Below are 54475 nucleotides of genomic sequence, written 5' to 3'. Positions count from 1 at the left end.
CACCATCGATCGCCGCGATCGTTGGCTTGCCCATGCGGTACTGCGTATCATTCAGCGCGAAATACAGCCGCTCGAGGAATGTCTTGGTCTCGATCGCGGGCTTGCCCCTGACGATGTCGAGGTCGAGGCCGGCGCAGAATACCTTGTGGGCGCTGCTGATGACGACGGCGCGCACCGCGTCATCATCGCGCGCTTTCGCCAGCGCCGCCAGCAGCGCGTCGATCAAGGGGATGCTGAGCGCGTTGACCGGCGCGCGATCCAGCACGATCTCCGCAATCTGATCGCGAACCGAGTAGCGAACGAGGTCTGTGCTCATGATGTCTTGCCTCCTGTCATCGCCTTGGCCTGCCGCACCGCGCCCGACAGCAGCAAGCCATCGATCTCGGCGGTACCGAAACCAGCCTCTGCCAGCACAGCGCGGCTATCTTGCCCGACATCAGGCGCGGGACAAAGATGATCCTCGGACAGGCTCGCGATCCCCGGTGTGCGCGGCGTGTAGACCGGGCCGATCCCCGGCGTATCCTGGCACACCGACGCCCTGGTCGCCTCGACATGGGCGTTGCGCAGCCATTCGCCGGGATCGAGGATCCGCTCCGCTATGATATCGGCGGCGTGCAACCGCGCCAGCCAGGCATCGGTCTGCTGGGTCAAGAACACCTCGCGCAGCTGCGGGATCAGCGTGTCGGCCGCATCCGCACGCCGGGCGAAGTCGGCGAAGCGCGGATCGGCGGCGAGATCCTCGCGGCCGATCGCACCACACAGCCGCCTGTATTGCGGCTCGTTCACCAGCGTCACCATCATCCAGCCGTCCTGCGTCTGGTAGGTGCCGGCCGGCACGTTGAGCGCACGCGGCGCGCCACCCTCGAGGATGAACTCCGCGACCTTGTGGCCGAGCAGCGCCGACGTCGACTGGCAGAGATTGACGTCGATCCAGCGTCCGGTGCCGACCGTCGCACGCGCGAACAGGGTCGTGGCAATGGCCTGGAATGCGTAGACGCCGGTGACGACGTCGGAGATCGTGGTGCCGACCCGATGCGGCACGCCATTGGTGCCGATATTGACCGAGACCAGCCCGGAGAACGCCTGCGCGACCGAGTCCGAGCCGGGCCGCTTGGCATAGGGCCCGCTCTGCCCGAATCCGCTGACCGACAGATAGACCAAGCCCGGATTGTCGCGCGACAGGCTCTCATAGCCGAGCCCGAGCCGCTCCGCGACACCGGGACGAAACCCTTCGATGAGCACGTCGGCCTCGCGCGCGAGACGCTGCGCGATCGCGATCCCGTCCTTGTGCTTCATGTCGAGGCACAGGCTGCGCTTGCCGCGGTTATAGACGGCCGACAGCGTCGTGTGATTGCCATAGGTCGTGCCCAGATAGCGCGACCAGTCGCCTTCGGGCGGCTCGACCTTGATGACTTCGGCGCCATAGACCCCGAGCAGCATCGCGCAATAGGGCGAGGCGATCCCTTGCCCGAAATCCAGTACTTTCAGCCCGCGATACGGCGCCTCGTGCGTCGGCGTCAGCTTGCGTTCGCCCGCCATTTGTCCTCCCACAGCTGTCGAAGAGCCTTATTCTCTTGGGCACGATCTTCTCGGAAAACCGCTGCGCACTTTTCCGGATCATGCCCTACAGCGCCAGATAGCGCTGCCGGATGTTGTCGTTGGCCTTCAGCTCTTCGATGGAGGATGTGTAGACGATCTGTCCCTTGTCGATAACCGTCGCGTGGCTCGCAAGGCCAAGGCAAAAATGCATGTTCTGCTCGGCGATCAATACTGTGGCACCGGTGCCGCGGAGCTGCCGCAGCAGCTCGCCGATGCGCTGCACGATGATCGGCGCCAGCCCCTCGCTCGGCTCGTCCAGCAGCAGCAGCACCGGGTTGCCCATCAGCGTGCGGGCAATCGCCAGCATCTGCTGCTCGCCACCAGAGAGCCTACCCGCGATCCGGTGCCGCAGCGGCTCCAGCAGCGGGAATACGTCGTAGACGCGGCGGATCGACCACTCGTCCTCACCGTCCGGTCCCTTCTTCTGGCCGATGACGAGGTTGTCCTCGACGCTATGCTCGGGAAAGATCTGCCGGTCCTCCGGCACGAAGCCGAGCCCTGCCCGCGCAATGTGATGCGGCCTCATCCCGGACACCAACTGGCCGCGCAAGGTCACCTTGCCGCGGCGTGCGGGCGCCAAACCCATGATCGCCTTCATAGTGGTCGATTTGCCGGCTCCGTTGCGGCCCAGCAGCGCCATGGTCTCGCCCTGCCGCACCGAGAGGCCGACGCCGAACAGGATCTGGCTGGTGCCATAATAGACGTCGAGATCCTCGACCTGCACCACCGGCTGGGCGCTCATGCCACCGCTCCCGCATGGTCGTCGCTGCCGAGATAGGCCTCGATGACGGCTTCATTCCTTCGGATCGCATCAGGCGTCCCGGTCGCCAGGATCCGGCCGTAACACAGCACGACGATCTCAGGTGCGATCTTGAACACGATGTCCATGTCGTGCTCGATGAACACGACGGTGATCTTCTGCTTCTCCCAGAGCTCGCGCACCTTGTCGATCATGCGCCACCGCTCCTCGGTGCCCATGCCCGCGGTCGGCTCATCGAGCAGCAGCACCTTGGGTTCAAGCACCAGTGCGAGCGCGATATCGAGCAGCTTCTGGTCGCCATGTGACAGCGTCGCCGCGGTCCTGTTGCGCTTGCCGGCAAGGCCGAGCAGCTCCATCGCGTGCTCGGCGCGGTCGCGCGTCTCGGCCAATGGAAAGCGGCGATGCATCACGCCGGCACGGCGCTGATCGGCACAGACCGCTGCCAGCATCGTCTCCTCGACCGTCAGCGAGGGGAAGATGCTCGCGACCTGAAAGGCACGACCGATGCCATGGCGCACGATCTCGGGCGGCGTCTTGCCCGCCATGTCGACGCCATTGAGCAGGATCTGCCCGGCGTCCGGCCGCAGCGCGCCCGTGATCAGATTGAAGAAGGTGCTCTTACCGGCACCATTGGGGCCGATCACGGCGGTGAGCGAACCGTCGGCGAAGTCCAACGAGACGTTGTCGGTCGCCTTGACGCCGCCAAAGGATTTCGAGAGGGCGCGAATCTCCAGCATGGCTAACCGCGCTCCTGGCCGCGACGTTGCGCGAACCATTCGACGACAAAGTCCATCAGCCCTTTCCGCAGGCCGATGGCAAAGAACAGGATCACGACGCCGAGCACGATGCCATGATACTCGGTCAGGCGGGTGACGGTGTCGTTGAGGATCAACAGCAGCACTGTCCCGACCATCGGCCCGAGGAAGGTCGTCACGCCGCCCAGCATGTTGATGAAGATGCCCTCGCCGGAGATCGTCCAGTAGGCGAATTCGGGATAAGCGCCGGAGACGAACAACGCCATGATGATGCCGCCGGTCGCAGCGAACAGCGCCGCCAGTACGAAGATTGTCAGCTTCGCGCGCCAGACGTCGATCCCAATGAAGCTTGCACGCGTGGCGTTGTCGCGGATCATGCGCAGCGTGTAGCCGAACGGCGACTGCGCGATCTGGCGCATCAGGAACAGCCCGATCACCAGCAGCGCGCAGCTCGTGATGTAGAGATGCAGATGGTTCGAAAGGTCGATGCCGAGGAACGGCGGCCGCGGAATGCCGCCGCGCAGGCCCTGGTCGCCGCCGGTTAGCGATTGCCACGACAGGATCGTCGAGTGGATCAGCATCTGGAATGCCAGCGTCACGAAGGCAAAATAGATCTCCTTCAATCGCACGCAGATCGCGCCGATGACGACAGCGACGACGAAGGTCATCGCCAGCGTGGCGACGAAGGCCACCGGGATCGACACGCCGGTCTTCTGCATCATGAGGCCGAAGCCATATGCCCCGAGGCCGAAGAACATGCCGTGCCCGAACGAGATCAGGCCGGTGTAACCGACCAAGAGGTTGAGCGACGTCGCGAATAGACCGTACGCTGCGCGCACAGCGGATCACGAAGTCGAGCAGCTGCTTGCTGCCGAAAAGCACCGGCAGCAGCGCGAGCAGGACAAAAGCTGCAAGCGCAACCAGCATATCGCGATAGCGTTGCGGTCTGGCGTCGACCCGTGGCACCTCGAGCGGCTGTGCGCCCTGCCCGGCCTGCAACTCGGTCATGCCACCTCCTTGCCGAACAGGCCGGTCGGACGCGACACCAGTACAATCACCATGAAGAGGTACATCAGCCCCTCGGTGAACAGCGGGAAACCGAGCGATCCGAAGGAACGGATCAGGCCGATCAGGAGCGCGCCGATCAGCGCACCCAGGATCGAACCCATGCCACCGATCACGGTGACGATGAAGGACTCGATCAGCACCGAGAAACCCATGCCCGGCGTCAGCGAGCGCACCGGCGCGGCAAGCGCTCCGGCCAGCCCCGCCAGCATGCCGCCGAGCGCGAACACGCCGCCATAGATCAGCCCCGTGTTGATACCGAGCGCCGACACCATCCCGGGATTGTGCGCGGCTGCCCGGATCACCTTGCCGACCCTGGAGCGCGCCAGTCCTAACCCGAGAACCACCGCGGCGACGAGCGCCACCCCGATCAGCAGCAGATAATATGGCGGCACCACGCCGCCGGCGATGAACAATGGCGGCACCTGGAACGCTGCCGGCATACCCATCGACCTGAACTCAGGCCCCCAGATCATGCGAACGACATCGTCGAAGATCAGCACGAAGGCATAGCAGACCAAAAGCTGCATCAGCACGTCGCGGCCGTAGACCCGGCTCATGAAAGCGCGTTCGAAGATCAGACCGAGGAGCGCGGTGCCGACGGCGCCGCTTAGGATCGCCAGCGCGAAGCTGCCGGTGAGCTGGTAGGCCGTCATCGCGAAATAGGCGCCGAACATATAGAAGGCGCCGTGGCTGAAATTGACCACCTTGAGCACGCCGAAGATCAGGGTCAGCCCGACGGCGACGAGGAACAGCAGCATGCCGATGATCAGGCCGCTGGTGGTCTGCGTCACCAGACAGGCAGGACTGGTGAGGCAACTGGCGAGCGCGTCGAGGTCCACGAGAATCATCCATTACGGCGGGCCGCAACGCCGGCGCGCGACAAACATCAGATGCAAGGCGGAGACAGCACGCGGCCTCCGCCCCCGCATGCGGATCAGGTGTAGCCCTTGCTCTTCTTCCACTCGGCTTCGAGCTCGAAGATGGTCTTCCAGTCACCGGCCTTCATATCGAGCACATAAGGCTCCTGAGGGATCGTTGTGCCCCAACCGATCGCGTAGCCGACCAGCGTGTGGTCGTCGGCGCGCATGGTCACGGTGCCGTCGGCACCGAACGGGCATTTGATGGTGAGCCCGGTGAGCGCCTCCGCGACCTTCTTGCCGTCGGTCGAGTTCGCCTTCTTGACGGCCTCGTTGAGGAACATGAGCGCCGTCGCGTTCTGCCAGGACCAGTTGGTCGGGTACTCGTTGTACTTCGCCTTGTAGGCATCGGCCCCAGGCTGCATTCTCCGGCGTCGGCGGGAATGTCTTGATGTAACGGTCGCCGGAGTGGATACCCTTGGGCAGGTTCTTCACCACCGTAAGCGCGGTGTAGTCGGCCATGTTGACTGCAAACACCTCCATCTGCGTGAACATCGCGTAGATGTTGGCCTGGTCGATGTACGAGGTGAGATCGCCGCCCCAGAGACAGGAGTAGAGCGCCTGTGGTTTGGCCTGCAGGATCTTGGTCACCACCTCGGTGTAATCGGGCTGGAACAGTTTTGGCCAGGACTCGCTGATGATCTCGACATCGGGCGCGAACTTCTTCAGGTACAGCACGAATTCGCCGGTGGTGTCGCGGCCATAGGCGTAGTCGGGCGAACAGGTCGCCCATTTCTTCAGGCCCTTGGCCTTGGCGATCCCGGCCGCGTAGCCGGCGCCGACGATCGAGTCATGAATGCCCTGCCGGACGCAGCGGAAGGCGTTCGGGATGTGCTGCTTGGGATCGGCGGTCAGCGACGACGCTTCCGAGCAGGTGTGGATGCAAAGCACGCCGAGATCGCGCGCCACCTCGTGAACCGCGAACGATCCCGATGATGCCTCGCCATCGAGCAGCATCTCGCAGCCATCGGTGTTGACGAGCTCGCGCGCGATACGCGCGGCTTCCTGCGGCTGTCCCTTGGAGTCGCGGATCACCATCTCGATCTGCCGCCCGGCGAGGCCGCCGGCGGCATTGACCTTCTCGACTTCCAACATCACCGCGTTGCGCGAGGACGTGCCGAGTTGCGCGACGCGGCCTGACAGAATGGTCGGCATGCCGATCTTGATGGTCTTGGCCTGTGCGCGCGCCACCCATGGCGCAGCAAAGCTCACCGCACCGGCGCCCATCAGCGCAAGCGTCGAGCGGCGACTGACGCCCGGTTTCCGGGTCCTCGTCATATTCCCCTCCCTGTCGGGTTCGCGTTCCCAAATCCCTGTCGGAGATCGTTTCGTCTCCATGGCCACGATGTTTTCAGAGCAAGGGGGGTGACGTCAAGCCAAAGATGAATTACGACTCATAATTCATCTAGGGAGAAAACGGCGCCGGAATCGGCCCGACGGACGGCAAATGATCAATCTTTCCAGCTTCATCGCATTTCATGCCAGGCGGACTCCGGACCGCTGTGCGCTGAAATATCGCGGCGAGGACGTCTCCTACGCAGATTTTGATCTGCGGATTCGGCAGGTCGGCAGCTGGCTCGCGACCCGCGGGATCGCGCCCGGCGACGTCGTTGCCGTCCTGATGAAGAACAGCACGGCCTTTCTCGAACTGGTGTTCGCGACCAGCCATATCGGCGCGGTGTTCCTGCCGATCAATTATCGCCTGTCGGCCGCTGAGGTCGGCTATATCGTCGGCAATTCCGCCGCGCGCCTGCTCGTCGCCGACGAGGAATTTGCTGCGATAGCAACCGGTGGCGCGCCGGTCGTGCTGCTGGGTGAAGTCGCGCAGTCCAGCGTCACCAATCTTGCGCCGGACATTGCGCCGTCGCCGATCCATGTGCGCCAGCCACGCGACCTGATGCGGTTGATGTACACCTCGGGCACGACGGATCGCCCCAAGGGGGTGATGCTCACTTACGAGAACATCTATTGGAAATCCGCCGACCAGGCCGTGGTGCTCGGGCTGAACGCCGACACGCGGCTGCTCGTCGTTGGCCCGCTCTATCATGTCGGCGCGCTCGACCTGCCCGGCATCGCGGTGCTTTGGCACGGCGGCATGCTGTGCATTCACCGCACCTTCGAGCCTGAACCGGCGCTGGCCGCCATCGAGCGCGAGAAGCTCAACGCGGCGTGGTTTGCACCGGTCATGACCACGGCGCTCCTCACCTGCCCAAACCGCGAGCGCTACGACGTCTCCAGCCTGCAATGGGCGATCGGCGGCGGCGAGAAGACGCCGGAGGTCCGCATCCGCGCCTTCTCTGACTATTTCAAGAACGCGCGCTACATCGATGCCTACGGCCTCACCGAAAGCTGCGGCGGCGATACCTTCATGGACGCCGGCCGCGAGATCGAGAAGATCGGCTCGACCGGCCGCGCCATCGCCCATGTCGAGATCGAGATCCGCGACGATGCCGGCAAGCGCCTGCCCGCCGGCCAGAACGGCGAGATCTGCCTGCGCGGCCCGAAGGTCACGCAGGGCTACTGGAAGGATCCTGAGAAGACCGCATCCGCCTTCTTCGGCGACTGGTTCCGCACCGGCGACGTCGGCTATCTCGACGACGACGGCTTCCTCTATCTGACCGATCGCAAGAAGGACATGATCATCTCCGGCGGCGAGAACATCGCTTCCTCCGAGGTCGAGCGCGTCATCTACGAAATCCCCGGGGTACGCGAGGTCGCCGTGATCGGCCTGCCCGACGACCGCTGGGGCGAGAAGCCGGTCGCCATCGTGGTGCTGGCCGACGACGCTAGGCTCGACCTGGCTGATCTCACTGACTACTGCCGTGCGCGGCTCGCTGGCTTCAAGGTGCCGCGGCAGTTGATCATCCGCGACAGCCTGCCGCGCAATCCATCCGGCAAGGTGCTCAAACGCGTGCTCCGCGCTGAACTCGAGGCGACCGCATGACGCAAGCCACATCCGCCAAAGTGACAAAACTCAACCGGGTCGAGCGCAACGCCTGGACCAAGCAGAAGATATTCGACGCTGCGACCAAGGTCGTCGGCAAATACGGCTATGCCGAAGCCTCCGTTGCGCGGATCACGGAAGCTGCCGGCGTCGCGCAGGGCACCTTCTATAATCATTTCGAGAACCGCCAGGAACTGCTCGACCAGCTGCTGCCGAAGATCGGCCTCGACATGGTCCGCTTCATCCATGCGCGCACCGGCACAGCCAACGAAGCACGGCAGGAAGTCGAGCGCTTCAGCGCCTTTTTCGATTTCATCCGCGAGGTGCCCGAGTTTCTCCGCATCCTCAACGAGGCCGAGTTCTTCGCGCCGATCGGCTACCAAAAGCATTTCGACAATATTTCGAGCGCCTACGTCCGGATCCTCCAGCGCGCGCGGGCCGCGGGCGCGACCAACACCTTCAGCGACGAGGAATTCGAGGCCATTGTCCAGGTCTTGATGGGCGCACGCGGCTATCTCAGCCGGCGCTATTCGTATTCCGAGCAAGGCGTTACCGCCGTGCCTGACTATGTGATCACGGCTTACCAGAAGCTGGTCACGCATGGCCTGTTCAACAGCGAAGGGAAGAAACGATGAGCGCTGACGGCACCATCCTCGTCACCGGAGGCAGCCGCGGCATTGGCGCGGCGACCGCGACGCTTCTTGCCGATCAGGGGCATCGCGTCGTCATCGTCGACATCGCACCTGAGCCGCTGGTCGGAACAGCCGCCATCCTCTGGCCGGCGCCATTCGACGTCGCGAGCGAAAGCGCCGTCGTCACCGGCGTCGCCGATATCGAGAAAGCGCACGGCCCGATCACCGGCCTCGTCAACGCGGCCGGCGTGTTCGGCAAGATGCACACGATCGAGGCGGGTGCGAATGGAGCAATGGGACCGCGAGGTCAATATCGACCTGCGCGGCACCTTCCTGGTCGCGCGCAGCGTCGGCGTCGGCATGGCGAAGCGGCGGCACGGCGTGATCGTCAACGTCGCCTCGGTGGCCGGCATGACGTCGGGTCCGATCCACGCCTATACCGCGGCGAAGGCCGGCGTCATCCAGATCACGCAGACGCTCGCCGCCGAATGGGGCCGTTCCGGCGTGCGCGTCAACGCGGTGTCGCCCGGCTTCACCCGCACGGTGGCGCTCGAGGCCGGCATCGCGTCGGGCGCCCTGAACAAGGAGCTGCTGGCCCGCCCGACCGCGATGAACCGGCTGGTCGAGCCGATCGAAGTGGCGCAGGCGATCGCCTGGCTGCTGTCGCCGCAGAGCAGCGGCGTGACCGGCATCAACCTGCCGGTCGACGCCGGCTACATCGTGGGCACCACCTGGGCCGCCTATGGTGGTCTGCCCGACACACCGGCGAGCTGAGGACAACGCATGAATATCGAGCTTCCGCGCCATCACCTCGATCTGTCCTCCGCCATCGCCGAGGGCGACATCCGCGTGCTGCTGATGGTGCTGGTGCACATGACCGGCGACGAGAAGTGGCTGGAGCCGCCGTACAAGCCAAAGCGCGACGTCCGCCTGATCCCTGATCCGGACGCCGGCGTGCCGAAGGAGATCCAGGACGAGATCCGTGCCGCGGTTCTGAATCTGTTTGCGAACGGCACGCCGAGACCCGTCATCACCGATCCCGGCGACGAGCTGATGCTGCGGATGATGCGCACGACGCTGGGCGAGAACGTCGCGCCGGAATACGCGCCTCTGATGCGCGAGGAGATGGGATTCGTTCCCCGCGAGGCCCGTTGGCGCGATCGCCCTTCCGACGAACGACTGGCGCAGCAGCATGTGCTGATCGTCGGCGCCGGTGTCTGCGCGATCGCGCTTGGCGTTGCGCTCGGGCGGCTCGACATTCCCTATACCATCGTCGAGAAGCAGGACGAGATCGGCGGCACCTGGTACGTCAACCGCTACCCCGGCTGCGGCGTCGATACGCCGAACCACTCCTATTCCTTCTCGTTCGGCGCCCGCAATCCGTGGACCCGCTATTTCGCGCAGCGCCAGGAACTGCTCGACTACCTGCTCAAGGTCGTGCGCGAATACGGCATCCGCCAGCACGTCCGCCTCTCGACCGAGCTCGTCGCTTCGCGCTGGGACGAAGGCAAGTGCCGCTGGATCTCGACGTTGAAGACGGCGAGCGGTGAAGAGACGTTCGAATCCACTGCGCTGGTCAGCGCGATCGGCCAGCTCAATGATCCCTCGCCTGCCTCTTTCAAGGGAGACGAGAAATTCACTGGCCTCAAAATTCATTCGGCGCTGTGGTCCGACGATATCAAACTCGACGGCAAGCATGTCGCCGTCATCGGTACCGGCGCGACCGCGATGCAACTGGTGCCGTCGATCGCTGACCGCGTCGCCTCGGTCACCGTCTACCAGCGCACCGCGCAGTGGGCACGGCCGGTGAAGGGCTATTCCGACCCGATCACCGAAGGTGCGCAGTGGCTGCTCGCCCATCTGCCGTTTTATGTGCAGTGGTACCGCTTCAACATGTTCTGGCGTTACGGCGACGGATTGTTGCCGTTCCTCCGCAAGGATCCGGCGTGGCCGCATCCGGACCGCGCCGTCAACAAGGGCAACGACCGGCATCGCCAGGAGCTGGCCGACTTCATCCTCTCCGAGCTGAAGGACCGGCCTGATTTGATCGAGAAGTGCATGCCGACCTATCCGCCTTACGGCAAGCGCATCCTGCTCGACAACAACTGGTTCAAGACGCTCACCAGGCCGAATGTCGAGCTGGTCACCGACACGATCGACCATTTCGCTGCAGACGGAATCGTCACAGCCGACGGCAAATCCCGGCGGCACGACGTCATCGTGATCTCGACCGGCTTCAAGGTCTCCGAGATGGCGGCGCGTCTCAACATCACCGGCCGCGACGGCAAGAACCTCAAGCAGGCGTGGCGCGACGACAATCCGACCGCGTATCTCGGTCTCACCGTACCTGACTTCCCCAATTTGTTTCTGATGCTCGGCCCCAACTCGGGTCCCGCGCATGGCGGCAGCGTGATCTTCCAGTCGGAATGCCAGAGCCGCTACATCTCCGCCTGCCTCGTCGAGATGATCGAGAACGATATCGCCGCGATCGACGTGCATCCCGACGCGCATGACGAATACATCCGCAATGTCGATGCCGAGCATGAGCAGCTGATCTGGACGCATCCGGGCATGACGACCTACTACCGCAACAGAAGCGGCCGGGTATTCTCGGCAATGCCGTGGCGGTTCGTCGACTATTGGAAAATGACGCACGATCCGGACTTCACCCGGTATCGAACGACCATGTCGCGACAGGAAACCTGACCTGAAATACCGCACTCGTTAACTTGACAGCAGGCCATATCTGCCGCAGCATTTCGTTAACTGCACCTGTTGGGGTGTGGGAGCGCCTGCTCCCCGCGTCGCAGGAATTGACGGACGATTTTGGAATCGGCCGCCAGGCAGAGAAGCGGACAGAGGTCCGTCGGCCCACCCTTGGAGAGGAGCATGACGCCACCGGCGAAAGCCAGCGACCTTGCTCAGCGGCAAGGTCTCGGTGCACGTTGAGGCGAACAGCAGCTGCTAGCCGCGTGCGCCGCCGACAATCTGAACATATCCGCAGGACGAGAGCGCAAAGGCCAAGCGCTTTTAGGTCCCGAAACACCACTGGTCTACACCAGAGATCCTTCGCTAAAACGAAGTAGCAGGGCCCCGCGATGCTTGAATGCACCGGGGCCCATTCGTTTGCGCGCCATCTCTCCTCGTCGCACCGCATTGCGTCACCGCGCGGGATCGGGAACAATTGTCCCGACTCGGTGAGGAACGCTGATGGAAAAACCGCTTGTACGCATCTACACCGACTACAAGTCTCCGTACGCTTATGTCGCCAACAAGGAGCGGCTGTTCGAGCTCGAGGAGACCTTGGGCGTGGAGCTGGAATGGCTGCCCTACACGCTTCGCATTCCCGAATTCATGGGCACAGTCGAGGAACGCACTCCGCATTTCTGGCGCAAGGTGCGCTATTCCTACATGGATGCGCGGCGGTTCGCGAATGCGCAGGGGCTCGTCATGAAGGGCCCGCGCCGGATCTACGAGGCATTCCATGCCAGCGCCGGAATGCTGTTCGCGCAGCGCCACGGGCTGTTCCGGCCTTATCATGACACGGTGTTCCGGAGGTTCTGGAACCATGAACTGGAGATTGACGAGCTGTCGGAGATTGCCGGCGTGATCGCCGCGATCGGCGGTTCCACTGACGCGTTCGAGACCTACGTTCGCGGCCCTGCCCGCGCGGAACACGATCGCATCATCGACGAGGCCGAAGCGCTCGGCGTGTTCGGGGTGCCCAGCATGGTGTTCAACGGCGAGCTGTTCTGGGGTGGCGACCGCATCGACATGCTGATCGAGCGGATCAGGCATCCGGAATCGGTCGCGGTCGCGCTCGGGACCAGGCACCGGACCTAAGCTCTCGCCGTTCTAAATCTGGTTGCCGTCCCTGATCGATCAGCCTCCATTCAGGATCGCCCAGCATCCCGTGCGTTCCAGCACGGGCTTCAACGCCGCGCGATCTCCGGCATCGAGTGCTGCAAATTTCTCGCGCAGCTGCTGCAGGCACTTGACCTGATATTTGAACGGCGCCAGCGCGTAAGGCAGTCCCCAGACGTTGATCTCAAGGTGCGCGAGGCCTTCGGCGAATGCATCCGCGTTAGCGGCAAGGAACGGCAGATAGAGCTCGCCCGCGATCCGCAGCAGCGCTTCAGCGAATCCGCCGAGCGCCTGCTCGCGCGGATACCAGTTGCCCTCGACACCTGAGGCATCGTCGAGCCGCCGCACCCAGTGATCGGTGAACGGCGCGCGCTCGCGCATGATCCGCATCGGGGTCGGATCAGTCGCCATCTCGCTGAGCTGGCCGAACCAGGCGAAATCCGCCAGTGACGGCCGGCTGCCGAACAGGTAGTTCGCCATGCCGACATGCGGCTCGAACGCCGCAAGCGTCCGGCGATAGCTCTCCTCCAGCAGCGGCCGGTTCTCGTCGGTGGCGCCGAGAATGACCATGCGCGAAATCTGCCGCTGCCGGAATTCCTCGATCTCCGCGCGGCTGCCGGCCGCAGCTTCCGACGTCGACCATTCCTCGCCGGCCCAGCGCGAGACGTAGACCTGATCCTCGGGGTCCCACCAGCGATAGAGAAACAGGGGCTTCACGGCCCATTCATCGGCTAGGTCCTCGAGCAGATCGCAGATGAAGGCTGTAGCCTTGTCCTCCGGGATCACCGAACGCCCCTGGTGACGCGCTTCCAGATCGTAGGCCAGCGTCGTGGTCTCGCCGCGATAGCTGCCGTCGGGATATTGCAGCACCGGAATCAGCATCGGCTTCAGATGCGCGGTCGCCGCGCGCAACGCTTTGGTCATGATGACCCAGTCGTGCGGAATCCGCCGGTAGCGCATCAGCGCGCGCAACTTGATCGCATAGGGCGATGCGGTCGAACCGATCAGGCGGTAGCGGCCTTCCGTCATGACGCCCCCGCCGAAAACGCCGGATTGCCGTATGGATAGAACTGCGCAAGATCGACGTTCTTGTAGGGCAGCTTGTCCAGCTGCGTCGTGCCAAGGAAAGGCTCGTCAGGCTCGACCAGCAGGATCGTCTTGGCAAAGCCGTTGTCGTCGAAGCCGCGCCGAAAGTGCACCCGCGACTTGATCGCCATGACCTCGAATCCACCGATGTCAGGCACCAGCGCCTTCAGCGAGAACGGCTCCATGATCTGCACCAGATAGGTGGAGAGGATCAGCACATTGTTGCGGCCGAAGCGCACGCAGACCCAGAACTGCCCGTACCCCTCGGCCGCCGCCGAGATCGTGCCCTGAATGCGAGCCGGATCGCCCGCCGACTCGTCAGCGCGGCCACCGATCTCCATGTCGAAGGCATCGCCGGCCTTGGCGCCGGCCGCCTTCAGGCTCGCCGTTGCGTTGGCGTCGGCAATGGTCGCGATCACCGTGTTGGCGAGGTCCTGCGCGATGATCTCGCGCAGCAGCCAGGTCGCCGATCCCGACCGGTCGCTGTGATCGGCTAGCACCACGGGCGTGTTGCCATCGGCGACGGCCTGCTTGGCCAACGCGACGCCCTCGGTGATGCTGTGCAGCCTGGTCGATTGCAGAAGCGCTTCGCGTAGCCGCCAGATCGTGCCGGCGAGATCGCGCGCGACCTGCTCGGCGAGTTTTGGGTTGTCGTTGGTCAGGACCTGCACCGTCATGCCGACATCGGGAACATCGGCGAACGGGAAGCCAAAGAAGATGTTGACGTAGACGTCGACCTCGCGGGCCTCCCACACCAGCGCGCGCTGCACGAGCTCCATCCACGGACGCGCGCCGGTCCATTGCAGCACGGTGGGCGAGATCACGGGGACCTTGATGGTCTTGTGCGCCGGTCTGTAGTCACCGCGGATCGCCCGCACCAGCATGCGCGCCGCCCGTTCGCCCTGCAGATGCGCGTCATAGTGCGGGAAGTATTTAACGGCGAACGCCATGTCGGCCTGCTCGAGGAACGCCTCGTCCTCATTGCCATGAGGGTCGAAGGTCGCGGCGATGAAGGCGGAACGGCCGACCACCTCGCGGACCTGCCGCGCCAGATCAGCCTCGGGCCGCGGCACGCCGTGCACGGCCATGGCGCCGTGTAGGCACAGATAGACGCCGTCGAACGGTCCCTCTTCCTTAAGCCCGGCAATCATCTTGCTTGTGAAGGTCCGGTAAGCTTCCTGGGTGATCCAGCCCGATCCGGTGTAGGTCTTCGGCCAGAGCGGGGATTCGATGCCGACCAGTTGGACCTCGGAGAACTCGCGCGCCACCTGCACGAAGCCACCCATGTAGTTCTTGGGATCGAACTGCAGCAGCGCCTCACCCCTGGCCGGCGAGCCCGGATAGATGAAGTCGCCGAGCGTGGTCTCGTTCGGTAGGAACGAGACAGTTTCGTGGGAGAAATGCAGGACGGCAATACGAATCTTGCGTTCGCTCATTTTGTGCGCCTCGGCTATTTTTTCGTATCCTGACATCGAACCCGCGGTGCGCCAATGCCGCATTCGGTTTTTGCCCGCCAGACCTGCAAATAAGCAGACGCGGCGCGGCTTGCCGCCGTGCCGATTCTGCTATGGTCCACGCCAACAATCGGGCCCCGGCCCCGCAGATGTCTCAAGGAGAGAACGCCATGAATCCCCCCGTCAGCTCGCCCGCGATCAAGGTCGTGAAATCCGTTCGCGAACAGGTGAGCGCCGAGGAGTGGCAGGCCCGTGTCGATCTCGCCGCCTGCTATCGGCTGACGGCGATGTACGGCATGACCGAGATGATCGCGAACCACATCTCCTGCCGCGTGCCCGGGACCACCGACCAGTTCCTGATCAATGCCTATGGCATGCTGTATGAGGAGATCGACGCCTCCAGCCTGATCAAGGTCGATGTCGAGGGCAACACGCTGCTCAACGCCACCGACTATGATGTCAATGTCGCGGGCTTCGTCATTCACAGCGCCATCCACATGGCCAAGCACGACATGGACTGCGTCGCGCACACCCATACGCCGGCCGGCATGGCCGTCTCCGCGATGGAATGCGGCCTGCTGCCGCTGGCGCAGACCTCGATGCGCTTCCTGCACATCGCCTATCACGACTTCGAAGGCATCGCCGACAATGTCGACGAGCGCGAGCGGCTGGTCCGCGACCTCGGCGACAACGAAGCGATGATCCTGCGCAACCATGGCCTCTTGGTCGTCGGGCGCACCGTGCCCGCCGCCTTCAACGTGCTGTTCCGGCTCGAGCGCGCCTGCCAGACCCAGGTGATGGCGCTGTCCTGCAACACCAAGCTGACCTATCCGCCGCAAAACATCCTCGAAGATACCTATGAGCGGATGCTGCCCAAGCCCGGCCGCGCCGCGCGCAACGGCGAACTCGCCTGGCCGGCGCTGCTCCGCAAGCTCGATCGCGCCGATCCGTCGTACCGGGACTGAGACGAAATCGCGCCTTCGCATCAACTTTGGGCGTCGCTTGCCCGCTATTTGAGCGCACGCTTTGCCGCGACATCGCCGATGCTAGCCGTCGGCGAGACGGCAGGTGCGTGCGATGAAAACCTTCATTCGCGTTGTTGAGCTCTGGGTGCCCGATCCGACACGGACGCGGCTGGAATTCGGCGGCAGCCTGCACAGCTCCGAGTTCGCCGAGTTCAACGCGGTCAGCGAGAACGCGCTGTTCGCTTATGGCGAGGGCCTTCCGGGCAAAGCCTGGGCGAGCGGACATCCGGTCATCCTGACCGAATTCGCCAACTCCTATTTCAAGCGAACCGACGAGGCGCGCGAAGCCGGACTGACCTGCGGCGTTGCGCTTCCGGTGTTCGCCGGCGAATTCCTGATGGCGGTGATGGTGCTGCTCTGCGGTGACGACAGGAAGCATGTCGGCGCGATCGAGCTTTGGCACAACGATCCCGACAAGTCCCACGAGATGGCGCTGGTCGACGGTTACTACGGCACCGCCGACATGTTCGAGTTCAACTCGCGTCATACCAAATTCCCGCGCGGCTTCGGCCTGCCCGGCCGGACCTGGAAGGCCGGCATGCCGCTGATCATCAAGGATCTGCACAATTCCAAGGGATTCCTGCGCTGGGAGGACGCATCCGAGATCGGCATCAATTGTGGTGTCGGCATCCCCTACACGACCGGCGACCAGACCTGGGTGGTGACATTCCTCTCGGCCCAGGCGACGCCGATCGCACGCCGGTTTGAGATCTGGGTGCCGAACGAAGAGCGGTCGGCACTGGTGTTTCACTCCGGCGACTGCAGCGATCAGTCCGATCTCGCCACGCTCTATGCGGCCAAGACGATCGGTCGCGGTGAAGGCTCTATCGGCGGCGCATGGGCCAGCCGGCATGCCCGTGCTCACCGAACATCTGAAGCAGGATGAATCGATCGCAGCTACCCTGGCGCGTGGCTCCGGCATGAACCAGGTGGTCGCGCTGCCGGTGATCGATAACGCCCGGCTCAAGGCGGTGCTGGCGTGGTATTTGTAATGGTCGTGTTTGCAATTGCCGGTCCCCAACATTCGTCATCCGGCGAAAGCCGGGATCCATACTCCGCAGCTTGTGAGCACTCGTTGTTTCAACGTCGCACAACGATCGGCAATTGTGGTTATGGGTCCAGGCCTTCGCCGGGACGACACCGAATATGTGGCTTGGCCGGTAAGTCATGCTTTCGCATTCTCGCCACATGAATCGCCCGTTTCGCCCTCTCCGTTCGCAGAGGGTGCAAGGGAAAGCCGGATGCCGATTGCACCCATGGGTCGGGTGCAATGGGCAGAAAGCTCGGGGGTAGGACCACAGGTGTAACCGGAAACTCCGGCTTTCCCTGCGCGATGGGTTCGCAGATGGCAAAAAGCTGAGTCAAATCAATAGGGTCTGGCCGGTGTGTCGCCCGTTGTGTCCCGATCCGCTGTCCGGAAAATATTTTGCATCCCTACGCCTTCAGGGCATGGCGCCGGGTCTAGCCATCGACGACCATGCCGTCCCCCAGAACCAAGCCCCTCAACGATCCGCGTCACACCGCGACCCACGAGGCCGGGCATGCGGTGATCGGCCGGGTACTGACCTTGCTGTGCGGTGGTGCCATCATCGCCGCCGACCACGAGGCCGGGGAAGCCGGGCACGCGATCACCGAGGACTCGGAATTGCAGGAGAGTATGATGTTGAAGAAATTATGGACCGTCGCCGCGCTTCTCATTTTCGGTTTAACAAATCATTTGAATGCCGAACCGATCACATCCGATAAAATCAGGGTTCTGGATGGCGATACGATCCGGGTATTCAATAAGAGACCAGACGTTCGGCTAGTCGGATTCAATGCCCCCGAAACACGGCGAGCCCAGTGTGACGCTGAACGCGAATTGGGCGATAAAGCCACGCGCCGGGTTCGCGATCTAGTTCGAGATGAGTCTCTGGATTTCACCGCCGTGCCCTGCTCGTGCAAGGCTGGCACCGAAGGCAAATGGTTCTGCAACCATGGTCGCTCCTGCAGGACGCTCAAGGCTGGCGGTCGAGACGTAGGTGTTATCCTGATCGAGGAAGGGCTGGCGGTGCCTTTCAAATGTTACGCAACATCATGTCCCAAGACACCTAAGCCGTGGTGTCGGTCGAGCCGCAAATCCTAACCTGCGTGCGCAGACCCGCCGCTTGTTGCTGTTTGCTCTTCACGGCCACGAACCGCATGCTCGGCCGTTGCGCTGCTTCGCAAATCGCCTCAGCATCGATCGCGTCGTTCTTCTGCCGCTTCACGAACGGCTTTACATAGGCGGGCGGGATCAGCCGAACTTCATGGCCAAGCTGGGTGAGCTGACGGGCCCAGTGATGCGCTCCACCACAAGCCTCCAGCGCTACCGTGCAACTCGGCTGGGCTGCGAAGAAATCCAGCAGCTTTCTGCGGCTGATCCGCTTGCAGAATATCGCGCGCCCGCGCTCGTCCGCTCCACGAGCGTGGAAAACATGCTTGGCGATATCGAGACCGACTGTGATAACCTCTGACACGGACGCCTCCCTTAAGTGGTGCTCAACACCTCCACTTTGGCACATTGATGCCGTCGGCGGGGCGTCCACCCCATCATAAATCGGGGACGTCGGCTTCCGAGAGTAGAGCGGACACACGGGCCTACGGCAGGGATGTCGCCTTGTGACCCATTAGCTGACCAACGAACTCGCACGTGACCAAACGACGAAGAAAAACCCCGCCGAAGCGGGGTCTTAATGCGATCGATCTGGTAAAATGCTAGCCTTTAGCCATGCACTCTTTGACATACGCCCGCTTCTTCGACAGATGAAGCCCCTGCGCAGAAGCTTCCTTCTTGCAAGCCTTCTGTCTCATTAGCCACTGGGGATTTTTCTGTCGCTCTTCCTGCAAGTGCCGGTGTAGTGACGGCTACTGCGAGCGCTACTCCGGCTGTGATTACGGCAATGTATTTCATAAAATCTCCAAAGGTGTGAAGCAACAAGGATCATGTTAGGTACGCTGCTCACGAAGGCAATGCAGGGGACGCTCAAAATATCATCAAAGCAGTTCGTTGTTTGAACAAGGAGGAGGCGGTGTGACGCAGCACTATGCAACGATGCGGTGCCTTCAATGCCACCAGCGCTGCTGGAGCTTCTTGAGCAACTGCCGCAAGTCGTCAATATACTCCTCGATGTTGGCCCGCGCCTCGTCCATCTGCCACACCCGACGCTTGCGCTCTGGCTTGGGCGCAGGCTTCGTTTTCGGCGGAGGAGGTGGTGGTGGTGGTTCGTCGTCGCGCGTCATATGTAAATCATCTCGCGACGAGATGAGGGGCCGTTGATGTGAATCAACAAGGAAAAGATTGAAGATGCGGATGGTTGTTGCTGCGCCGCTCACTACACGGGAGGGCCGCCCGGTCCGTATTGGCGAGGCCTGTGAATAGCCGGGCGCGTGGGCAATCGAGCTACCACGCGGATCGTCGGGGCGGCCGATGCTGAGATGCGGATGGCGGCGTCATGTGGAAGCGGCGCTGTCCTATAATTCATGCCGCGCTTAGCAATAGGCCTTGCGTCGCGTCCGCAATGGGAGGCTAGTGCTGGTATCAGCGCGCCACGCTATGGAGAGCGCCATGCAAAACTACATAAACCACGAAAACATCAGGCGGTATCAGAAACTCATCGGGGTCAGCGAAAGTAACCTGTGTCGCAACGAAGCGCGTCATGAAACGTTGTTGCGACTGCTCGCCGAAGAAAGAGCTAAGGACGTTGGGCCGGACGGCTCGACGGGAGAATGACACATGGGTGCGTGGAGTTCTCCATGGCGGACTTCATCTTCGAGGCGAACATCGCCCACTACACAAAGCTTCTGACCACAGAAACCGACGTCGGAAAGATAGCTATGATCCACAAGTTGATCTTGGAGGAGCGCGCCAAGCTAGCCGAGTGGCACGCCAAAAACCCAAGACCAAAAGCGGCAGAGTAAATGCCGCTTCAGTTATCTTCTGTGATCTTGCCCTTGCCGCCGCAAGTCTTGCACTTGACCGGATAGATTTTGTGACCGGGCTTCGCCGACTGCATTACGGCCGGGAAGCCCGTTCCATTGCAGTGCGGGCAGATACGCTCTTTGATCTTCGTCTGCATATTGAGCCTTTCTGGCCCCTCAGTGTTGGACCACTAATTGTCAGGCGCGATCACCGGCGGCAGCGGCTGCGTGGGCAGGATATCAGTATCAGTCTGATGCCCTCGCCACAGGGCAAGAACAAACACCAAGACGCCTGCGGTTATGATGATCGCCACACGCATGCGAACAGCTTGGACCCTCCGGCCAATACGCACAATTTGACAGAAGTCGAAGACCGCCTCAGTGAGCTTTAAGCGTAGGCTATTGCTCGCAGGCCCCGCTTTGACTCTAATCAATAGCCCGGAGGCCAAAGCGTACTTGCCTTGAAGTTACTTGCGCGAGCGGGGCTGGGTTTTTCCTGGTCCCAATTTCAAATGCGCCAGCAGGGATCGCCAAGAATTCCAATACTCTTGGCGATCCCGACTTCGGGATGCTCAGACGTGTTTTTAGGCCAGAATGGGGTGTCGAAATGACGATGCATTCCTACAAGGACGTGGTGTATTCAGTCGTTCAGACCTGCTGTCCGACAGGCTGGAGATGGACCGTCCAGCTAATCCCCGGTCCTATCAGGACAGGAACGACATCCTCGAAAGAAAGTGCCTTGTTCAAGGCGCTTCGAGCTATCGATCATTCCCTCAGCCCGCCAACGCCGCGAAGACGTCCAACCACGCCCCGCCAAATATAGGATTTAGCATTTCATTGAGGGTCGGCATCTGGCCCCTGCGCTTTGAAGCCGCCAGAGTCGTAACGATTGATCGGATGTCGTCTTTTTGGGCCCATTGCACCCAAACGGCATGCAGCCTCACCAAAATTCTTCCTTTGGTTACGAGTTTGATCTCTGTCAACAGGAGCGGCTGCTGAGGGTCTAAACAGAGAATGCGTAGACCCCCTACGCATCCCCACCCTAAAGCCGTCAGCTTCCCCAAGGCTGACGGCTTTCTCTTGGCCGAAGCTCGCTCCAGATCGTCCCTGCGCGGAATATCGCGGCGCGCGCCTCACGACAACGCATCGCAACCCGGGTTGTGCTGGATCAAATTGGTTCACCCGGCAACGGCCTACCTTCGCTTGGTTAACGAGGAGGCTATTTTGCTGGTCAGAGTCAACGCACCGAACCGCTGTTCAGTTGACGGACACCTAGCCGTCCTTGCTGGCGAACGGGTCTTCTCCAGCCAGTTCAAGTATCCCAGAGGGGCTGAGGTTTTCGGCGAGCGAGAGGACGCTGAGTACGTCTATCAAATCATCTCAGGAGCCGTGCGGACTTATAAGCTGCTCCCAGACGGTCGCCGACAGATCAACTCATTCCACCTGGCCGGAGACAGGTTCGGGCTGGAGAATGGCACAATCCATCGCTTCACCGCAGAGGCGATCGTTGAAACAAACGTTCGCATAATGCGACGGCGCAGCCTTATCGATGCGATGACAAACGAAGGCGGGGGCGCAGCGAAACTGCTCAATCTGATCACCCGTAACCTTCAGCACGCAGAGAACCACATGCTTCTTCTGGGTCGAAAGAATGCGTTGGAGAAGGTGGCGGCGTTCCTGCTCGAGTTCGACGAACGGCTGCTTCATCCGGGCGAAATGACCTTGCCGATGAACCGTCGTGATGTCGCCGACTATCTTGGACTGGCCCTGGAAACTGTATCGCGTGCGCTATCAACGATGCGCGACAGAAAGATGCTTTGCTTCAATGCGGTGACAAACCGAAAAATCGTGCTGCTTGACCGAGAAGGTCTCGCAGAAATCGACACATGAATTTCAGGACGTCTGGGCCAGGGACAATGTTTCGGGGGCGCACAGGAGCAACCAGCATGCCGCTGGCAGCATATTTCTGGAAGGTTGGAGCAGTGTTGCTCGCACTGCTCTTTGTTGCGAATTATTGGCTGCCGAAGGCTCCGACCGTCGATCAGGCGGCTGCGGACCGGCCTGCGATACGTATCCATTCAGATCGCAAATGGCCCGAGCGTGTTGTCTTCGATACCCAATCGTTGGTGATCGTCGCGGCTGTGCCCGCGACGGAGGCGGCGACCGAGGTAGCAACTTCGTCGGATGTAGCCAAACAGCCCGTTACCGTCGCACACAGCCAGGTGATGGCGAATTCTTTCGCGATGCTGCCCAAACCGGATACACGCCCGGCTACGACCGTCGATCGCAAGCGACAACACAAGAAGTCGCATCTTGCGGCTCGACCGAGGCAAAGCGCCCAGTCGCAGATGCTTCTGGCAGCACGACAAGGGCAGTTCGGCTGGTTCGGCTTCAGAACCTGGTGATTGGCGTCCGGTCGGACGGCGTGGTGCGGATGTGCGACCGAAGTTTCCGCCGGGCTAATGCGCCAGACGGGGGTAGTCTTCCCCCTCAACGATCCCTCGTATTACTCCGCCGCGTCTGGCCTTGGGTTTTTGTCGTGCCACTCAGCCAGCTTCGCCTCCTCTTCGGCCAATAGCCTGCGCAGCATCGCGATCCTCAGCGCGTCCGTTTCGGTCGCCAAGAGCCCTTTGAAATGGGCGATATTCGCTGTGAAGATGAAGTCAGCCATGTCGCTCGAAAACCCCACACCACGGGAGCGAAGATGGAACTGTGCCACAACCGGAGATGTTACTGGCGAACATAGCGGCCCGTAGGACTACGGGCTTATGCACGCAAGGTAGCTTAGGTCCGACACGGTGAAACCTGACGGTCTAGATCGATTATCCAGCGGAATCGGAGACCAGCCCTTCACCGCAGCCATAGAGCCATTCCCATTCTTAGCATGGCCTAATGGCCACCCGCCCGGGCTAGCTAAGGGCGCTTTTAAATCGGGGACCGATCCATAATAGGGAACCAACCGCCGGACGTCGGCATATTAGGACCGGAACTGCAAAACACTACGGTCTAGGACCCGTATGCAGGAGCTGGTGGCATGCTGCACAAACGAGCCGTTCCCCAAACATTTGAAGATCGAAGCATCCAAGTGAATGAGTATCGGGCGTATACGGTCGGGCCAGATGGCCACATTACCGCCTCCCGCGCGTTCAAGTGCGCCGACGATAGCGAGGCCGTTGTTTGGGCTAAGCAGCTCATAGACGGCTACGATATTGAACTGTGGAGCGGCAAACGCTTCGTAATCCGACTTGAGCACGAAGAGAAGTAAGGCCGCCTCAGTTGGCGGCCTCTTTCAGTTTGAGGCGTCGGCAATTGGGCCCTTGGCGGACATTCGCCGAGACATCGTCTTTGTCTGCTTTTGAGGGCAACGCAAACCCCGCTACGTATCTTTCCCGAACGTAGTCGCCCGGATAGCCCGCCCAGCTGAAACCGGGCAGAAGAGAGACACATTTTATCCCCGAGACATTACTTGCATTCAGCCCGGCGGCCTTCATTGGCTGCCGGGTTTTTGTCTTCACCCCCAAAGCTGACCGCTCACTTGAACAGATTGAGTTGCCTCTGATCGGGTGATCTGGTCGGGCGCGGCCGCAGCGACAGGGTTTTGGTGGTCTCGTATCAGGCGAACAAATACCTCGGTGTCTAGGAAGTAATTTGGATAAGCCTTCCGCACGGCATCGAGCGAGTCCACCGATACCAGCACGGCCTCCGCTCCAGCGATATTTTTCAACTTGCGTTCGATCTCAAGGTATTTTTGGTTCGCGAGCGTGGACTCACCGAACTTGAACGTGGTGACTTGAATCGATCGCTGCGCCGGATTCATCTCCAGCAAGAAATAGTGATTATCGCTCCTGTCATGCTGAGGATTGGACAAAAACTTCATGGCGTGGCCATACGCTTGCAGCCGTTTAGCCAAATCGAGGCTGCGCACGTAGTCGCGCATCTCGGATACTAGGTCGCGATAGGAATTCGGCGTGCCGGGTACCGGTTGTGTGCCTTCCCTGAAAGCAAAAGCGCTGCTCGCCAACGCGAAGAACCGCAGCCAGTCCTTCTCGCCTTGGCTGGATTTTAACGCCTGCTGTTGGAGCGTGCCGACCGTCTCAACCGCCGTAGCCCATGCGTGCTGAAGCTGCGAACGAATTTGAATTTCAATCTTGAGGGTATTGTAGTCGGCCTTTCTGTCCGAGAAATATTTGTAGACCAGATGAACGCCTCGATACCCGGATAGCTTCGGTTGCGCGACATAATCGTCGTTTGCAGCAAGGGTGTGCTTGATCTCGCTCGCGGCGTAAGCTTCACACAGTTGCTTGATGGCCTTCGTCGAACGCATGATCGCACGACATCCGCCAATGTCCTGCATTTGCGAAAGCGTCATGGTCGGATATGGTTTGATCGCGGCGGGCTAGATCGAAGCGGCCCCAGCACCGGGGCTGAGCGGCTGGGGCCGTTGGGATTTCAGGCCCATGCATTTCGAGGTAACGGCCGCATAACGTCGCCCCACGGCCAATTCGTTCCCGGCGTGGACCCTGCCGGCGATCGGCTGCCGTTTACCGGGCCCGGTACACCGTTTCACCGGCGTTTTCCTTGGCCGGCCGCTGTGGAGAGGCCGGGACTATGATTTACGCCGCATCAGCGGACGTTTATCGCCGAAGCCGTTGGAAGTCCGCCCCTTGCAGACCTGCACTATGTCGCCGGAAGAGGCCGACCTCGTCAGGAGGGCTTATGACAGGCGCTGCACAAGTTGTGCGTCAAGGACCGCGACGATCCGCTCACGCAATTGATCGCCAAGATAATCATCAAGGTCGCGCAGACAGGAATACCCCTCGGAGATTTCGGCTCAAGCGATCAGCGAACTGGAAATTCGATAGGGCATCTTGATCCCTCGACGTTCGGAACCGCAACGTTTCTGTTCCGGGGGAGTTTGGCCTATGGGTTCGGGGCTTCGCAAAATGCGAGGCGCACTATGACAAATCTACCTGCGGGCGACGTATTTCTGACCGTCACCATCATGAGTGTCGTCTTCCTGACCGAAGTCGCCGTCTTCTCGTTAATCGGGTGGTTCTGAAAGGAGTGCGCGCTCCTGGCCACCCTCAGCCGATGCGAGAATTTAGTCCTTCTCCCGGACCGCCGGCATGATGGATGGGGACTGCTCCTCTAATTCGCGGAGCCGGTCGATTTGCATTTTGAGCCCCGGCGAGAGTTCCGTCTCTGGTTTCAGCGACGCTCGTAACCTCTCGCCGATCTCTCGAACAATGGCCCGGCTGTGGACGTAGTCGATGTCGATGCAGTTGCGCATAAAACGGCCTCCGGTCGTATGAATAACGCCACCGGCAAGGCCGACAGTACGGCTCTCCCCCCCGGAACCGATCGGGGCACGGCTAGCGATTGTGAATGAACTGGAGACCGCGCCGCTTTTGGCTATCTTGCGCGAGCGCGTGTTTTGGCAACAGCGGGTCTTTGGTAGCGACCTTTGGCTATCCGCGACATTGCGCTGGGTCGTTCACCAGCGAGCGGCGGTCTCATGGCTTCTAAAATCCTGGCGAGGGCTCTTTGTTCCTAATTCTGTTCGCAAACGAGGAACTTGGACGCGTTGATCCTGCAAAGGCCGGCACCGCCGGGCGATTGTCCATAGGAACACGCTCGCGCTCGGGAACCAATTCTGAATTTGTCCGGTTAATTCGTGGGGCTGATATGAGGGTCATCGCCATGAGGATCGAATATCTCGGTGCAATTGCGGTAGCTGTTTTTATCGCTGGTGCTGGATTGGCGGCGGTCCATTCCGTCGGCGCGCCGCTTGAAAAGCAGTCCACGCCGACCGCCGCTGAATTGGCGACCCGAATAGCCGCGTCCGTCGACGCGTTCTCGCCTCGGTCCGGCGGCTAATAGCCGCCCCACTCAAATGGGCCTAGACCTCTACCCGCATTCGTCCGGGATGGAAGTGCTGCTCGCACCGCAGCACAATCTCTGCATTCATGAAGTTCATATTTGCATTCGCCCGGCCGCCTGAATTGGCGGCCGGGTTTTTGCTTTGGCATAGAGCCTGAGGCCTTTTGCGTTGCATCAATGATAGGCCTGCCCGATCGAACTAGAAGATAGGCTGCATCCGAAACAGCCAGACTATTCAAGCGCTATGGGCTCAGGATCTAGCGCTCGGAGGAGGCTTGCATGCCCGTAAGCAGCCACGCAGATGATTTGCGTTCAGCCGTCCACTACGCGCTGGAAACGACCCACGCCATAGCAGTATGTCCTTTCCACCTGGATATAACGGTACGTGTCGGCGATGACGCGGCTGAGAACCACGCCTTTGCACGTGCCAGAAAACTCATCAAGTGCGATGGCACAACGTGGGAGGGAGAAGTTCTCCGGAAGGAATTCCGGCGCCAACTCGGCGAGGCCGCTGATCGGTATTGTCCTCACTGCGCTCTCTTGGGCGATCCGGAGCTTTAGACGGTATCATGGCTCATCCGAGCGCCGACTAGACTGACCACCTAATGCAATCGAAATAATGCCGACGAAGAAGCGATCGGCTCAGACACCGTTGTCAACCGTAGCGCACCATCAGGCTGTGGCCGCGCGGCAGCGCACGCTATTCCTTCATCCTGAGATCGCTCAGCTTCCGAATGTAGTAGCCTTGGCTCTGAACCGCCTGCCTGATCTCATCGCTCACCTTGATGACCCGCTTCCTGCTCTTGCGCCATTTTCCTGGGGCGCTGACGCCCGGGAGCGGAAATCCCTTTTTCACTACGAGCAGATCACGCCTGACGTTGAAATAGACTTCGACCATGTGGTGTCCCAAAAGCTTCAGAATATTCACCCAGAGCAAAGCGCGGCTCGTAGAAATGCAATCCGCTCTTTGGCGCCAGCCTGTGAATATCGAGGAAAAGTTCTGCGCTTGTCGCCTCGCCCTGACATTTTCTGTTTGGATGTTGTTCGTATGCCGCGCCCAACGACCAACGATTATCTGGATGAGTATGAGCGGGAGCTAGACGACATCGTCGCCGCCTGTGATGGCGATCCGCGCAGCGCTCTCAGGGCTCTCATGCTTGTTAACGAGCAGTTGGAGCAAATCCTAAACTGCTTAAACACGGAACTGGTCGAGCACGTATCGCGGCATCGACAACAGACGCTACACTAGTGGTCCGAAGGCAAGCACAAGTCATATCGCTTCGCCGGCGGCGCCGAAGTACCTCAATGAGGGGCGCCGCATCTTTTTTCTGGAATGCTAATGCAGAAAACGTCGAACGGCTTCCCGCCGCGTGACGACAACGCTCGTATTTCCTCCGAGGTGAGGGCGGACGCTGGCGATGTCCGCAGCAAGCCTCTGCGCCGCTCGAAATGCTCCCAGATCATTCTCGAATTTCAGCCCATGCTCGTCATCCACGTTGTGGCTGCCTTGCAGGGCGAAAAAAAATCGCGGCATTGCGCCACCGGCGCGTACGATCCTGCTTCTCACGCGGGTGTTGCATGTCGGAGAGCCGTGAAGAGAAGAGATGCTCAGTATGGTCGTATCTTCAAAGACTACGTCCTAGTCGGTCAAGACTAAGCGCCGGCATCAGAGGAATGCGAGGAATGGCCCGCCGATGCCGAGACTGTGGCTTGACAGCGCGAAGCAGGCTGATGTTGGCCGGTAACCAGCGCAGTCGACGCGAAATTCTCAGCGGGGTCGTTTCGGCAATTTTGGCAGTCTGCCAGGGTTGAATGGTGGTGTCGGCGCAGCCGGCGCTGGCGCGGTGGGCACGTCTTCACTCAGAATGAGCGTGCCCTCAAGCAGCACCCCCGGCATCTGATCCGCCGTTCCCGTGTAGGTGCCGATGTTCCCGGGGCATGTTCCCGCGAGCCGCAGGGTAAGATCATCCGCGCCAAAGACTGTGGCATGGCCTTCGGTGTGCCGCTTGAGCGTCACGATCGCGGTGAACCGATCGCCGGCGACCTCGCAGGAGCCGCTGTAGGACATGATGCTGTCGCGACCCCAGATTTTCCCATCCGCGACATGGGCGATCCCTGTGCCTTCGCCCAATGGGGTCTTGAACCACGCCGCATAAGTTCCGTCTTTGAGCATGGGAGAAACTGCTCCCTGATTTCAGTGAGCCCAATGATGAACGTTACGCACGTAAGATTGGTTAATCAGGAGCCGATGGATCGGCCGGTGTGCGCCGACATTTAATGGAACCTATGAGGGCCGGAACGAGGAAGCGCGCTTAGCGTTCATAGGCGGGGCCAGACAGGGTTCTTGTCCAATGAATGAAGCAACATTGTTCATGATGGGCGTAGCGGGTTTGGCACTATGGGCAGCTATCGTCGCGGTCCAAGACATGATGGCGGCATGGAAGCGAAAGCGGCTGCGGCTTCGCCGTTGGGATAGCTGACATAACCTTTTGAGAGCCCGACCTAGAAGTCGGGCCCCATGGTCTGTATGAACATCATTGATGGGTCGATGAACGGTCAAGGGTCAGGCGACCAGCCGCAATGCGGTCTCTGCTGGCTTGGCGATAATCCGCCGCAACTCAGCCGCGACGCCATCAAGCACAGCGCGCTTCTGCTGCATGCGCTTCGACTGGTTATAGACGGTGGTCGTCACCCGGTTGACGCTCTCGCCGTCGCCCTTGGTCACGGCATGGTCGAGGCACTTGGCAATCGCGGCCTCGGAGAAGCCAAGCTCGCCGGCCAGCGTCGCTGGCGGTGCGCCGCAGATCGTGCGGCGTAAACGACTTCAAGCCGAGCAATTCGCACAGCCCAGGCGTCTTGGACTTGTCCGGATGCTTCTCGTGCTTGGTGGCGCGCAGGGCGGTCGCGAGCGTGGCGCGGTGGATTTATTATGTCACAGGCGGTTCATTGCCAGGTCATGCGGTCCGGAACCCCGGCTTCGCAATTTCACGACGGAAGCCGAAATCCGTTCAATCGCAATCGCTTACATGCTCGCGCAAGTTGTAGCCAAGGTGTCGGCGCGTCCAAATCACGTCCGTAGGCGCCCGCAGCACCCGCAGCGTTTCCATAATCCTGCCCACGCATCGCGACGACACAGATTTTTTGTTGCCGGTCGCCATCGACGCGACATGAGGACCTTGCGCTTGGCGTGCTGCCGATGGTCAACTCGCTGATCGGAATGTTCCTGCATCGTTGGGGGAAGCATGAGGTTCAAGTTGATTGCGATTGCGGTTGGCCTCGGGCTCGCACTCGCCGCCACGGCGGAGGCCCAGACCCCGCGCAAGGGCGGGACCATTCGCATGACGGCGCCCTATGGCTCCAGCTTCACCAGCATGGACATCCACACGACACCGCGCGCGCAGGACGAGATCTACGCCAAGGCTCTGCACCGCTCGCTCTACATCTGGGACTCGACGGAGGGCAAGCCGGTGCTGGAACTTGCCAAGGAGGTCACCGTCTCGGGCGGTGGCCTCGTTCATACCCTTCAAACTGCGCGACGACGCCTATTTCCACAACGGCCGCAGGATGACGGCTGACGACATCATCTGGTCCTACAATCGCATCATGGACGGCACCAAGGCCTATCCCGGCGCACGCTTTGTCCGCTTGATCGAGGGCGCGGCCGAGGTCGAGAAGGGCCAAGCCAAGGAAATCTCGGGCTTGAAGAAGATCGACGACTTTACCCTCGAAATGAAGCTGACCGAGAAGGTCGATCCCGCCTTCTATTTCTTCACCGCGTTGACCTCGATCTATCCGGCCGACGAGGGCGGCAAGGAGAGCTTCCTCCAGAAGCCGATCGGTCTTGGTCCATTCAAATTCGTCGAGCACGTGCCGGGATCGCGCATCGTGCTTGAACGCTGGGACCGGTTCTACAAGCCCGGCAAGCCGTATGCCGACAAGCTCGTGATATCGCTGATGGGCGAAGCCGCGGCCCGCGATGTCGCCTTCCGCAACAAGGAGATCGACACCTCGGTGCTTGGGCCCGCGCAGTATGTCGCCTATCAGGCCGACCCCAACCTCAAGGGCGCCATTGTCGAGGTCGCCGAGGTCTTCACCCGCTATATGGGGATGAATCCCACGTTCAAGCCGTTCTCCGACAAGCGGGTTCGGCAGGCCGTCAACTACGCGATCGATGCCGATCTGATCATCAGCAAGCTGGTCAAGGGCAAAGCCTATCGCGCTACGAGCTGGCTGCCTTTGACCTCGCCGGCATACGACAAGGCCATGAAGCCCTACCCTTACGATCCGGCGAAGGCGAAGCAATTGCTTGCGGACGCGGGTTATCCTAACGGCTTTGAATTCGAATGGACCACCAGTCAGAACGAAAGCTGGGGCTTGCCGATCGTCGAAGCCGCGATCCCGATGCTGGACAAGGTGGGCATCAAGGTGAAGGTCAAGCAGGTCGAGACCGCGGTGCTGGCGGAGGTCATTCGCAAGGGCGACTTCCAGGCCTTCATCTATTCCCAGGCGACCGGCCCGGATCCGCAGGCGGCGCTCAAATGCTTCCACTCGGCGACGCCGCAATCGGCCTGCAACTACACGACCTTCAAGAACGCGGACTTCGACAAGATGATCGATGCAGCCGGCCAGACCGACGACGCCGCAAAGCGCGTCCAGCTGCTGCAAAAGGCCAATGCGCTGCTCCAGGAGGAAGCGCCGATCTGGTTCTTCAACTACAACAAGGCGGTCATGGCGGTGCAGCCCTGGCTCAAAGGAATCCAGCTGGACGCAACGGAACTGACCCATCAAAACGTCGAAGACCTTTGGGTCGACGACACCTCGCCGGCGAAGTGACAGGTGCCAATCGCTCCCCCTCCATCGTGTGAAACGATGGAGGGGATGAGGAAAACTTCGAATGCTCTCCTTCGCGATCCGTCGAGTCCTGCAAACCATTCCGACCGTGCTGGCCGTCGTGCTGGTGATCTTCGTCCTGTTCAGCGTCGTTCCGGGCAGCATCGTGTCGAGCATGGGCGATGACGGCCGGGGTCCTACGGACCCGCAGGTCGTGGAACGCATGAAAAAGCAGCTCGGCCTCGACGATCCCGTTTACGTGCGGTTCGGCTCCTATGTCGCCAAGCTCACGACAGGTGATTTCGGGACCTCGTTCCGGACCCGCGAGCCGGTCACGACCATGGTCGCCAAACGGATGTGGCCAACGCTGCAGCTGATCTTCGCAGCGCTGGCGTTCGCGATTGCGGTCGGCGTTCCGCTCGGTTTCATCGCCGCGCTGAAGCCGGGCAGCATCGTCGACACGCTCTCGATGGTCCTGGCGGTGTCCGGCCTCTCGATGGCCAAATTCTGGCTCGGGCTCTTGCTGATGTATCTGTTTGCATTGAAGCTCGGCTGGCTGCCGAGCTTTGGCTATGGCGATGGCAGCCTCAAATATCTGCTCCTGCCTGCCGTAACCCTCGGCGTCTCGCCGATGGCGCTGCTGGCGCGGACGACGCGGGCAGCGGTGCTCGAGATCATGACCGCGGATTTTGTCCGGACGGCGCGCTCGAAGGGCATGAGCGAGACCCGGGTCGTGACGTGGCACGTGATGCGCAATGCCCTCGTCATCATTCTCACGGCGATCGGCCTACAATTCGGCGTCGTGATGGGCCAAGCCGTCGTCGTCGAGAAATTGTTCTCCTGGCCGGGCATCGGCTCGCTGCTGGTCGACAGCGTCCTGCAGCGCGACATTCCCGCCGTGCAAGGCACCATTCTCGTGGTGGTGCTGTTCTTCCTCGCCGTCAATACATTGGTTGACCTGCTCTACGGCGTGATCGACCCCAGGATCCGATACGCATGAGCGGCGGCCAGTCTCATCACGACAGCGCACGATCGACCATGCAGCCTGCCACGGCGGAGCGGCCGCGATGAAGCTTGGAACCAGCGCGATCGTCGGCGGCGCGCTATTCGCGCTTGCGATCTTCGTCGGCCTGTTCGCGCCCTGGCTGGCACATACCGATCCGGTCATGGGCGCCAACCTCATGAATGCGGAAGAACCGCCGAGCTGGATCTGGTGGTTCGGCACCGATGCGCAGGGTCGCGACATCTATTCCCGCGTCGTGCACGGCGCGCGCATCTCGCTGACGGTCGGCATCGTCTCGCAGCTCGTCAATAGCGTCATCGGCGTGACGCTGGGCCTGACCGCGGGCTATTGGGGTGGCTGGTGGGACGATGTCGTCAACGGGCTGACCAATCTGATGCTCGCGATCCCCTCGCTGATCTTCGCACTCGCCATCATGGCGGTGCTCGGCCCCGGCCTGACGAGCCTCCTGATCGCGCTCGGATTGACCAATTGGTCCTTCACCTGCCGGATCGCACGCGCCTCGACGCTGTCGCTCAAGAGCCAGGGCTATGTGCAGGCTGCGCGCGTGCTCGGCTATGGAGATTTGCGCATCATGATCACGCAGCTGCTGCCGAACATGGTCGGCCCCATCATTGTCATCGGCACGCTCGGCATGGGAGGCGCGGTGCTGGCGGAAGCTTCGCTTTCGTTCCTCGGCCTTGGCATCCGTCCACCCTATCCGAGCTGGGGCAGCATGCTGTCGGAGGCGCGCGACCAGATCACCACGGCGCCATGGCTGTCGGTGTTCCCGGGCCTCGCCATCTTCCTGACGGTGCTCGGCCTCAACCTGCTGGGTGATGGCTTGCGTGACGTGCTGGATCCCCAGTCGCGGAGCCGGCGCGCATGACGGCTCCTCCGCTGATTGAAGTCGAGGATTTACGCATCGATCTCGACGACGGCGCCAACCATGTTGCGGCGGTCGAAGGCGTTTCATTCCGCATCGATCGCGGCGAGACATTCGGCCTTGTCGGCGAGTCCGGCTGCGGCAAGAGCATTACGGCGCTCGCCTTGATCGGCCTGCTGCGGCGGCCGCTCTCGGTCGCCGCCGGCGCGATACGTTTCGAGGGGCGCGAGATTCAGGGACTTTCCGCGGCCGAGCAGCGGGCGCTGCGCGGCAACCGCATCGCCATGATCTTCCAGGAGCCGATGACGGCGCTCAATCCGGTGTCACCCGTCGGCCGGCAGATCGCGGAGATGTTCGTGCTGCACAAAGGCAAGAGCTGGCGCGAGGCGAACCAGCTGGCCGTCGAGGCGCTGGCGAACGTGCGCGTCCCCGCACCGGAGCGGCGGGTGAAGGATTACCCCCACCAGCTTTCGGGCGGCATGCGCCAGCGCGTGATGATCGCCATCGCGCTGGCATGCGATCCGGATCTTCTGATCGCCGACGAGCCGACCACCGCGCTCGACGTGACGGTGCAGGCGGAGATCATCGAGCTGATGCGCAATCTGTGCGCCGAGCGAGGCACTGCGATCCTGATGATCAGCCACGATCTGGGCCTGGTCGCCAACGTCTGCCGCCGCGTCGGCGTCATGTATGCCGGCCGCATTGTCGAGGAACGCGGCTCGGACGACATCTTCCGCGCCTGCGCGCATCCCTACACGCAGGGCCTGGTCGATTCGCTGCCGCGGCTGGGGAGTCGCGCAGCGCTCGGCCGGTCGCGGCTCAGGGAGATCGCCGGCGTTGTCCCGGCGATCGCGGACTTTCCGAGCGGCTGCCGCTTCAATCCGCGCTGCGCGCGGGCGACCGAGATCTGCCGGACCACCGCACCGGAGACGACATGGCTCGCTGCAGGCGGGCTTGTCAGGTGCCACCACCATGCATGAACCTGCGGCAAGCCCCGGCGACGATGTCATCCTCAGCGTCAAGGATCTCGCGGTGCATTTTCCGCTCGGCGGCGGCTTGCTGGGCGGCGGCCAGCGGCTGCTGCGCGCGGTCGACGGCATCGATCTCGAACTGAAACGCGGCGAGTGCCTCGGTCTCGTCGGCGAATCCGGCTGCGGCAAGTCGACCGTCGCCCTTTCGCTGCTTGGGCTGCTGACGCCGACGCGAGGCAGGATCGTGCTCGACGGACACGTTGTGACCGGCCAGCGATCGGTCGATCGAAAGCTTTTGGCCCGCACCGCCCAGATGGTGTTTCAGGATCCCTACGCCTCGCTCAATCCGCGCCAGACCGTTCGCCGCACGCTTGAAGACCCGCTGCGCCTGCATGGCGTGACGGCCCAAAGCGAGATCGACGGACGCATTGCGGCGATGCTCAAACATGTCGGCCTGCGGCCCGAACAGGCCGGCCGCTACCCGCATGAATTCTCAGGCGGCCAGCGCCAACGCATCGGCATCGCCCGCGCCCTGATCCTCAATCCCAAGATCGTCATCTGCGACGAACCGGTATCGGCGCTCGATGTTTCGATCCGTGCCCAGATCATCAATCTGCTGCTGGAATTGAAAGAGAGTCTCGGCCTCTCCTACATCATGATCAGCCACGATCTCGGCGTGGTCGAGCACATGAGCGACAGGGTCGCGGTCATGTATCTCGGCCGCATTGTGGAGACGGGCGGCTGGCGCGAGATCTTCGAGCGGCCGGCCCACCCGTATACGCAGACCCTGATCGCCGCGATTCCCGATCCGCTACGCCGCGCACCGCTCGCGAACGACAAGGGGCGAGCTTCCCAATCCTCTCAATCCGCCGGACGGATGTGCATTCAGCCCACGCTGTCGCTACGCCGAAGCGATGTGCCAGCGCGAGCCCGGGCCTTCGCTTCAAACACGCCCGGACGGGCACGCGGTCCGGTGCTGGCGAGCTGACGAGATTGCCGGTCAGGCAGCACGGGCTGCGGCCGAGAGCGGACATCCCTAATATATCGGCGATCCGCAGGTTGCCTAATAGCCCATTCGCTCCACCCATCCTACGCCTCTACCTTCCTCCCGTGATTTGCCCGCGGGATACGTTTTCAACTAAGGTTGCGGGATGGATATGCTCGTCAAACTCTATGCTCTGCCCGATTCCCGGCCTGCCTACGATCGATTGCTCAAGGCCGGAATTGTCATGCGCCGGGCGCTCGCGCCCGAAAAGCACAAGGTCACAGCCTGGGTACGGGAAACGTTCAGCGAGGCGTGGGCCAGCGAAACCGAGGTTGCGTTCAGCCGCCAACCGGTCTCCTGTTTCATCGCGATCCAGCAAAAGAAGATCGTGGGATTCGCCTGCCACGATGCGGCCTGCCGCAACTTCTTCGGTCCGACCGGCGTCGCGCCGAAGGCACAGCAGGGCGGCATCGGCAAGGCACTGCTGTTCGCCTGTCTCGAGGACATGAAGCACCAGGGCTTCGGCTACGCCATCATCGGCGGCGTCGGGCCGGCCGAATTCTATGCGAAGGCTGTCGGCGCGGTGGCCATCGAAGGCTCCGCGCCCGGGATTTATCGGGGACTGCTGTAGTTCGTTGGAATTCGTAGAAAGGGTCGAGCCGCACGGCTAGCGCAACTTCCCGAAGAACTCGCGCACCTCGCCAACGAAAAGCTCGGGCTGCTCGAACGCCGAGAAATGTCCGCCCTTCGGCATCTCGCGCCAGTGCTGGATGTTGGTGAAATTCGTCTCCATCCATTTGCGGACCGGCGTGACGATCTCCTTGGGGAACACGGCAACACCGGTCGGCACGCTCACCTTGTGCGGGGTTCGCTTGCCCGGCCCAAAGCTTTCCCAATAGAGCCGCGCCGACGATGCGGCCGTCTCGGTCACCCAATACAGCATGACATTGTCGAGCAGTTCGTCGCGACTGAGGATGTTTTCCGGATGCCCGTCGCAGTCGGTCCAGGCCCAGAACTTTTCCAGGATCCAGGCCGCTTGCCCGCTCGGCGAATCCGTCAGCGCGTAACCGAGTGTCTGCGGCCGGGTGGACTGCTGCTTGGAATAGCCGGAATCCCAGTCCGCGTAGTATTTGATGCCGTTGAGCGCACGGGTTTCCTCCGGCGTCGGCTGGCCCTCGACATTGGGCCGGGTCGACATCGCAAGCGTGATGTGAATGCCGGCACAGTGCGCCGCATCCTGCCCGCCGATCGCGGTCGTGACCGCAGAACCCCAATCGCCGCCTTGCGCGAAATACCTGGCGTAGCCCAGCCGCTCCATCAGGACGGCCCAGGCCTTGGCGATCCGGTCGACGCCCCAGCCTGTCGCGGCCGGCTTGGCCGAGAAGCCGAAGCCCGGCAAGGACGGGCACACCACATGGAAGGCATCGGCCGCGCTGCCGCCATGCGCGGTCGGATCGGTCAGCGGCTCGATCACCTTGTGGAATTCGACCACCGATCCCGGCCAGCCATGGGTGATGATCAGCGGCCGCGCCTCCGGGTGCTTTGAACGGACATGGACGAAGTGGATGTCGAGCCCATCGATCTCGGTGGTGAACTGGCTGAAGCGATTAAGCTGCGCCTCGCGCTGCCGCCAATCATAGGTCTCGGCCCAATAGCGGCAGACGTCCTTGATCCATTGCAGCGGCGCGCCCTGGCTCCAGTCGTCGACCAGCTCGGCTTCCGGCCAGCGGGTCCGGCGCAGCCGGGTGCGGAGATCCTCGAGGACATCGTCGCTGATGGCGATGCGAAACGGGCTGATGGCGGTAGTCATGGCGTCTCCCCGAGGCTCGAAAGCTGCTTGGGGAACATAGGGTCGGACCGCCAACCGATCAAACCATCAGGTAGCGCTATTTGCCGAGCGCCGTCTCCAGCAACGCCTGGGCCTGTTTGGTGGCTTCGGCGAATGCCGGTTGTTCCGGGGCGTGCTGGACGAAGCAGCGCTTGAATGCATCGTCGCCCTGCTGGCGCAGGTCGCCGAGCTTGTCATAGGCCTTCTTGTCGATCCGCTTCTGACGCAGCTTCTCGTCCGCTTCATCCGCCCGCTTGTTGTAGTCGGCGCGGATCGTCGCGCAGGCCGGCACCTGCACGGTGGGCTCGATCTCGCCATAGGCGATGTAGAACTTGCCGCTGGCAAGCGCCGCGACGAACACCTCGTCGGCGGCCTCGGGGGTTGTGTCCTGGGTGCGGCCGGCCAGGAAACCGTAAGTCAGGGTGGCCGACGCCGGTGGCGACCGGCAGCTCGTTGAAATTGATCACCGCGGCATCGGTCGAAATCGCCTGGGTGTAGAGCCCCTCGAACTTCAGGGCCCGGTTCGATCTGCTGCGGCACATTCTTGCTGCCCTTGTCCCACCACGCCTTGTGCTCGTGCAGCCACCGCGTGAACAGGGCTTCGGAGGTGACGATGATATGGGCTTTCGGTTCGACGAAGCTGCCGTCGGCGTGCTTCTCGCCGATCTTTGCGCCGTTCCTGCCGGTGTCGGCATCGAAGCGCAGGCCATCCAGCATGCCGAACCCCATATCGCCTCTATATAGAGTGTCGAGGTTGAGCTGGGCGGGGGCAAAGCCAGGCCGGGCGGGCTGGGACAGGATCGCGACCAGCTGCCCCTTCAGTTCGTCGCGCGCGGCCGCTTCTGCCTTGTCGACAGCCTCGTCAATCTTGCCGTCCTTCTCCTGCTTGGCGAATTTGGCGATCGCCGCGTCGCGCGCGGCAATATAGCGGTCCTCCGGCGACGTGGCGCGGGCCGGCGAAAGGACCAGGATCGGGGATAGGATGAGGGCAAGGCGGAAAATAAAATGCATGCCCTGTGGTCGCCCGCAGGGCATGCAAGGTTCAAGGTCACGGGTACTACCAGCATATCCGTCGCCGGCAGGCCCTCTGCCGACGCCGAATCTCGTCAGGGCCGGCCGCTCGTGCCGCCCTTGTCAGGCTGCCACGGTCAGGCTGCCTTGATCAGGCTGCCTTGGATTTCGCCACATGGGTGGCAATCGCGTCCATCAACGCTGGCGACAGGCAGTCATAGGGCTCGAGCCCAAGCTCCTTCAGCCGCGACCTGATCCCGGCCATATCGGCCGGCTTGACGCCGGACTCGATCACCGACGACACGAAGGCGGCAAATCCCGGAGCCGCAGAGCCGGACTCCTGGAACAGCTCAGGATGGATGAAATCGAGGCCATAGAACGGATGACCCTTGTTCTCGATCCGGCCGTACATGTGCGTGCCGCATCCGGTGCAGGCGTGGCGCTGGATCACCGCGGCGCTATCTACGATCTTCAGCTTGTCGCCGTTCTCCAGCACGGTGACGTTCTCGCGCGGGACCACCGCGACCACCGAGAAGGTGGCGCCCGCAGGCTTCCAGCATTTGGTGCAGCCGCAGGCATGGTTGTGGGCGACGTCGCCCTTAACCCCGACCTTGACCTTCTTGTCCGCGCATTTGCAGACCAGCGTACCGCCGGCAAAACTGCCGGAGCCTTGCTTGACGCCATCGTCGACTGACGGGTGGATATGAACAGTCATTGACCTATCCTCCTAGTGCTTGGTGTTTTAATTTTAGAACACGACGACCGAACGGATCGACTTGCCCTCGTGCATCAGGTCGAAGCCCTTGTTGATCTCGTCGAGCTTCAGCACGTGGGTGATCATCGGATCGATCTGGATCTTTCCGTTCATGTACCAGTCGACGATCTTCGGCACGTCGGTGCGGCCGCGCGCACCGCCGAACGCGGTGCCCTTCCAGACCCGTCCGGTGACGAGCTGGAACGGCCGGGTTGCGATTTCCTTGCCGGATTCCGCGACGCCGATCACGACCGACACGCCCCAGCCGCGGTGGCAGGCTTCCAGCGCCTGGCGCATCACGTTCGTGTTGCCGGTGCAGTCGAAGGTGTAGTCGGCTCCGCCGTCGGTCAGGCCAACCAGGTGCTGCACGATGTCGCCGCTCACCTTGGTCGGGTTGACGAAATGCGTCATGCCGAACTGGCGGCCCCAATTGTCCTTGGAGTCGTTGATGTCGACGCCGATGATCTTGTCGGCGCCGACCATCTTGGCACCCTGGATCACGTTGAGACCGATGCCGCCGAGGCCGAACACCACAACGTTGGAGCCCGGCGTCACCTTGGCGGTGTTGACGACCGCACCGACGCCGGTGGTGACGCCGCAGCCGATGTAGCAGCTCTTGTCGAACGGCGCGTCCTCGCGGATCTTCGCCACGGCGATCTCAGGCAGCACGGTGAAGTTCGAGAAGGTCGAGCAGCCCATATAGTGGAAGACCGTCTTGCCCTTGTAGCTGAAACGCGAGGTGCCGTCGGGCATCACGCCCTTGCCCTGGGTGGCGCGGATCGCGGTGCAGAGATTGGTCTTCTGGCTCAGGCAGCTTTTGCACTGGCGGCATTCCGGCGTGTAGAGCGGGATCACATGATCGCCCGGCTTCACCGACGTCACGCCGGCGCCGACCTCGCGAACGATTCCGGCGCCTTCGTGGCCGAGGACCGAGGGGAAGATGCCCTCGCTGTCGAAGCCGTCGAGCGTGTAGGCATCGGTATGACAAATGCCCGTCGCCTTGATCTCGACAAGGACCTCGCCGGCCTTGGGGCTTTCTAGGTCGAGCTCGACGATCTCAAGCGGCTTCTTGGCTTCGAATGCGACTGCGGCGCGGGTCTTCATCTTGGTCTCCACAAAACATCAAACAGGTTTGTCATTCGCGCCGGTCACGCTCAGTTCTTGTTGCCCATGCAGGCGTCTTCCGCCTTTCCATAGGCTTCCGACTTGTCTTCGTGCTTGGCCGGCCGGACGCGCCCAACCGCATCATTGGCGCGGGCGCGCAGGTACACATAGAGGTCGTCCATGTAGCAGGCAACGTTCGGGTTATCGCCGAATGCCGGCATGACGTTTTCCTGCGACGTCGATACGTTCTTGCGCCCGCTCGCGACCACGCCCATGAAGTCGGGATAGCTCATGGTCTTCAGCGAATCCTTCAAAGCCGGCGCGTAAGTCGAGCCCATGCCGTCGGGTCCGTGGCAGACGTGGCACTCCGAATGATAGCGGCGGTAGCCCGAGTAGGTGTACCAATCCACCGTACCGTCGGACGCGACCTTGAACGTCGGGTTTCCATCCTTGTCGAGCCACTTGCCGTCCTCGGACTTGACGGCGGTTGGATCCCCCACGTCCTCGGCGGAGGCAACTCCACCCATTGCCACGACGAAGATCGTAGCAGTCACAAACCAGATCTTACGCAAAAGCCTGTCCTCGCGTGCGCGGATTGAAGACGGACCGGCGCATGGAGATCACCCCATGCGCCGGAACAAGCTTGCTCAGCTCACTGCTGCGGCAGCGAGAACACGGTGAGCGTTCCGCCGAGCGCGGTGTAGTTGCTCAGGGCCGCATAGCCGCCGACTGCACCGAGGCCGGCCGTCGGATCGGTCAGACCAGCCGCGAGGCCGATGCCTGCCCAACCGCCAACACCCGACAGAACTGCGACATACTGCTTGCCGCCGTTTTCATAGGTGGTGACGTTGCCGATGATGCCGGACGGAGTCTTGAACTTGTAGAGCTCCTTGCCCGTCTTGGCGTCGACAGCCTTCAGGTAGCCTTCCAGCGTGCCGTAGAACACCACGCCGCCGGCGGTCGCGAGCGCACCCGACCAGACCGAGAACTGCTCCTTGTTCGACCACACGATCTTGCCGGTCTTTCCGTCCCAGGCGATGAAGTTGCCCATGTTGGTCTCACCGGGAGGCGGATACATCGACAGCGTCGCGCCGACATAGGGCTGACCTGCGGTGTAGCTCACCTTGAATGGCTCGTAGTCCATGCAGACGTGGTTGGTCGGCACGTAGAACAGCTGCGTATCCGGCGAGTAGGCCGCCGGCTGCTCGTCCTTCGAACCCAGCGCCGCCGGGCAGATGCCCTTGACGTTGTGATCTTCGCCGGCCTTGTCGGTCGACGCTGCGTCGAGAACCTTCGGACGACCATAGGTCGGCGAGCTCTTGTTCATGTCGACGCCGGAGGTCCAGTTCACCTTCGGATCATACTTCTCGGCGACCAGCAGTTCGCCGGTGGCGCGATCGAGCGTGTAGCCGAGGCCGTTACGATCGAAGTGCGTCAACAGCTTGCGCGCCTTGCCGTCGATGCTCTGATCCGAGAGGATCATCTCGTTGACGCCGTCATAGTCCCATTCGTCATGGGGCGTCATCTGATAGACCCACTTGGCAACACCGGTATCCGGGTTACGCGCCCAGATCGTCATCGACCACTTGTTGTCGCCGGGACGCTGCTTCGGATTCCAGGTCGAGGGGTTGCCCGATCCGTAGTAGACGAGGTTGAGTTCGGGATCGTAGGAGATCCAGCCCCAGGTCGCGCCGCCGCCGATCTTCCACTGATCGCCTTGCCACGTCTTCAGGCTCGAGTCCTTGCCGATCGGCTTGCCAAGCTCGGTGGTCTTGTCGTCGACCAGAAGCTGGTCATCCGGACCTTCCGAGAAGCCACGCCAGACCAGCTTGCCGGTCTTGAGGTCATAGGCCGTCATGTGGGCCTGAACGCCGAACTCGCCGCCGGAGATGCCGACCAGGACCTTGTCCTTGACGACCATCGGCGCCGACGTTCCGGTCGATCCCTTGCTCGGATCGCCGTTCTTGACGCTCCACTCCACCTTGCCGGTCTTCGCATCGAGCGCGACCAGCGTGGTGTCGGCCTGATGCAGGATGATCTTGCCGTCACCATAGGCGACGCCGCGATTAACCGTGTCGCAGCACATCACCGGAATGACGTTCGGATCCTGCTTCGGCTCGTACTTCCAGACGATCTGATTGTCCTTGGAAAGGTCAATAGCGTAGACCTTGTTCGGGAACGGCGTATGCACGTACATCATGTTGCCGATGATCAGCGGGCCGCCCTCGTGGCCGCGCAGCACGCCGGTCGAAAACGTCCACGCTACCTGCAACTTTCCGACGTTCTGGGCGTTGATCTGATTCAGCTTCGAATAGCGCTGATTGGTGTAATCGCCGGTCGGCATCACCCAATCTTTCGGGTTCTGCGACATCTTGTGGAGTTCGTCATTGGCGTTGGCAGCTCCGGCGGCGAACACCGCCATTGCCCCAAGGCTGGTCGCGTAAAGCAGCTTGCGCATCGTGGATTTCCTCCCAGGTTCATGAGCTCAAGGGTTTCCGCCGAAACGGCCCCACTTCTTCCATTTTGGTACCTCACTGGTAGTCCCATCGAACCGCGCTGACTTGCCCAGCAGCGAAGCGCCGTTTGCTCAGAAGCGAAGCATCGTCAGATTTTTGCGGTCGGGCCGCGAATTGGCAGGTAAGGCTGCTTCATGTTGCAGGGCATCAAACGTCTTCAGTGTTGTTCCTGCGTCGAAGTAGAACCGGCCCAAGGTTGCGCTTGACGCGCCCAGAACTAAGTCGGAGGATCACCCGACATTATCCGGGAAGAAATCCCGCCGCCTCCCTAAGCTGTTCAGAATCAGGGAGAAGGCGCATCATCCCGGGCCAGATTTCAGCTCGGTGAGCAGTCACGTTGGGGATCGAATCGGTGGCTGGAAAGATGTCCGATACAGTCCATTCACTCAGCACGAACGGATTGACGCCCAAGCGTCAGATCCAGCGCTGGTCGGATGCGCTCACTGACCTGTGCGGTCAGTTCGACGTCGATGCGCTGGAAGGATCCTCGCTCGAGGGCCGGATCAATTTCACGACGGTATCGCGATTGAAGCTGTGCCAGATCGAGGCAAGCCAGCATCGCATCGCCCACACCGTCTCGCGCATCAGGCTGAGCGAGCATCCCTACATCAAGATCGTCTTCCAGACCCACGGCGTCTCGCATTTCGAGCAGGACGGTCTGCACTTCGACATCATGCCGGGCGACTGCTTCGCCTACGACGTGTCGTGTCCGCACACCATCATCAGCCCGTCCCTGACGCGTCACGAGGTCGTCATCGTTCCGAAGGACCTGCTCAAGGAGCGCGGCTTCCAGCTCTCCAAGATGGCGCCGTGCAAGCTCTCGGCGCGCAACGGCACCGGCCGCATCGCCTATGATTTCGTCCATGCCGCGTTCGGCGAAGCGCCCACGCTGACCCCGGTCAACGCCGTCGGCGTGGCCGATGCGCTAATCGACCTGCTGCTGCTGCCGCTGCGCGAGACCGGCGCGATGTTCGACCGCGGCAGCGCCGAGGCGACCTATGTGCGAGCCCAGGGCTTCATCCGCGAGCATCTGCGCGATCCCGATCTTTGCATCGACCGCATTTCCGCGGCCCTCGGCTGCTCGAAGCGCTATCTGCACATGCTGTTCAGCGATCGTGGCATGACGGTCAGCGACTACATCTGGAAGGCCCGGCTGCAAAATTGCCGTCAGGAGCTGGAATCCCAGAACGGCAAGACCATCACGGACGTCGCCTTCTCCTGGGGCTTCTCGAGCTCATCGCATTTCAGCCGCGTATTCCGGAAGTATTTTGGCATTGCCCCCTCCTCCGTGCACAAGGGTCTGCACGGCGGCATACCGGTCGATGTGGTACTGGAATAGCGTTTCGCCTGACGTGCAGGCGCCACGCCATGCCGTCCATCAAGCTATCCTCAATCAAACTTTCCTCAATCAAAGCTTGGGCGCGCAACCTGAAACGAGACAGCGTTGCGCTGTATCTCGCGTCGCGTGATCCGCGCGTACCGTGGTACGCAAAGGCCCTCGCCGTCGCCATCGCGGCCTATGCGCTCTCCCCCATCGACCTGATTCCGGATTTCATCCCGGTCATCGGCTATCTCGACGATCTGATCCTGCTGCCGCTCGGCATCTGGCTTGCGATCTCGCTCGTTCCGGATGAGGTAATGGCTGAATGCCGCGCCAATGCCAGTGCCGTCTTGCAGCGCCCGACCAGTCGAGCGGGAATGATCGCGATCATCGTGCTCTGGATCGCCAGTGCGCTCGCGCTGGCATGGGCTGTCGTCACATACTGGCCGCGAACCGCGCCCTAAGCCTGCGCAGCCTTTGGCACCAGCGCCTCGACCGTCACGCCATCATCGCTGGAATTGATCTTGAGCGTGCCTCCGAGCGCGAGGATTCGCTCCTGCATGCCAGTCAAACCGCGGCCGAGCCGGTGATCCCTGAGCAGGCCGCGACCGTTGTCGCGGACACGCACCAGCGCACAGCCGCGGCCGCCGCGCGGGCCGGTCTGTCGCTCCGCAGGCTCGATCGTGATATCGACTGCCGTTGCGCCGGCGTGGCGGAATACGTTGGTGAGCGCTTCCTGGACGATGCGATAGATCGTCAGATCGGCCGTCTCGCCGGTCTCGCCGAGATCAGGCGATATGCTGCTCTCGATCTCCACCTCCGGGTGGGTCTCGCCCCACAGCCGCACCAGCGCGCCAAGCGCTTCAGCAAGCCCAAGCTCCGCCAATCCCACCGGCCGCAATCGCTCCAGGATGCGGCGAGTGAACTGCTGAAGCGCGTTGACCTGCTCGAGGATGGCGCTGCCGTGCTTGCGTAGCGCAGCAGGATCGGGCTTTTCGACCTCCGACAGCCGCGTCAGTGCGCCGGCATGCGCGCGCAGCGCGAACAGATAGGGCCCGAACTCATCGTGCAATTCGCGCGCGATCTCCTTGCGTTCGGAATCCTGCAGCGAGACCGCACGTTCGGCCAGCTGCCGCTTGCTGTCCACGGCCTCGCCAAGGGTCGCCGCCAAATGGTTCAGTTTGGCACAGATCGCAGCCAATTCAGGCGATCCGCCGGGCTCGACGCGCGCGTCGTAATCCCCGGCCTCGATACCGGTCATGGCCTGCGACAGCGCTTCCAGCGGCGCAAGTGCGCGGCCGACCACCAGCATGGTCACCAGCAGCAGCGCCACCGCGATCGCGGAGCCGACCTCGATCTGGGTGACGATGCCGTCCCAGATCTCAGCCATTTCATCGTCGGGATGCGAGGTGATGACGAGCGATTGCGGCTTGCCGTGAACCGAGATCGGCACCCGCACCGAAGTCTGCTCGGGATGAACCAGCGCGACGAACCACTCAGGCGCGGCGCGCGGATCGCCTGCCTCCGCCAGGCGCTCGGCAGACTTTGCGGTCGCGTCATCCTGCCGCGTGATGCTGACATGACGCAGCCGGCTCAGGTCCTGGACGATCTGGTCGAGCCGCGCATCCGGATCCGGCGCCTCGTCGAGACCGGTCACCATCGTCGTAACAAACTCGCGCGCCAGCCGGATCACGCTCTGGTCCTCGGCCTGGACACGCGGCCCCGCTTCCAGCACGAGCCGCGCAATATTGATGCCCAACCCAAGCGCCAGTATCAGCGCCAGCAGCAGGTTGATCCGTGCGCGCAAGGATAGCTTTTGCCACATGACGTTGCCCCCGACCGCGATCCCTCCTCCGAGAGGATCGTTGACAGCCAAATTTGCCCGGCTATCTAATCGCACCCTATCGCAATCTCGTGCGAGGTGCACAACCGGTCGGAACCGAGGTGTTCTTCGTGCAAATCGATGTAATGAAGAGCTGGTCGAAGCAGGTCGCCGGAACAACGCCATGCGCATTCTGATCGTTGATGATCATCCCATCGTTGCTTCCGGCTGTCGCACCGTGTTCGCCGACGATCCCGAGATCATCCTGCTGGAAGCGGCGGATGCCGAAAGCGGCGAACGGGCGTTCGTCGCGGAGAAGCCCGATCTCTGCGTGATCGACATCAACCTGCCGACGGTCTCCGGCTTCGAGCTGGCCCGCCGCATCCTGTCGCGCGATGCATCCGCTCGCCTCATCATGTTCAGCATGAACGACGACCCGGTGTTCGCCGCCCGCGCCATCGACATCGGCGCCAAGGGCTACGTCTCGAAGACCGGCGATCCCAACGATCTGGTGGAGGCCGTGCGTGAGGTCGGCAATGGCGGCGTCTACCTGCCGCCGGCGATCGCACGCAACGTCGCCTTTGCGCGGCCGGGCTTTGCGCAAAATCCGCTCTCCAAGCTGACCTCGCGCGAGATGGAGATCCTGCGCCTGCTCAGTTCCGGCAAGAGCCTGTCGGAGATCGCCTGGCTGGTGCATTCGTCTTACAAGACGGTCGCGAACACGTCATCGATCATGCGCCAGAAGCTTGGCGTGCGCACCTCGGCAGAGCTGGTGCGCCTCGCGATCGAGAGCGGCGTCGGCTGAACGACGCCGCGCGCCAACACGGAGGAATATGGCAATGCAGACGGTTTCCCAGAACAAGTCGCATGGCGGCACGCAGGGCGTCTACCGGCATCCAAGCCGCGAGACCAAGACCGATATGACCTTCTCGGTGTTTGTCCCTGATCATGCGACCGGCGCCAAGCTGCCTGTCGTCACCTATCTGTCGGGCCTAACCTGCACGCACGCCAACGTCACCGAGAAGGGTGAGTTCCGGCAGGCATGTGCCGAGCTCGGCCTGATCTTCGTCGCGCCCGACACTAGCCCGCGCGGCGAAGGCGTTCCCGGCGATCCCGCCAACGCTTACGATTTTGGCCTCGGCGCAGGCTTCTATGTCGATGCGACCGAGCAGCCGTTCGCGACCAATTACCGGATGTGGAGCTACGTCACCGAGGAATTGCCAAAACTGATCGCCGAGCAATTCCCGGTCGACATGGCGCGGCAATCGATCCTCGGCCACTCCATGGGCGGCCATGGCGCGCTGACGGTTGCGCTGCGCTATCCCGATCGCTATCGCGCGGCGAGTGCGTTTGCGCCGATCGTGGCGCCATCGCAGGTGCCGTGGGGCAACAAGGCGCTGGGCGGCTATCTCGGCAGCAACAAGCAGGCGTGGCGCAAGCACGACGCGGTCGCGCTGATCGAGGACGGCGCCCGCTTCTCCGATCTGCTGGTCGACTATGGCGATGCCGACGGATTTCTCACCGAACAGCTGCGGCCCGAGCTCCTGAAGGCGGCTTGCGAGAAGGCCAACATCCCCCTCACCTTGCGGCGTCAGCGCGGCTACGACCACAGCTATTACTTCATCTCGACCTTCATGGCCGATCACCTGCGCTGGCACGCCGCACGCCTGAAGGCGTGAGCCAATCCCTCCCCGTCATCCTGAGGAGCGCGTAGCGCGTCTCGAAGGATGCACGGCCCGGCTGGTGGCCGATTCATCCTTCGAGGCTCGCCGAAGAGGCTCGCACCTCCAGCGACAAAGGCGAAGCCTTTGCGCGGGGATGACGGTCGCACATTTGTACCCGCAGCTACCGCGCTTGCGGGGCGCCGTAGTTCGGCGCGAGCAGGCGGTTGCGCACGAGATAGTCGGTTGCGCGCGACCAGGATTCGTCGGTATTGCCGCGCATGTCGGCGCTCGCTGCCGCCACCAGTTGCCCGGTATGGACGTCGCGCAGATAGAGATTGATGTTGAGGATCAGGTTGGAGACCTTCTGCACCACGCCGGTCATCGCGAGATCGGCGCCCAGCTCGCCGGCCAGCTTCACGTCGCATCCGCCGCAGGCCTGAAGATTGCTGCCGTGCGCCGCAGCATTGATCGGCGCGGTATCGATCACGTGGAACTTGCCGGAATCTGCAAGCTCCTTGCGCACCTGATCGCCGGTGCGCAGCAGCCGCGCCTGTTCGTCGGTCCGCGGCCCGTCGACCTCCCCTTGAAGGCTGGTGTCGATCATCTCGAGGTCGAACACCGCGAGCTTGGGCGGTTCGGCGCGCGCCGCAGATATCAGCAGCAAAGATATGACGAAGACGAACGCTGATCTCATGATTGTGAACCAATCCAAATTTGGTACCGCGCAACGACAAAAAGCGGGGTTGCAAGCCAGGCCAATTCCGGCATCTTGCACGTCAACGCATGGCCCAGAAAAGCGGAATCCGCTTTTCGGCAACGCCGCGCCGAGTGAAGAATGACTACGGGAGGAGTTATGTTCCGATGGCTGATCGGCACGATCGCGCTCAGCATGGTGGCGACCGGAGCGCTGGCGGCTGATCCCGTCGAGGTCCACATCGGCTATCTCGGCCATGCCGGCATCAAGTCGACGCTCTCGCTGGTCGAGCAACCGGCCGACAGTGACGGCATCGCTGGCGCACGCCTTGCGATCGAGGACAACAATACGACCGGAAAATTCCTCAACCAGCGCTTCGTGCTCGACGAGATCAAGGTCAAGGACAGCGACGATGTCGCCAAGGTCGCGACCGATCTCGCTGGCCGCAACGATTATATCATCACCGACCTGCCCGCCGACGCCCTGCTCAAGGTTGCCGACGCGCTGCGCGATCGCGGCACCGTGCTGCTCAATGCCGGCGCGATCGACGATCGGCTGCGCGAGCAGGACTGCCGTGCCAATGTCATCCATGTCGCGCCGACACGCTCGATGCTGGCGGACGCGCTTGGGCCAGTATCTGGTGTGGAAGCAGTGGAAGCGCTGGCTGCTGGTGACCGGCTCGCATGATCAGGACAAGCTCTACGCCGACGCGCTGCGCCGTGCCGCCACGCGCTTCGGCGCTAAGATCGTCCAGGAACGGACATTCGAGGACACCGGCGGCGCACGCCGCACCGACTCTGGCGTGACGCTGATCCAGCGTCAGATGCCGGTGTTCACGCAGCAGGCGCCGGCTTACGACGTGCTGGTCGCTGCCGACGAGAGCGAGGTGTTCGCGAACTATCTACCCTACCGGACCTGGGACCCGCGCCCCGTGGCCGGCTCGGCGGGCCTGGTGCCGACCAGCTGGGACGCCGCGCATGACCAATGGGGCGCGGTCCAGATCCAGAACCGCTTCGTCAAGCTGAACATGCGTCGCATGACGGCGCTCGACATGCAGGCCTGGACGGCGGCGCGCATGATCGGCGAAGCCACCTCCCGCACCAATTCGGGGGATCCCAAAAAGGTTATCGCCTTCCTCAAGGGCAAGGATTTCTCGATCGCCGCCTTCAAGGGCACGCGATTGACCCTGCGCGACTGGAATCTGCAGCTCCGCCAACCGATCTTGCTGGCCGATGGTCGTATGGTCGTTTCGGTCTCGCCGCAGGAAGGTTTCCTGCATCAGGTCTCCGAGCTCGACACACTCGGTGTTGACCGGCCTGAAACGAAGTGCAAGCTGCAGTGAGGGAGATGAAACGCATGTGGCGCCGCTGTCTGTTGACCGGGATGCTGGTTTGGCTTGCCGCGACACCGGCGTCCGCCTTCGTTGCCTACGTCTCCAACGAGAAGGGCAACACCGTCACGGTGATCGACACCGACAGCTGGACGGTGACCAAGACCATCAAGGTCGGCCAGCGGCCGCGCGGCATCGAGTTCTCGCGCGACGGCAAGTTCGTGATGGTCGCGGTCGGCGACGACGACACGATCCAGGTGATCGATACCAAGACCCAGGAGATCGTCGACACCCTGCCCTCCGGCCCCGACCCTGAATTGTTCACCCAGGATGCCGCCGGCAAGACCATGTATGTCGCCAACGAGAACGACAACACGGTCACCGTGATCGATCTCGAGAAGCGCGCCCGGCTCGGCGACATCCAGGTCGGCGTCGAGCCGGAGGGCATGACGATCAGCCCGGATGGCAAGATCCTGATCAACACGTCCGAAACCACCAACATGGCGCATTTCATCGACACGACGACGCGCCAGATCGTCGCCAACGTGCTGGTCGATTCGCGGCCGCGCTTCGCCCAGTTCAAGCGCGACGGCTCCGAATTGTGGGTTTCCTCCGAGATCGGCGGCACGGTGTCGATCATCGATCCGGTCAAGCGCGAGGTGACCGGCAAAATCACCTTCGAAATCCCGGGCCTGCGCAACGAGGCGATCCAGCCCGTCGGCATCGGCATGACCAGGGACGGCAAGATCGCGTTCGTTGCGCTCGGCCCCGCTAACCGCGTCGCGGTGGTCGACGGCGCGACCCACAAGGTCCTCAAATATCTCCTGGTCGGCCAACGCGTCTGGCACATGGATTTCACGCCGGACGAAAAATATCTGATGGTCACCAACGGCGTCTCGAACGATGTCTCGGTGATCGACATCGCAGCCCAGAAGGTGATCAAGACCATTCAGGTCGGCGAACTGCCCTGGGGGATCACGATCGCGCAGCCATGACCGCAACCGATGCCCATATCGCGAGCCAGCCCTCGCCGGATGCAAGTCCCACAGCGGCCGTACAGCCGGCGCTGTCGATCGGCAATGTCAGCCACAGCTACGGTTCGCGGCGCGCCTTGATCGACGTCAATTTCACGGTTCAGCCTGCGAGCTTCACCGCATTGCTCGGCCTCAATGGAGCGGGCAAGAGCACGTTGTTCTCACTGGTGACACGGCTGTTCGGCATCCAGAACGGCCAGATCAGCATCTTCGGCCACGACATCAGCCGAACGCCCGGTGAAGCGCTGAGGCTGATGGGCGTCGTGTTCCAGTCGCGCACGCTCGATCTCGATCTCTCGCTGACGCAGAACCTGCTGTATCACGCCGCGCTGCACGGCATCTCCCGGCGCGAGGCGCGGCTGCGCAGCGCCGAGGTGCTCGGCCGCATCGGGCTTGCCGACCGCGCCACGAGCAAGGTGCGCGATCTCTCGGGCGGCCAGATGCGAAGGCTCGAAATCGCCCGCGCGCTGCTGCACCGGCCGCGGCTGCTGCTGCTCGACGAGGCCACCGTCGGGCTCGACGTCAAGGCGCGCGCCGACATTCTCGACCATGTCCGCCAGCTCGTCACCGAACAGGGCATCGGCGTGCTCTGGGCGACGCATCTGTTCGACGAGATCATGCCGGGCGACGACCTTGTGGTGCTGCATCAGGGCCGGATGCTGGCGCACGGCCCGATGTCGCGCGTGATCGCGGACGCCGGCGCCCAGGACGTCAACACCGCATTCATGCGCCTGACCGGAACGGCAACCCTTACCGGAAAGCCACCAACATGAGCAGCACGACGGTCACGCCTGAGCGAAGCGGCTTCTCGGTGTCGGAATACATCGTCTGCCTGAACGGCATCGTGTGGCGCGAGGCACTGCGCTTCCTGCATCAGCGCGAGCGCTTCGTCTCGGCACTGGTCCGGCCACTGGTCTGGCTATTCATCTTCGCGGCCGGCTTCCGTCAGGTGCTCGGCATCTCGATCATCCCGCCTTATGAGACCTACATTCTCTACGAGGTCTATATCGCGCCCGGCCTGATGGCGATGATCCAGCTGTTCAACGGCATGCAATCGTCGCTGTCGATGGTCTATGACCGCGAGATGGGCAACATGCGCACGCTGCTGGTCAGCCCGCTGCCGCGCGGCTATCTCCTGTTCTGCAAACTGCTCGCCGGCACAGCGGTGTCGCTGCTCCAGGTCTATGCCTTCCTGCTGATTGCGTGGTTCTGGGACATCACGCCGCCGACCCTCGGCTACCTCACCGTGCTTCCGGCGCTGGTGCTGTCGGGCCTGATGCTCGGCGCACTGGGCATGCTGATCTCGGCCAGCATCAAGCAGCTGGAGAATTTCGCCGGCGTGATGAACTTTGTCATCTTCCCGATGTTCTTTGCATCGTCCGCCCTCTATCCGCTCTGGCGGGTACAGGAAGGCAGCCCGATGCTGTATTATGTCTGCCAGTGCAATCCGTTCACGCATGCGGTGGAGCTGATCCGGTTTGCGCTCTACGGCAAGATGAACTGGGTTTCGCTCGCGGTGGTCGGCGGCTGCACGGTGGTGTTCATGATCGGCGCGATCCTGGCCTACGATCCATCGCGCGGCCTGGTGCGCCGCGGACCTGGCGGAGGCGAGGCATGACAGGCTTACGGCCAGCACTCGGCGCGCTGCTCGCGATGGTTCTGTCGAACCAGGTCGCGTTCGGTGCCGACCCGCGTTACCCGGACTGGCCGTGTGCGCAGGCCAAGGTGCCCGAGATCTCGTTCGCCGCAGTCTGGGCCGGGCCGCCGCTCGGCGATGCTGAGACCAAGTGGAGGGACGATCCGAAGATCAGCCAACTTGCGACCAAGCTCGCGGCGCGCCGCATTCCGCTCGAGGATGCGCAGAAGGAGATCACCGAGTTCCTGTCGGCCGCCGCGGCCGACAAGACCAATCTGGGAAAGCTGCTGTTCGCGGGGCTGTTCGATACGCTCAACGGTCAGCGGGCCTCGGTCATGAACGGGCTGGAGCGCGTCATGCGCAAGCAGCGCGAGGCCGCGGAAAAGATCCGCGCCGATACCGTCGCGCTGCAGGCGCTGCAGGATGCCACGCCGCCGGACCAGGCCAAGGTCGACGAGCTCGGCAATCAGTTGGTCTGGGAGACGCGGATATTCGAGGACCGCGGACGCGTGGTGAAATTCGTCTGCGAGGTGCCGACCATCATCGATCAGCGGCTGTTTGCGCTCGGCCGCACCATCCAGCAGGAGCTGGATTAGGCCTGCGACCGATCGCCCCGGCGATTACCACCGCGCCGCCGGAACAAACTGCCCTGCCCGCTCGTTGTCTCTAACTATATCTGAAGTTGGGAGACCTCGATGAGAGCAGCCAAGATCGTCATGACCAGCCTCGCCGCCGCGAGCCTGATCACCACAGCGGCTTTGGCCCAGCAATCCATGTCGGGAATGGTCACCAAGATTGACCGACTGAGTGGAACCATCTCGATCCAGCAGACAGAAACCGGCACCGTGGGCGCGGCCGGCGGCGCCATTCAGGAATACAAGGTGGCCAAGGGACAGTCGCTGGAGGAGCTTCACGCCGGCGACAAGGTGACGTTCACCACCACGGACGGCGACGGCGGCAAGACCATCAATAAGCTCGACAAGCAGAAGTAATTCGCTGGAGATTTTCCTGGCCGCGTGAGGACGGGCTCACTGCTCGCCCTCTCGCGGTTCGGGCTCCGCATCCGCCAGCGGCAGATTGGCGCGTCCCCATCCGTCGGTTCCCTCCGGATACCACGCGACATTGCGGTAGCCGTAGGAGAGCACGCGCTTGGCGGCGTTCCACGACATCCAGCAATTTTCCTGGCAGTAGATCACCAGCAATCTGGCCCTGTCGTCGCCGGAGGCGCGGACCAGGCCGCGTCGCATATAGTCCTCGGTCGATGCGGCGAGCTTGCCGTAGCCGGTGTCGGGCAGCCAGATGCTGCCGGGAATGTCGCGATGCGGCCGCTCGCGCCACACCGTGCCGGCCGGCAGATTAGGCTTCGGCGCGCGCGGCAGCACGTCGACGAAGGCCCCGGACTTGCCGCGCCAGATCGCTGCCGCTTCCGCGGTCGTGAGGACGCGCGCGCCCGCAAGAGTGATCGGCACCGGCGCGCGATAATCCTCGGTGCGGTAGCCCTCGGGCTCTGCAGGCGGGTCCTGCGCGCGGACATGTGAAGCGGCGAGCAATACCACCGCCAGCATGGCCGCGAGCCTGATCATGGCGATTTGGTCGCGGTCTCCGGCCCGATCGGACGGTCGTTCTCGTCGAGCAGCGGAACGCCGAAGTCGAGCAGGATCTTGTTGATGGCCGGCTGGTTCTCCTGGATCAGGCGATTGAGCTGCCGCTTCCAGTTCTGATCGGACGCCCGCACGCCCATGCCGATGCGATAGACCAGCTTGGGTCCCGTGGTCTCCTTGAGCAGCGGCGTGACTTGCAGCGGCGGGTTCGCCTTCTTGGCATAAAAGCCCGCCATCGGCCCCCACAGGATGCCGGCGTCTATCTCGCCCTTCTCGAGATCGTTCATCATCGCCTCGGCCGAGGAATCGTAGCGCGTGTCGATCATCAGCGGATAAGGCTTCGCATTGCCCATCAGGCCGTTGATGGCCATGTTGGTCGCGGGCGGCGTTCCGGCGACGATGCCGATATGCTTGCCCTTCAGCCGCTCATCCTCGAGCGTCGTGACCTCGTCCAGTCCGCTTCCCCGTTTGGCGACGATCGCATAGGCCGTGCGGTAATAGGGATTGGTGCCTTGCGCGAGGTCGTCGCCTTGCGGAAAGCCCATGATCACGTCGCAGCGATGCGAGCCGAGCGTGATCCGCACGAAGCCGGTCGCCTGCGGGAAATACATATAATCGAGCTTCTTTTGCAGCTTCTCGGCGAACAGCTCGCCGATCTTGTTCTCAAAGCCCTCGCCCTTGTCATTCGAGAACGGCAGGTTGCGCGGATCGGCGCAGATGCGAAGCACCTTGGGATCGACCAGCTCGATGGAGAGTTCGCCCTGCTCGTTGACCTGCGCGCGCGCGATGTCGCGGCCGGCGAAACAGACGATGAAGCTGGCAAGCGCGAGCAGAACAGGACGGCATCCGACAACTCTCATTGCGCGGTCTCCTCTTGATCGGACGGATTGCCGCCATCCACCAATTGCCCGGCGCACGATGACGTGCAACAGGGATAATGATCGCGACGGTGCCGCGTTGCTTGTTGCAGCGCAAACTGGAGCGCGACGACATCGATCGCGCGTCCCGGAAAAACTGAGGCGGAAACATGGCTCATGGCGGTTCAGTGCTTGCGCTGCTCCTGATGCTTTGGGCGCCGACCATAGCGCGGGCTCAAGAAGCGGAATTGCCTGTGAGCGAAGTCGCCCCCGGAATATTCGTTCACACCGGGGTCACTGCATTGATGACCCGCGACAACGAAGGCGCCATCGCCAATGTCGGCTTCGTGGTCGGCGACAGCGCCATTGCCGTCGTCGACACCGGCGGCAGTGTCCGCGAAGGGCGGCAATTGCTCGCCGCGGTGCGCAGCCATAGCGACAAACCGATCCGCTATGTGATCAACACCCACGCGCATCCGGATCATAGCTTCGGCAACGCGGCGTTCGTGGTTGACGGGACCAGCTTCGTCGGCCACAAGGCCTTGCCCCAAGCGCTGGCGGCGCGCGGGCAATTCTATCTCGACGGTTTTCGCCGGACCATGGGCGATGCGTTGATCGACGAGGTCCGCATCATTCCGCCGACCGTTCTGGTCGCGGACACGCTGAAGCTCGACCTCGGTGGACGGGCCCTCACCCTGAAGGCATGGC

The 54475-nt window shown here is 62.3% G+C and carries 58 protein-coding genes and 6 pseudogenes (2 of these 64 only partly in view); 34 read left to right on the top strand and 30 right to left on the bottom strand.

Annotated features, from left to right (window positions below):
• From ACVWW1_RS02050 to ACVWW1_RS02020, 7 genes and pseudogenes are all read right to left on the bottom strand, one after another.
• Window positions 1–316 carry the beginning of an enoyl-CoA hydratase/isomerase family protein gene (locus ACVWW1_RS02050; protein ID WP_456654666.1) on the bottom strand. 461 nt of this gene lie to the left of the window's left edge, so the window shows 316 of its 777 coding nt (coding positions 1–316); it begins with the start codon at window positions 314–316; the stop codon falls past the left edge of the window.
• Entirely contained in the window at window positions 313–1539 is a 1227-nt protein-coding gene (locus tag ACVWW1_RS02045; protein ID WP_456654665.1) for a CaiB/BaiF CoA transferase family protein, read from the bottom strand. Before ACVWW1_RS02045 ends, ACVWW1_RS02050 begins: the two co-directional genes overlap by 4 nt.
• 85 nt (window positions 1540–1624) lie before the next feature.
• Window positions 1625–2341 carry an ABC transporter ATP-binding protein gene (locus tag ACVWW1_RS02040; protein WP_456654664.1) on the bottom strand — a complete coding sequence of 239 codons (717 nt, stop codon included), beginning with the start codon at window positions 2339–2341 and terminating at the stop codon, window positions 1625–1627.
• A complete protein-coding gene (locus ACVWW1_RS02035; protein WP_456654663.1) occupies window positions 2338–3096 on the bottom strand; it encodes an ABC transporter ATP-binding protein in 759 nt (252 codons plus the stop codon). The genes ACVWW1_RS02040 and ACVWW1_RS02035 overlap by 4 nt, the downstream gene beginning before the upstream one ends.
• 2 nt (window positions 3097–3098) lie before the next feature.
• Entirely contained in the window at window positions 3099–3953 is an 855-nt protein-coding gene (locus ACVWW1_RS02030) for a branched-chain amino acid ABC transporter permease (RefSeq protein WP_456654662.1), read from the bottom strand.
• Between the two features lie 165 nt (window positions 3954–4118).
• A complete protein-coding gene (locus tag ACVWW1_RS02025; RefSeq protein ID WP_456656596.1) occupies window positions 4119–5021 on the bottom strand; it encodes a branched-chain amino acid ABC transporter permease in 903 nt (300 codons plus the stop codon).
• A gap of 95 nt (window positions 5022–5116) precedes the next feature.
• Window positions 5117–6377, bottom strand: a pseudogene (locus ACVWW1_RS02020) (ABC transporter substrate-binding protein).
• A 169-nt stretch (window positions 6378–6546) separates the two neighbouring features.
• Between ACVWW1_RS02020 and ACVWW1_RS02015 the strand changes: the two are divergent.
• From ACVWW1_RS02015 to ACVWW1_RS01990, 6 genes and pseudogenes are all read left to right on the top strand, one after another.
• On the top strand, window positions 6547–8043 hold the full coding sequence (locus ACVWW1_RS02015) for an AMP-binding protein (protein ID WP_456654661.1): 1497 nt from the start codon (window positions 6547–6549) through the stop codon (window positions 8041–8043).
• Window positions 8040–8678 (top strand): TetR/AcrR family transcriptional regulator, encoded by a 639-nt coding sequence (locus ACVWW1_RS02010; RefSeq protein WP_456654660.1) that lies wholly within the window; start codon window positions 8040–8042, stop codon window positions 8676–8678. Before ACVWW1_RS02015 ends, ACVWW1_RS02010 begins: the two co-directional genes overlap by 4 nt.
• A pseudogene (locus ACVWW1_RS02005) lies at window positions 8675–8926 on the top strand (SDR family NAD(P)-dependent oxidoreductase); the annotation flags it as partial. The gene ACVWW1_RS02010 and the pseudogene ACVWW1_RS02005, both read left to right, overlap by 4 nt.
• Window positions 8927–8960: 34 nt before the next feature.
• Entirely contained in the window at window positions 8961–9449 is a 489-nt protein-coding gene (locus ACVWW1_RS02000) for an SDR family NAD(P)-dependent oxidoreductase (protein ID WP_456654659.1), read from the top strand.
• 9 nt (window positions 9450–9458) lie between these two features.
• Window positions 9459–11381: a flavin-containing monooxygenase gene (locus tag ACVWW1_RS01995; protein WP_456654658.1), complete on the top strand. Its 1923-nt coding sequence runs from the start codon at window positions 9459–9461 to the stop codon at window positions 11379–11381.
• A gap of 504 nt (window positions 11382–11885) precedes the next feature.
• Window positions 11886–12518, top strand: coding sequence for a DsbA family protein (locus tag ACVWW1_RS01990; protein WP_456654657.1), 633 nt, complete (start codon window positions 11886–11888; stop codon window positions 12516–12518).
• Window positions 12519–12557: 39 nt separating this feature from the next.
• Here ACVWW1_RS01990 and ACVWW1_RS01985 read toward each other — a convergent pair whose 3' ends face one another.
• Window positions 12558–13568 carry a glutathione S-transferase N-terminal domain-containing protein gene (locus ACVWW1_RS01985; RefSeq protein WP_456654656.1) on the bottom strand — a complete coding sequence of 337 codons (1011 nt, stop codon included), beginning with the start codon at window positions 13566–13568 and terminating at the stop codon, window positions 12558–12560.
• A complete protein-coding gene (locus ACVWW1_RS01980) occupies window positions 13565–15061 on the bottom strand; it encodes a M81 family metallopeptidase (RefSeq protein ID WP_456654655.1) in 1497 nt (498 codons plus the stop codon). Before ACVWW1_RS01980 ends, ACVWW1_RS01985 begins: the two co-directional genes overlap by 4 nt.
• A gap of 188 nt (window positions 15062–15249) precedes the next feature.
• Between ACVWW1_RS01980 and ACVWW1_RS01975 the strand changes: the two genes are divergently transcribed.
• From ACVWW1_RS01975 to ACVWW1_RS01960, 4 genes are all read left to right on the top strand, one after another.
• Complete coding sequence (locus ACVWW1_RS01975; RefSeq protein WP_176530000.1) at window positions 15250–16044, top strand: class II aldolase/adducin family protein; 795 nt, start codon at window positions 15250–15252, stop codon at window positions 16042–16044.
• A 112-nt stretch (window positions 16045–16156) separates the two neighbouring features.
• Window positions 16157–16990: a GAF domain-containing protein gene (locus ACVWW1_RS01970; RefSeq protein ID WP_456654654.1), complete on the top strand. Its 834-nt coding sequence runs from the start codon at window positions 16157–16159 to the stop codon at window positions 16988–16990.
• Window positions 16956–17096: a hypothetical protein gene (locus ACVWW1_RS01965; protein WP_456654653.1), complete on the top strand. Its 141-nt coding sequence runs from the start codon at window positions 16956–16958 to the stop codon at window positions 17094–17096. The genes ACVWW1_RS01970 and ACVWW1_RS01965 overlap by 35 nt, the downstream gene beginning before the upstream one ends.
• 485 nt (window positions 17097–17581) lie before the next feature.
• Window positions 17582–18229, top strand: coding sequence for a thermonuclease family protein (locus ACVWW1_RS01960; protein ID WP_456654652.1), 648 nt, complete (start codon window positions 17582–17584; stop codon window positions 18227–18229).
• Between the two features lie 16 nt (window positions 18230–18245).
• Here ACVWW1_RS01960 and ACVWW1_RS01955 read toward each other — a convergent pair.
• Window positions 18246–18602, bottom strand: a pseudogene (locus ACVWW1_RS01955) (IS110 family transposase); the annotation flags it as partial.
• Between the two features lie 586 nt (window positions 18603–19188).
• Window positions 19189–19458 carry a hypothetical protein gene (locus tag ACVWW1_RS01950; RefSeq protein WP_456654651.1) on the bottom strand — a complete coding sequence of 90 codons (270 nt, stop codon included), beginning with the start codon at window positions 19456–19458 and terminating at the stop codon, window positions 19189–19191.
• A 232-nt stretch (window positions 19459–19690) separates the two neighbouring features.
• On the opposite strand from ACVWW1_RS01950, the gene ACVWW1_RS01945 reads away from it, so the two are divergent.
• Window positions 19691–19855, top strand: a complete 165-nt coding sequence (locus ACVWW1_RS01945; protein ID WP_456654650.1) for a hypothetical protein — start codon at window positions 19691–19693, stop codon at window positions 19853–19855.
• 23 nt (window positions 19856–19878) lie between these two features.
• Window positions 19879–20043, top strand: a complete 165-nt coding sequence (locus ACVWW1_RS01940) for a hypothetical protein (RefSeq protein ID WP_456654649.1) — start codon at window positions 19879–19881, stop codon at window positions 20041–20043.
• Window positions 20044–20051: 8 nt separating this feature from the next.
• Here the strand turns inward: ACVWW1_RS01940 and ACVWW1_RS01935 are convergent, their stop codons facing one another.
• Window positions 20052–20201 (bottom strand): zinc finger domain-containing protein, encoded by a 150-nt coding sequence (locus ACVWW1_RS01935; RefSeq protein ID WP_456654648.1) that lies wholly within the window; start codon window positions 20199–20201, stop codon window positions 20052–20054.
• A gap of 1066 nt (window positions 20202–21267) precedes the next feature.
• Between ACVWW1_RS01935 and ACVWW1_RS01930 the strand changes: the two genes are divergently transcribed.
• On the top strand, window positions 21268–21933 hold the full coding sequence (locus tag ACVWW1_RS01930; RefSeq protein WP_456654647.1) for a helix-turn-helix domain-containing protein: 666 nt from the start codon (window positions 21268–21270) through the stop codon (window positions 21931–21933).
• Between the two features lie 56 nt (window positions 21934–21989).
• On the top strand, window positions 21990–22448 hold the full coding sequence (locus ACVWW1_RS01925) for a hypothetical protein (protein ID WP_456654646.1): 459 nt from the start codon (window positions 21990–21992) through the stop codon (window positions 22446–22448).
• Between the two features lie 101 nt (window positions 22449–22549).
• Here ACVWW1_RS01925 and ACVWW1_RS01920 read toward each other — a convergent pair whose 3' ends face one another.
• Entirely contained in the window at window positions 22550–22714 is a 165-nt protein-coding gene (locus ACVWW1_RS01920) for a hypothetical protein (protein ID WP_456654645.1), read from the bottom strand.
• Between the two features lie 363 nt (window positions 22715–23077).
• Here ACVWW1_RS01920 and ACVWW1_RS01915 point away from each other — a divergent pair, with 363 nt between their 5' ends.
• Window positions 23078–23308 carry a hypothetical protein gene (locus ACVWW1_RS01915; protein WP_456654644.1) on the top strand — a complete coding sequence of 77 codons (231 nt, stop codon included), beginning with the start codon at window positions 23078–23080 and terminating at the stop codon, window positions 23306–23308.
• A 246-nt stretch (window positions 23309–23554) separates the two neighbouring features.
• Here ACVWW1_RS01915 and ACVWW1_RS01910 read toward each other — a convergent pair whose 3' ends face one another.
• Complete coding sequence (locus ACVWW1_RS01910; protein ID WP_456654643.1) at window positions 23555–24412, bottom strand: RelA/SpoT domain-containing protein; 858 nt, start codon at window positions 24410–24412, stop codon at window positions 23555–23557.
• 366 nt (window positions 24413–24778) lie between these two features.
• Between ACVWW1_RS01910 and ACVWW1_RS01905 the strand changes: the two genes are divergently transcribed.
• Complete coding sequence (locus ACVWW1_RS01905) at window positions 24779–25102, top strand: hypothetical protein (RefSeq protein ID WP_456654642.1); 324 nt, start codon at window positions 24779–24781, stop codon at window positions 25100–25102.
• Window positions 25103–25144: 42 nt separating this feature from the next.
• On the opposite strand, the gene ACVWW1_RS01900 is transcribed toward ACVWW1_RS01905, so the two are convergent.
• A complete protein-coding gene (locus ACVWW1_RS01900) occupies window positions 25145–25333 on the bottom strand; it encodes a hypothetical protein (protein ID WP_456654641.1) in 189 nt (62 codons plus the stop codon).
• A gap of 254 nt (window positions 25334–25587) precedes the next feature.
• Between ACVWW1_RS01900 and ACVWW1_RS01895 the strand changes: the two genes are divergently transcribed.
• The gene (locus ACVWW1_RS01895; RefSeq protein ID WP_456654640.1) at window positions 25588–25920 is read left to right on the top strand and encodes a hypothetical protein; all 333 of its coding nucleotides are present in this window, start codon (window positions 25588–25590) and stop codon (window positions 25918–25920) included.
• Window positions 25921–26623: 703 nt separating this feature from the next.
• Here the strand turns inward: ACVWW1_RS01895 and ACVWW1_RS01890 are convergent.
• From ACVWW1_RS01890 to ACVWW1_RS01875, 4 genes are all read right to left on the bottom strand, one after another.
• On the bottom strand, window positions 26624–26821 hold the full coding sequence (locus tag ACVWW1_RS01890) for a hypothetical protein (RefSeq protein ID WP_456654639.1): 198 nt from the start codon (window positions 26819–26821) through the stop codon (window positions 26624–26626).
• Window positions 26822–27259: 438 nt separating this feature from the next.
• A complete protein-coding gene (locus ACVWW1_RS01885; protein ID WP_456654638.1) occupies window positions 27260–27457 on the bottom strand; it encodes a DUF6894 family protein in 198 nt (65 codons plus the stop codon).
• A 234-nt stretch (window positions 27458–27691) separates the two neighbouring features.
• Entirely contained in the window at window positions 27692–28096 is a 405-nt protein-coding gene (locus ACVWW1_RS01880; RefSeq protein WP_456654637.1) for a hypothetical protein, read from the bottom strand.
• Window positions 28097–28486: 390 nt separating this feature from the next.
• Window positions 28487–28648 carry a hypothetical protein gene (locus tag ACVWW1_RS01875; protein WP_456654636.1) on the bottom strand — a complete coding sequence of 54 codons (162 nt, stop codon included), beginning with the start codon at window positions 28646–28648 and terminating at the stop codon, window positions 28487–28489.
• A gap of 517 nt (window positions 28649–29165) precedes the next feature.
• Here ACVWW1_RS01875 and ACVWW1_RS01870 point away from each other — a divergent pair.
• The 6 genes and pseudogenes from ACVWW1_RS01870 to ACVWW1_RS01845 all read left to right on the top strand — a co-directional run bounded on the left by ACVWW1_RS01870 (window position 29166) and on the right by ACVWW1_RS01845 (window position 35226).
• Window positions 29166–30756, top strand: a pseudogene (locus tag ACVWW1_RS01870) (ABC transporter substrate-binding protein).
• A 61-nt stretch (window positions 30757–30817) separates the two neighbouring features.
• Window positions 30818–31753 carry an ABC transporter permease gene (locus ACVWW1_RS01865; protein WP_092115636.1) on the top strand — a complete coding sequence of 312 codons (936 nt, stop codon included), beginning with the start codon at window positions 30818–30820 and terminating at the stop codon, window positions 31751–31753.
• Window positions 31754–31820: 67 nt separating this feature from the next.
• Window positions 31821–32642 carry an ABC transporter permease gene (locus ACVWW1_RS01860; protein WP_176529997.1) on the top strand — a complete coding sequence of 274 codons (822 nt, stop codon included), beginning with the start codon at window positions 31821–31823 and terminating at the stop codon, window positions 32640–32642.
• Complete coding sequence (locus ACVWW1_RS01855; protein ID WP_456654635.1) at window positions 32639–33619, top strand: ABC transporter ATP-binding protein; 981 nt, start codon at window positions 32639–32641, stop codon at window positions 33617–33619. The genes ACVWW1_RS01860 and ACVWW1_RS01855 overlap by 4 nt, the downstream gene beginning before the upstream one ends.
• Window positions 33612–34650: pseudogene (locus ACVWW1_RS01850) on the top strand (ABC transporter ATP-binding protein). Before ACVWW1_RS01855 ends, ACVWW1_RS01850 begins: the two are co-directional and overlap by 8 nt.
• A gap of 111 nt (window positions 34651–34761) precedes the next feature.
• The gene (locus ACVWW1_RS01845; protein ID WP_207831514.1) at window positions 34762–35226 is read left to right on the top strand and encodes a GNAT family N-acetyltransferase; all 465 of its coding nucleotides are present in this window, start codon (window positions 34762–34764) and stop codon (window positions 35224–35226) included.
• 36 nt (window positions 35227–35262) lie between these two features.
• Here the strand turns inward: ACVWW1_RS01845 and ACVWW1_RS01840 are convergent, their stop codons facing one another.
• The 7 genes from ACVWW1_RS01840 to xoxF5 all read right to left on the bottom strand — a co-directional run bounded on the left by ACVWW1_RS01840 (window position 35263) and on the right by xoxF5 (window position 41750).
• Window positions 35263–36405, bottom strand: coding sequence for an epoxide hydrolase family protein (locus ACVWW1_RS01840; RefSeq protein ID WP_456654634.1), 1143 nt, complete (start codon window positions 36403–36405; stop codon window positions 35263–35265).
• Window positions 36406–36481: 76 nt separating this feature from the next.
• A complete protein-coding gene (locus tag ACVWW1_RS01835) occupies window positions 36482–36784 on the bottom strand; it encodes a hypothetical protein (RefSeq protein WP_456654633.1) in 303 nt (100 codons plus the stop codon).
• Window positions 36785–36840: 56 nt separating this feature from the next.
• Window positions 36841–37434 carry a hypothetical protein gene (locus ACVWW1_RS01830; protein ID WP_456654632.1) on the bottom strand — a complete coding sequence of 198 codons (594 nt, stop codon included), beginning with the start codon at window positions 37432–37434 and terminating at the stop codon, window positions 36841–36843.
• A gap of 151 nt (window positions 37435–37585) precedes the next feature.
• Complete coding sequence (gene gfa, locus ACVWW1_RS01825) at window positions 37586–38149, bottom strand: S-(hydroxymethyl)glutathione synthase (protein ID WP_456654631.1); 564 nt, start codon at window positions 38147–38149, stop codon at window positions 37586–37588.
• Between the two features lie 33 nt (window positions 38150–38182).
• A complete protein-coding gene (locus ACVWW1_RS01820) occupies window positions 38183–39292 on the bottom strand; it encodes an S-(hydroxymethyl)glutathione dehydrogenase/class III alcohol dehydrogenase (protein ID WP_456654630.1) in 1110 nt (369 codons plus the stop codon).
• A gap of 50 nt (window positions 39293–39342) precedes the next feature.
• Window positions 39343–39819 (bottom strand): c-type cytochrome, methanol metabolism-related, encoded by a 477-nt coding sequence (locus ACVWW1_RS01815; protein WP_176534935.1) that lies wholly within the window; start codon window positions 39817–39819, stop codon window positions 39343–39345.
• A gap of 125 nt (window positions 39820–39944) precedes the next feature.
• On the bottom strand, window positions 39945–41750 hold the full coding sequence (gene xoxF5, locus ACVWW1_RS01810) for a lanthanide-dependent methanol dehydrogenase XoxF5 (protein ID WP_176529990.1): 1806 nt from the start codon (window positions 41748–41750) through the stop codon (window positions 39945–39947).
• Between the two features lie 422 nt (window positions 41751–42172).
• On the opposite strand from xoxF5, the gene ACVWW1_RS01805 reads away from it, so the two are divergent.
• Window positions 42173–43147 carry a helix-turn-helix domain-containing protein gene (locus ACVWW1_RS01805; RefSeq protein WP_176529989.1) on the top strand — a complete coding sequence of 325 codons (975 nt, stop codon included), beginning with the start codon at window positions 42173–42175 and terminating at the stop codon, window positions 43145–43147.
• A gap of 29 nt (window positions 43148–43176) precedes the next feature.
• Window positions 43177–43593 carry a YkvA family protein gene (locus ACVWW1_RS01800; RefSeq protein WP_176529988.1) on the top strand — a complete coding sequence of 139 codons (417 nt, stop codon included), beginning with the start codon at window positions 43177–43179 and terminating at the stop codon, window positions 43591–43593.
• Here ACVWW1_RS01800 and ACVWW1_RS01795 read toward each other — a convergent pair.
• A complete protein-coding gene (locus tag ACVWW1_RS01795) occupies window positions 43590–44954 on the bottom strand; it encodes a histidine kinase (protein ID WP_456654629.1) in 1365 nt (454 codons plus the stop codon). The two genes, ACVWW1_RS01800 and ACVWW1_RS01795, sit on opposite strands and share 4 nt — an antisense overlap.
• 181 nt (window positions 44955–45135) lie before the next feature.
• On the opposite strand from ACVWW1_RS01795, the gene ACVWW1_RS01790 reads away from it, so the two are divergent.
• Window positions 45136–45756, top strand: a complete 621-nt coding sequence (locus tag ACVWW1_RS01790; RefSeq protein WP_092115647.1) for a response regulator transcription factor — start codon at window positions 45136–45138, stop codon at window positions 45754–45756.
• A 28-nt stretch (window positions 45757–45784) separates the two neighbouring features.
• Window positions 45785–46630 carry an S-formylglutathione hydrolase gene (gene fghA, locus ACVWW1_RS01785; RefSeq protein WP_456654628.1) on the top strand — a complete coding sequence of 282 codons (846 nt, stop codon included), beginning with the start codon at window positions 45785–45787 and terminating at the stop codon, window positions 46628–46630.
• 166 nt (window positions 46631–46796) lie between these two features.
• On the opposite strand, the gene ACVWW1_RS01780 is transcribed toward fghA, so the two are convergent.
• Complete coding sequence (locus ACVWW1_RS01780) at window positions 46797–47309, bottom strand: DUF3280 domain-containing protein (protein WP_456654627.1); 513 nt, start codon at window positions 47307–47309, stop codon at window positions 46797–46799.
• Between the two features lie 159 nt (window positions 47310–47468).
• Here ACVWW1_RS01780 and ACVWW1_RS01775 point away from each other — a divergent pair.
• The 6 genes and pseudogenes from ACVWW1_RS01775 to ACVWW1_RS01750 all read left to right on the top strand — a co-directional run bounded on the left by ACVWW1_RS01775 (window position 47469) and on the right by ACVWW1_RS01750 (window position 52301).
• Window positions 47469–48651: pseudogene (locus ACVWW1_RS01775) on the top strand (ABC transporter substrate-binding protein).
• A gap of 5 nt (window positions 48652–48656) precedes the next feature.
• Complete coding sequence (locus ACVWW1_RS01770; RefSeq protein WP_456654626.1) at window positions 48657–49634, top strand: YVTN family beta-propeller repeat protein; 978 nt, start codon at window positions 48657–48659, stop codon at window positions 49632–49634.
• Window positions 49631–50446, top strand: a complete 816-nt coding sequence (locus ACVWW1_RS01765) for an ABC transporter ATP-binding protein (protein ID WP_456654625.1) — start codon at window positions 49631–49633, stop codon at window positions 50444–50446. Before ACVWW1_RS01770 ends, ACVWW1_RS01765 begins: the two co-directional genes overlap by 4 nt.
• Window positions 50443–51291 (top strand): ABC transporter permease, encoded by an 849-nt coding sequence (locus ACVWW1_RS01760; protein WP_176529981.1) that lies wholly within the window; start codon window positions 50443–50445, stop codon window positions 51289–51291. The genes ACVWW1_RS01765 and ACVWW1_RS01760 overlap by 4 nt, the downstream gene beginning before the upstream one ends.
• A complete protein-coding gene (locus ACVWW1_RS01755; protein ID WP_456654624.1) occupies window positions 51288–51905 on the top strand; it encodes a hypothetical protein in 618 nt (205 codons plus the stop codon). Before ACVWW1_RS01760 ends, ACVWW1_RS01755 begins: the two co-directional genes overlap by 4 nt.
• Window positions 51906–52025: 120 nt before the next feature.
• Window positions 52026–52301 carry a copper-binding protein gene (locus ACVWW1_RS01750; protein ID WP_456654623.1) on the top strand — a complete coding sequence of 92 codons (276 nt, stop codon included), beginning with the start codon at window positions 52026–52028 and terminating at the stop codon, window positions 52299–52301.
• Between the two features lie 36 nt (window positions 52302–52337).
• Here ACVWW1_RS01750 and ACVWW1_RS01745 read toward each other — a convergent pair whose 3' ends face one another.
• Entirely contained in the window at window positions 52338–52892 is a 555-nt protein-coding gene (locus ACVWW1_RS01745) for a PQQ-dependent catabolism-associated CXXCW motif protein (protein ID WP_456654622.1), read from the bottom strand.
• Window positions 52889–53770 carry a substrate-binding domain-containing protein gene (locus ACVWW1_RS01740; protein WP_456654621.1) on the bottom strand — a complete coding sequence of 294 codons (882 nt, stop codon included), beginning with the start codon at window positions 53768–53770 and terminating at the stop codon, window positions 52889–52891. Before ACVWW1_RS01740 ends, ACVWW1_RS01745 begins: the two co-directional genes overlap by 4 nt.
• A gap of 203 nt (window positions 53771–53973) precedes the next feature.
• Here ACVWW1_RS01740 and ACVWW1_RS01735 point away from each other — a divergent pair, with 203 nt between their 5' ends.
• Window positions 53974–54475 carry the 5' portion of a quinoprotein relay system zinc metallohydrolase 2 gene (locus ACVWW1_RS01735; RefSeq protein ID WP_456656595.1) on the top strand. 389 nt of this gene lie beyond the right edge of the window, so 502 of the gene's 891 nt are visible here — the first part of the coding sequence; its start codon is at window positions 53974–53976; its stop codon lies beyond the right edge, outside the window.

Source organism: Bradyrhizobium sp. JR3.5, assembly GCF_054057015.1.
This window is presented reverse-complemented; position numbering and strand designations above follow the sequence as displayed.

Excerpts from the sequence above, each read along its gene's own strand:
- ACVWW1_RS01995 (WP_456654658.1), top strand. The coding sequence starts at position 9,459 with ATGAATATCGAGCTTCCGCGCCATCACCTCGATCTGTCCTCCGCCATC.
- ACVWW1_RS01820 (WP_456654630.1), bottom strand. The coding sequence starts at position 39,292 with ATGAAGACCCGCGCCGCAGTCGCATTCGAAGCCAAGAAGCCGCTTGAG.
- ACVWW1_RS01935 (WP_456654648.1), bottom strand. The coding sequence starts at position 20,201 with ATGCAGACGAAGATCAAAGAGCGTATCTGCCCGCACTGCAATGGAACG.
- ACVWW1_RS01765 (WP_456654625.1), top strand. The coding sequence starts at position 49,631 with ATGACCGCAACCGATGCCCATATCGCGAGCCAGCCCTCGCCGGATGCA.
- ACVWW1_RS01975 (WP_176530000.1), top strand. The coding sequence starts at position 15,250 with ATGAATCCCCCCGTCAGCTCGCCCGCGATCAAGGTCGTGAAATCCGTT.
- ACVWW1_RS01980 (WP_456654655.1), bottom strand. The coding sequence starts at position 15,061 with ATGAGCGAACGCAAGATTCGTATTGCCGTCCTGCATTTCTCCCACGAA.
- ACVWW1_RS01985 (WP_456654656.1), bottom strand. The coding sequence starts at position 13,568 with ATGACGGAAGGCCGCTACCGCCTGATCGGTTCGACCGCATCGCCCTAT.
- ACVWW1_RS01965 (WP_456654653.1), top strand. The coding sequence starts at position 16,956 with ATGCCCGTGCTCACCGAACATCTGAAGCAGGATGAATCGATCGCAGCT.
- ACVWW1_RS01845 (WP_207831514.1), top strand. The coding sequence starts at position 34,762 with ATGGATATGCTCGTCAAACTCTATGCTCTGCCCGATTCCCGGCCTGCC.
- ACVWW1_RS01885 (WP_456654638.1), bottom strand. The coding sequence starts at position 27,457 with ATGCCGCGATTTTTTTTCGCCCTGCAAGGCAGCCACAACGTGGATGAC.
- ACVWW1_RS01800 (WP_176529988.1), top strand. The coding sequence starts at position 43,177 with ATGCCGTCCATCAAGCTATCCTCAATCAAACTTTCCTCAATCAAAGCT.
- ACVWW1_RS01745 (WP_456654622.1), bottom strand. The coding sequence starts at position 52,892 with ATGATCAGGCTCGCGGCCATGCTGGCGGTGGTATTGCTCGCCGCTTCA.
- ACVWW1_RS01925 (WP_456654646.1), top strand. The coding sequence starts at position 21,990 with ATGCCGCTGGCAGCATATTTCTGGAAGGTTGGAGCAGTGTTGCTCGCA.
- ACVWW1_RS01890 (WP_456654639.1), bottom strand. The coding sequence starts at position 26,821 with ATGGTCGAAGTCTATTTCAACGTCAGGCGTGATCTGCTCGTAGTGAAA.
- ACVWW1_RS01780 (WP_456654627.1), bottom strand. The coding sequence starts at position 47,309 with ATGAGATCAGCGTTCGTCTTCGTCATATCTTTGCTGCTGATATCTGCG.
- ACVWW1_RS01945 (WP_456654650.1), top strand. The coding sequence starts at position 19,691 with ATGCAAAACTACATAAACCACGAAAACATCAGGCGGTATCAGAAACTC.
- ACVWW1_RS02010 (WP_456654660.1), top strand. The coding sequence starts at position 8,040 with ATGACGCAAGCCACATCCGCCAAAGTGACAAAACTCAACCGGGTCGAG.
- ACVWW1_RS01790 (WP_092115647.1), top strand. The coding sequence starts at position 45,136 with ATGCGCATTCTGATCGTTGATGATCATCCCATCGTTGCTTCCGGCTGT.
- ACVWW1_RS01795 (WP_456654629.1), bottom strand. The coding sequence starts at position 44,954 with ATGTGGCAAAAGCTATCCTTGCGCGCACGGATCAACCTGCTGCTGGCG.
- ACVWW1_RS02015 (WP_456654661.1), top strand. The coding sequence starts at position 6,547 with ATGATCAATCTTTCCAGCTTCATCGCATTTCATGCCAGGCGGACTCCG.
- gfa (WP_456654631.1), bottom strand. The coding sequence starts at position 38,149 with ATGACTGTTCATATCCACCCGTCAGTCGACGATGGCGTCAAGCAAGGC.
- ACVWW1_RS01940 (WP_456654649.1), top strand. The coding sequence starts at position 19,879 with ATGGCGGACTTCATCTTCGAGGCGAACATCGCCCACTACACAAAGCTT.
- ACVWW1_RS01865 (WP_092115636.1), top strand. The coding sequence starts at position 30,818 with ATGCTCTCCTTCGCGATCCGTCGAGTCCTGCAAACCATTCCGACCGTG.
- ACVWW1_RS01805 (WP_176529989.1), top strand. The coding sequence starts at position 42,173 with ATGTCCGATACAGTCCATTCACTCAGCACGAACGGATTGACGCCCAAG.
- ACVWW1_RS01750 (WP_456654623.1), top strand. The coding sequence starts at position 52,026 with ATGACCAGCCTCGCCGCCGCGAGCCTGATCACCACAGCGGCTTTGGCC.
- ACVWW1_RS01910 (WP_456654643.1), bottom strand. The coding sequence starts at position 24,412 with ATGACGCTTTCGCAAATGCAGGACATTGGCGGATGTCGTGCGATCATG.
- ACVWW1_RS01755 (WP_456654624.1), top strand. The coding sequence starts at position 51,288 with ATGACAGGCTTACGGCCAGCACTCGGCGCGCTGCTCGCGATGGTTCTG.
- ACVWW1_RS01990 (WP_456654657.1), top strand. The coding sequence starts at position 11,886 with ATGGAAAAACCGCTTGTACGCATCTACACCGACTACAAGTCTCCGTAC.
- ACVWW1_RS02000 (WP_456654659.1), top strand. The coding sequence starts at position 8,961 with ATGGAGCAATGGGACCGCGAGGTCAATATCGACCTGCGCGGCACCTTC.
- ACVWW1_RS01740 (WP_456654621.1), bottom strand. The coding sequence starts at position 53,770 with ATGAGAGTTGTCGGATGCCGTCCTGTTCTGCTCGCGCTTGCCAGCTTC.
- ACVWW1_RS02040 (WP_456654664.1), bottom strand. The coding sequence starts at position 2,341 with ATGAGCGCCCAGCCGGTGGTGCAGGTCGAGGATCTCGACGTCTATTAT.
- ACVWW1_RS02045 (WP_456654665.1), bottom strand. The coding sequence starts at position 1,539 with ATGGCGGGCGAACGCAAGCTGACGCCGACGCACGAGGCGCCGTATCGC.
- ACVWW1_RS01900 (WP_456654641.1), bottom strand. The coding sequence starts at position 25,333 with ATGCGCAACTGCATCGACATCGACTACGTCCACAGCCGGGCCATTGTT.
- ACVWW1_RS01920 (WP_456654645.1), bottom strand. The coding sequence starts at position 22,714 with ATGGCTGACTTCATCTTCACAGCGAATATCGCCCATTTCAAAGGGCTC.
- ACVWW1_RS01960 (WP_456654652.1), top strand. The coding sequence starts at position 17,582 with ATGCCGTCCCCCAGAACCAAGCCCCTCAACGATCCGCGTCACACCGCG.
- ACVWW1_RS01815 (WP_176534935.1), bottom strand. The coding sequence starts at position 39,819 with ATGGGTGGAGTTGCCTCCGCCGAGGACGTGGGGGATCCAACCGCCGTC.
- ACVWW1_RS02035 (WP_456654663.1), bottom strand. The coding sequence starts at position 3,096 with ATGCTGGAGATTCGCGCCCTCTCGAAATCCTTTGGCGGCGTCAAGGCG.
- ACVWW1_RS01770 (WP_456654626.1), top strand. The coding sequence starts at position 48,657 with ATGAAACGCATGTGGCGCCGCTGTCTGTTGACCGGGATGCTGGTTTGG.
- ACVWW1_RS01855 (WP_456654635.1), top strand. The coding sequence starts at position 32,639 with ATGACGGCTCCTCCGCTGATTGAAGTCGAGGATTTACGCATCGATCTC.
- ACVWW1_RS01760 (WP_176529981.1), top strand. The coding sequence starts at position 50,443 with ATGAGCAGCACGACGGTCACGCCTGAGCGAAGCGGCTTCTCGGTGTCG.
- ACVWW1_RS01830 (WP_456654632.1), bottom strand. The coding sequence starts at position 37,434 with ATGCATTTTATTTTCCGCCTTGCCCTCATCCTATCCCCGATCCTGGTC.
- ACVWW1_RS01840 (WP_456654634.1), bottom strand. The coding sequence starts at position 36,405 with ATGACTACCGCCATCAGCCCGTTTCGCATCGCCATCAGCGACGATGTC.
- fghA (WP_456654628.1), top strand. The coding sequence starts at position 45,785 with ATGGCAATGCAGACGGTTTCCCAGAACAAGTCGCATGGCGGCACGCAG.
- ACVWW1_RS01880 (WP_456654637.1), bottom strand. The coding sequence starts at position 28,096 with ATGCTCAAAGACGGAACTTATGCGGCGTGGTTCAAGACCCCATTGGGC.
- ACVWW1_RS01970 (WP_456654654.1), top strand. The coding sequence starts at position 16,157 with ATGAAAACCTTCATTCGCGTTGTTGAGCTCTGGGTGCCCGATCCGACA.
- xoxF5 (WP_176529990.1), bottom strand. The coding sequence starts at position 41,750 with ATGCGCAAGCTGCTTTACGCGACCAGCCTTGGGGCAATGGCGGTGTTC.
- ACVWW1_RS01915 (WP_456654644.1), top strand. The coding sequence starts at position 23,078 with ATGCTGCACAAACGAGCCGTTCCCCAAACATTTGAAGATCGAAGCATC.
- ACVWW1_RS01860 (WP_176529997.1), top strand. The coding sequence starts at position 31,821 with ATGAAGCTTGGAACCAGCGCGATCGTCGGCGGCGCGCTATTCGCGCTT.